Below are 57,671 nucleotides of genomic sequence, written 5' to 3' on the forward strand. Positions count from 1 at the left end.
AACGTTGAAAAGTTACCGGATGAGTTGTGTTTAGGGGTGAAAGGCCAATCAAGCCGGGAAATAGCTGGTTCTCCGCGAAAACTATTGAGGTAGTGCCTCGGATGGACACCCTAGGGGGTAGAGCACTGGATGGTTGCGGGGGTCGCGAGATCTACCAACACTAACCAAACTCCGAATACCTAGGAGTGATATCCGGGAGACAGACGGCGGGTGCTAAGGTCCGTCGTCAAAAGGGAAACAGCCCTGACCTACAGCTAAGGTCCCCAAGTCATCACTAAGTGGGAAAGCATGTGGAAATCCCAAAACAACCAGGAGGTTGGCTTAGAAGCAGCCATCCTTTAAAGAAAGCGTAACAGCTCACTGGTCTAAACAAGGGTTTCTGCGGCGAAGATGTAACGGGGCTAAAGTGATGCACCGAAGCTTAGGGTGTGCCCTTTTAAGGGTACGCGGTAGCGGAGCGTTCCGTAAGCCTGTGAAGCGATCTGGTAATGGGTCGTGGAGGTATCGGAAGTGCGAATGCAGACATGAGTAGCGATAAAGAGGGTGAGATGCCCTCTCGCCGAAAGACCAAGGGTTCCTGCGCAAGGCTAATCCGCGCAGGGTGAGCCGGCCCCTAAGACGAGCCCGAAGGGGGTAGTCGATGGGAACCACGTTAATATTCGTGGGCCTGGTGGTGTGTGACGGATGGTGTGTGTTGTACGGCCTTATCGGATTGGCCGTGCTTCGAAACTGTTCCAGGAAATAGCCCCACCGTATAGACCGTACCCGAAACCGACACAGGTGGTCAGGTAGAGTATACCAAGGCGCTTGAGAGAAGTGTCCTGAAGGAACTCGGCAAATTGCCTCCGTACCTTCGGAAGAAGGAGGCCCTCACAGCGCGCAAGCGTTATGAGGGGGCACAGGCCAGGGGGTAGCGACTGTTTAGCAAAAACACAGGGCTCTGCTAAGTCGGCTTCAAGACGACGTATAGGGCCTGACGCCTGCCCGGTGCCTGAAGGTTAAGTGGAGGGGTGCAAGCTCTGAAATGAAGCCCAGGTAAACGGCGGCCGTAACTATAACGGTCCTAAGGTAGCGAAATTCCTTGTCGGGTAAGTTCCGACCTGCACGAATGGCGTAACGACTTCCCCACTGTCTCCAGGACATGCTCAGCGAAATTGAATTCTCCGTGAAGATGCGGAGTACCCGCGGTTAGACGGAAAGACCCCGTGCACCTTTACTGCAGCTTCAGAGTGGCATTAGGAAAGAACTGTGTAGCATAGGTGGGAGGCTTTGAAGCGACGGCGCCAGCTGTCGTGGAGCCATAGGTGAAATACCACCCTGTTGTTTTCTGATGTCTAACCTCGTTCCGTAAGCCGGAACAGGGACCCTCTGTGGCGGGTAGTTTGACTGGGGCGGTCGCCTCCTAAAGAGTAACGGAGGCGCGCGATGGTGGGCTCAGGCCGGTTGGAAACCGGCTGTTAGAGTGCAATGGCATAAGCCCGCCTGACTGCGAGACTGACAAGTCGAGCAGAGACGAAAGTCGGTCATAGTGATCCGGTGGTCCCTCGTGGAAGGGCCATCGCTCAACGGATAAAAGGTACGCCGGGGATAACAGGCTGATAACCCCCAAGAGCTCATATCGACGGGGTTGTTTGGCACCTCGATGTCGGCTCATCACATCCTGGGGCTGGAGCAGGTCCCAAGGGTTTGGCTGTTCGCCAATTAAAGTGGTACGTGAGCTGGGTTCAGAACGTCGCGAGACAGTTTGGTCCCTATCTGCCGTGGGCGTCGAAATTTGAGAGGAGTTGACCCTAGTACGAGAGGACCGGGTTGAACGTACCTCTGGTGTACCTGTCGTCGTGCCAACGGCGCAGCAGGGTAGCTATGTACGGACGGGATAACCGCTGAAAGCATCTAAGCGGGAAGCCTCCCTCGAGATAAGATTTCATAGGACGGTCGGAGACCACGACCTTGATAGATCGGATGTGGAAGTGCGGTAACGCATGGAGCTAACCGATACTAATTGTCCTATTCGCGCTTGAGAGTCTCACACCATCAATGACAACACTGGGTCCAACCCAGCGTCAGCGACGGCGTGGATGAACATGCTCGACGCCAGAATATAAAACCTCGTGATTTTCACACAAAGGTGCATCGATTTTAGAACCCATCACAGTGCAAGCTGTGATGGATAAAGCCCAAACCACATCAAAATATCACTTTGATGTGCATGTCGTATCCGCCCGCTCCATTGCCTGGTGGCTATAGCGTCGGTGTCCCACCCGATCCCATCCCGAACTCGGCCGTGAAACCCGACTGCGCCAATGGTACTATCGCTCAAGCGATGGAAGAGTAGGTCGTCGCCAGGCATTGAAGCCGGCGGATACAAACATACAAAGCTTGGAACCCATCCACATGTCATCTGGTCCAACCAGACACCAACACCCCCGCATACACGCGGGGGCGTTGCCGTCTAAAACGACCGTTACCCGCATCGAAGTACCACTTCGATGCACCACGTCGCGGGGTGGAGCAGCCCGGTAGCTCGTCAGGCTCATAACCTGAAGGTCACAGGTTCAAATCCTGTCCCCGCAACCAACACACAAACAACCACACCGCCTCAGGATCCCCCGAGGCGGTTTTTTTGTGCCTTGACGCCGGTTCAGGGCGCCTCCCGTCGTCCCATCCAAATCCCCGGAAGACCAAAAACGTCGGTTTGCTCTCGGGAGTACCTTCTAGAAGGACCGCCCGGCACCACTGCCGGACTACCCCATGGCCCTGCCGTCATTCTTGCCGTCGCGCGACAGGGCAAAGGTGGCGCAATCGGGCAGGGCAGGGACCGGTGCTCGACACGCGTGTGCCGTCGTCACCACCCTCGAGCACGCGCCGCGTGCCTGGCATGGCCGCGACCGGAGCATCCTCGACAAGACGGTCGGTGATCGTCGAGCGACCGATCCCGACGATGCAGTTCGACGCGGAGGGCCGCACAGGCCGCGATCTTAAAAGAAACGGCCTCAAGCCGGCCGCCTGGCAGCATCAGAGGGGAAGTGAAGCGGCACGGAAACCATCATGCGCCAAGAAGCGCCCTACGCAGGTGATCGGTGCTCGCAGCCGCCGCAGGACGGATGGCGGCGAAGACGCCTGCCGCAAGATCGAACGGTCCGCGTGCGCCGGCTACGGATCCGATGCTGGCCTCACGCGCCGATGGGCTGCAACAGCAGGAACAGGTTCGCCACGACCGGCGGTCGGACCGGCGTACAGCGCCGCGCAACGGACAGTCGGTGCCACAAGCAAGGCGGTGAATGCGCATTACCGCCTCTTTCGAGTCAGTCGCGCGACGGGGCGGCGTCACGTGCGGCATCCCGCCCGCCGGTGTCGGCGCGCCTTGTTCGCGCGCCTTATCGTTCCTTTGCGCCGCATTTTCGCCGACGACGATTATCGTGATCAGGATGACGATGACCAGCACTAGCACGATTGCGGCGCACTCAGCCGACGTTTCGACGATCTCCGATTGTCGCTCATTCGCAACGTCATGATATTGTTGCGCTTTCATGTTTCCGCTCGGCGACTTTGGCGTTGAGGGGGGCATGTTTAGCGCGCTTTCGCACGTAATGGAGATCATACGGTGACGATCGGTTCCTCCGACCGACATGGCTCGAACGCGTGGCGATGCTGACGCTGACGCCACAGCCGATCGTGGATGCCGCGGACCGCGAGCGCGGTCTGAAACTGCTGGTGCGCGACGCGGTCTTCTCCGGGGGTGCAGGCGCGCTGACGTCCGGCGTCATCCTGACCGCGTTCGCCTTGCATCTCGGCGCGTCCAGTCTGATGATCGGGCTTCTCGCCAGCGCACCGTTCCTGACGCAGGTCCTGCAATTGCCCGCCATGGTGCTGGTCGAGCGCTGGCGGACCCGCAAGCGGATCGCGGTGCTGACCAGCCTGATCGGGCGGACGATGCTGGCGGTCATGGCCGGCGTCGCGTTCTTCGCTGGCAGCGGCGCGCTGCAGGTGTTTCTGGCCGCCCAGATCGTGTTGTGCGGCATGAGTGCGGTCGGCGCCTGCGCCTGGAATGCGTGGATGCGCGATCTGGCGCCGGAGGAGCGACTGGGTCAGGTGTTCGCCCGACGATCGCTGTGGCTGACCGCCATCGGTCTGGTGCTGGGTCTCGCCGCGGCACTGGCGCTGGAGGCGACGCCGCCTGCGTCCCCGGCGCGCAATTACGTGTTCGCGGGCATGTTCGCCGCGGGCTGTATCACCGGCCTGATCAGCGCTGCGGTGGTTGCGGCCATGCCCGAACCGCAGATGCCGCCCGCCGCCGGCCCGGCGTCGCTCCGCGACCTGCTTCGCTCGCCCTTCGCCGACGCCAACTTCAGACGGTTGCTGATGTTCGTGGCGAGCTCGCAATTCGCGATCAACTTCGCGACCCCCTTCTTCACGGTCTTCATCGTCCGCCAACTGCACTTCGACGTGAGCTTCGTCATGGTGCTCAACGCGGTCAGCCAGATCGCCAACATCGCCGCGGTCCGGCTGTGGGGCCGGTTGAGCGACCGATACGCCAACAAATCCGTCCTGGCGGTGTGCACCCCCGTCTACATCCTCGCCATCGTGGCGATGACGGGGGCATCGCAGTTCGGCCCGCGCGAGGTCGTGCAACTCTGGCTGGTGTTGCTGCATGTCGTCATGGGGGCGTCGATCGCCGGACTGACGCTGGCCAGCACCAACATTGCGCTGAAGCTGTCGCCGAAGGGATCGGCCACCGCCTATGTCGCGGTCAGCGCGATGACGACCGCGGTCGCGGCGGGATCGCACCGATCGTCGGCGGGCTGCTTGCCGAATTTTTCGGACGCCGCCAGTTCGAGCTCGTGGCGCGGTGGACCAGCCCCAACGGCATCGTCCGACTGCCGATCCTGCTTTCGCAATGGGATTTCTATTTCCTGATCGCCGGCGTCATCGGGTTGTACGCGATCCATCGGCTGTCGCTGGTCGCGGAGCACGGCGCGGTCGAACGGCGGGAGATGGTCGGCCGGGTGATCGAGGAGACCCGCCGCTCGATCCGCAATGTCTCCAGCGTGGCGGGGCTGCGGGCAGCGACCGACCTGCCGGGTACTCTGCTGCGCGATGCCCGCCTGCGCGTCCGCCTGCGCCGTGCACAGGCCGCGACACACCAGCACAGGCGTTCGTAACGCAGTTTATTTCGCATGTCGTACAACAACTTAACATCGTCGGGCACGGAGGCTACGACTGATGGCGACAACAATCCGGAACGATACAAAAACCGAGACGCGCCAGTCGGATGCGTCCGCCGTCGGCGCAAGCCTTCATGTCCTGTCGTTGCGCACCGATCTGGCTGACGGGCTGAAACGGCTCGGCACGTTCACGACCGGCGAATTCGATGTCGAGGTGGGCGAAGGCAGCGATTCGATCTGGGCGGTGATTCGCCGCACGGGACGCGGCGGGCTGGCGATACGGGCGGCCTATGCCCCGGGCGGCTTCACCCGGGTGACACGGCGCAAGGTTCGGCACGGACAGGCGCTGCACCTGGAGGCGATCAGCGCGATCGGGCGCCACCGCATCGTGCTGGAGGGCAGCGGTGTCGATCTGCACCGGTTTCGCGTGCGGGTGTGGCTGACGCCGGACCGGCCGCTGCTGATCCCGTTCCTGCCCCGCGACCTGTACCCCATCGATGCCAACGACGATCCGCTCGGTGCGCTGGGCCGGGTCGAGGCGGCGCAGCGCGGACCCAACACCGGGCTGATCTACCTGACGCTCGACCAGCCGGCGTTCGGGCATATCCTTTATGTGCAGGATCTGACCGCGCTGAACGGCTATTTCCACGCGACCGGCACCGCGCCGATGGGCATGGTCGGCGGCGAATGGCCGGAACTCGGCTATCTGCCGCCGACGCCGCCGCAGAGCGGGACGCCGCCGGTCGATCCGCTGCCCGCCGACAAGGAGACCGCGATCGGCGACGCCATACTGGTGCTGCGCGACATCGCCGGATCGTCCGAACAGGAAAAGGCGCGCCGGTTCGTGCAGATGCTGGGTGTCGCCTATACGGCGATGCAACTGCCCACCGTCGTCTACCGTGACTGGTTGGCGCGCGCGGAGCGGACGCTGAAGGACCTCGACGCCGCGCCCGAGGCGACGTGCGAGGCCTATGGCCATCGCTACATACGCCCGTACACCGCTGCGGAATATCCGGATTCGATGGTGCAGATGACGATCGTCGCGGCGCTGCACGATTATGCCCGCTGGACGGGCAAGCCGGTGCCGCTCGAAGCCGAACTGGCCAAGGGGATGGAGAAGTTCTTCGATGCCGACCTCGGCACGCTGCGTCGTTATCTGCCCAATGTCGGCGACGACAAGAATGCCGACGCGGTCGATGCCTGGTATCTCTACCATCCGCTCCGCAACCTCGCGCAACTCGCGCTCGATGGCGAGGACTGGGCGCGCGACCTGTTCCTGCGTTCGGTGGAATTCGGCATCCGGGCGGCGCATCACTTCGCCTACGACTTTCCGATCCAGTACGACGTCCGCGACTTTTCGGTCGTCACCGCAAAGCGCGGCGACCAGACGCACGGTCAGACCGATGTCGGCGGCTTCTATGCCTATGTGATGATCCTCGCCTTCGAACTGACGGGCGAGGCGCGCTATCTGGACGAGGGGCGCGCCGCCATCGACGCAGCGATGGGGATGCGGTTCGAGCTCGAATATCAAGCGAACCTGACCGCGTGGGGTGCCACCGCCTGCATGCGGCTGTGGCGGATCACCGGCCGCTCCGAATATCGCGAGCAGGCCTATGTCTATCTCGCCAGCTTCTTCCATAATTGCGAGATCTGGGAATCCCAGATCGCCGCTGCCAAGCATTACAGCAACTTCTTCGGTGCGACCGCTCTGCACGATGCCCCCTACATGGCGCTATACGAATGTTTCGACAGCTTCGCAGCATTCGAGCGCGTCCTGCATGACAGCGGGCCGGAACTGGACCCGGCAGCGCGGATGCTGATCACCGAATATTGCAAATTCGTCCTGCACCGGGCGTGGTTCTATTATCCCGACGCATTGCCAAAGGAGTGTCTCGCGACCGAATGGCGCAACGGTCACGTCGACCGCGCACTCTCGTTTCCGGTCGAGGATCTCTACGCCGACGGACAGCCGCCGGGGCAGGTCGGGCAGGAGGTCTACGGCGCCGGCGCGCCCTTCATCTTGGCATCGCGAGCCTTCCACGTGCTCGAAGGGGCCGCGTTCCAGATTTATTGCAACCATCTGATCGTGGCTGGCGAACGCACCGGCGAGCGCGCGCACAGCCTGACGCTGATCGGCGGCGATCAATGCACCGCGCTGCTCGCGGTGGTGAGGCGGGGGCGGCGCGCCCTGCCCGCGTGCAAGCTGATGCTGGCCGATGGGGACAGCGTGCGGCCGTCGCAGGTGACGGACGACCGTATCGAATGGCTGGTCCCCGCCAATGCGCGAGCGATCCTGAACTGGAGCGACGCATGACGATGACGGGCAAGCGTATCCTGCTGACCGGCGGAACGACGGGCATCGGGCGGGCGATGCTGATCGCCTTCGCCCGCGCCGGCGCGCGGGTCGTGACGCTGGGCCGGGAGGCCGCGGCGCTGGACGAGGCACTGGAGGTCGCACGCGCGTGCGGCGGCGAGTTGCATGGACTGACCGCGGATCTCGCCAGGCGGGAGGATATCGCACGCATCTTCGACGCGGTCGACGAACGACTGGGCGGGCTCGACATCCTCGTGTCGAACGCGGCGCTGGGCGCGGACCCGATCGACGCGATGGCGGACGAGGCGTGGCGCTACGTCATCGACGTGAACCTCGTCGGCGCGCTCGCCTGCACGCGCGGCGCGCTCGACCGGCTCGGCAAGGGCGGGCAGATCGTCATCATCGGCTCGATCAGCGCCGACATCCACGCGCCGGGCGAGAGCGTCTATTCCGCCACCAAGGCCGGGTTGCAGGCGTTCGCCGAGACGCTGCGCAAGGAAGTGGAGGACCGCGACATCCGCGTCAGCCTGGTCGAACCGGGTACCGCCGGATCGGACATGCAGCAGGCCGATGCCGACGAACAGCGCGACAGGATCGCGCGCGCCGAAATGCTGCGGGCGGAGGATATCGCCGAGGCGGTGTCGTTCATCCTGACGCGGCCGACGCGGGTCGACATCGTGTCGCTGCGTATCGAGCCGCGGGTGCAGGCGCTTTCGTGACCCGGCGAAACGCGGGCTGCACCCGCTCGATCGGACGCCGCCTTTCCGGAGTGATCGACGCATGAAAGCCGCATTGAAGACCGCCGACGGCCGTTTCACCATCGAAGAGGTCGAGGAGCCCGCGCTGCCCGCCGCCGACTGGGCCAAGGTCCGCATCCGCGTCGCGGGCATCTGCGGCACTGACCTGCGCCACTGGAAAAAGCCGGAAGAGCAGCTGCGTTGCTGTATCATGGGCCATGAGATGGCCGGCGAGGTGGTCGAGGTCGGCGCGGATGTGACCCGCGTCAAGCCGGGGGACCGGGTGCTGGTCGAATCGGTGCTCGGTTGCGGCCGTTGCGACTGGTGTCGCGCGCGCTAGTATAATCGCTGCCCCGACCTCTATCCGACCCGCCGGGCCAGCGTGTCGCGCGCCTATGCCGAATATGTCGCCGGCCCGCAGCACAAGCTCTACCGGTTGCCCGATCATGTCGGCTTCGACGACGCGGCGCTGCTCGACACCTATGCGGTTTGCCTTCACGCGCAGCATCTGTCCGGCCTGACGATCAACGCAAAGGTCGCGATCGTCGGCGCCGGGCCGATCGGACTCGGCCAGATGATGCTGGCGAAGGCGAGCGGCGCAGACGTGCTGATCGTCGACACGGTGGCGCATTCTCTGGACGTCGCCCGCGAACTCGGCGCCGACCGGACCGTCCTGTCGAGCGAGGTCGATCCCGTCGCTGCCGCCATGGACTTTTCGGGCGGCCGCGGCTGCGACGTGGTGTTCGAGTGCGCCGGCGGCACCGCGATGCCCGTCACCCTGCCGCTGGCGACGAAACTGGTGCGGCGCGGCGGCAAAGTCATATTGGTCGGCGGGTTCGACGAGGGAGAAACCAGCATCGCACTGGAATGGCAGCGCCTCCAGATGAGCGAGATCGCGCTGATCCCGAGCGCCAGCTTCGCCTTCCACGACCTCTATCCCGAGCAGGAAGAAGTGCTCGAACTCGTCGCCCGCGGCAAGCTCCGGACGCAAAAGCTCATCACGCATCGTTTTCCTCTGGATCGGATCAACGACGCGTTCGACATCGCGCAAGACAAGGATCGCACCGGCGCGATATTCGTCGCCTTGATGATCTAGAACCGATCGACATTCAGCGTTCGGCGGACGTTTCTCTTTATATCGTCGCCCCGGAACACGTCCGGGGTGACGATGTCTCTTGGGCAGCCTTATCCATTCAAGTCCGAATGTCGATCAGCCCTAGGTCGGACCGGACGGGTCACTGGCGCCGGCCTTCTTCGGGAACGCGAATCCAACCGTCCCGCTCCGACGAGCGAAGGGGATGTCTGCCGACGTACGGCGCTTCGAAGCGGCGGCGAAAGGGAGATACCGGCTGCCCCGCCCTGTATGATGTTGCAAACGCATCGCAATAGCCTAGTAGCGCTGACGTCAACCAGTTCGGCGGGTCCCACATTGAAGACGTTCTATCGATCGGCATCGTTGCTTGCGCTCATCGCAGGCCAGCCGGCCTTTGCACAAGCGCAGGATCGGCCGTCCGAGACCGATCCGGAGATCGTCGTCACCGCGCAGCAGCAGCGCGCGCAGGTCACGAGTGAAGGCTCGCTCGGAGCGTTGGGGGAGCGGGGAGCGCTGGAGAGCCCGTTCAATGTTCGCAACTATACCTCGCAGCTGATCCTGGACCAACAGGCCGAGACGCTTGGAGACGTTCTGGAGAACGATCCGTCGGTGCGGACGACACAGGGGTTCGGAAACCAGTCCGAACTGTTCGTCATTCGTGGTTTTCCGCTGGCGGGCGACGACGTCGCGCTGGACGGGCTGTACGGCATCACGCCGCGCCAGCTCGTCTCGCCCGAATTGTACGACCGCGTGCAGGTGCTGAACGGATCCAGCGCCTTCCTGTTCGGCGCAGCGCCCGGCGGCAGTGGTCTGGGCGGCGGGATCAACCTGATCCCGAAGCGCGCGGACATGACGCTGCTGCGGGCGACGGCAAGCTACGCCGGCGACAGCGTCTTTGGCGGCAATATCGATCTGGGTACGCGTTTCGGTGCCAATGATGCATTCGGTATCCGCGTCAACGGCGTCTATCGCGACGGAGACACCCCGATCGATGACGAGCGGCGCAGCGTGCGCGTCGCCGGAGCTGATTTCGACTTCCGTTCCGGACCTGGCCGCTTCTTCCTTGATGTCGGTTACGAAGACCAGCGCGTCTATCAACCGCGACCACAGGTGCGCCTAGCCAACACCACGCTCGCGATCCCGCGCGTGCCGGGGGCGTATGCGAATTACGCGCAGCCCTGGGCGTTCACCAGGCTGCGCGATGTCTATGCGCTCGCGCGGGCCGAGGTGGACGTGGCGCCGGACTGGACCGTCTATCTCGCCGCCGGCCTGCGCGACGGGCGCGAGGACGGTGGTTACGCGACGCCGACCGTCACCAATTCGGCAACGGGTGCAGCGACGCAGGCACGCCTGTTCGTCCCCCGCGAAGACAATAATGAAAGCGGCCAGATCGGCGTGCGTGGCAAGTTCACGGTTGCCGGTACCAGCCACGCGATCGGCGTTGGCGGGACGCTCAATCTCGCCGAGAACAGGAATGCCTTCGCGTCGGGTGGCTATCGTACCGCGACCGGCGGTACCAGCACGACCACGATCACCAACATCTACGCGCCTGTCGCCGTCGCGCGGCCGGTCGACCTGCCCGGCACCGGCGGCGATCTGGCCAACCCTCCGCGGGCGTCGCGAACGGAATTCGGCAGCCTGTTCGTATCCGACACGGTGGGGTTGTTCGACGACCGGGTGCTGGTGACGGGCGGCGTTCGCCAGCAGAACCTGACGGTGGAGGCGTTCAACCGCGTCACCTTCGGCCGGGCCAGCCGCTACGATCGATCGGCGACCACGCCGGTCGTCGGCATCGTCGTTCGTCCGACCGCGACCCTCTCGTTCTATGGCAACCGGATCGAGGGGCTGGTTCAGGGGCCGACAGCACCGGTCAACGGCACGATCACCAACCCCGGCGAGGTGTTCGAGCCCTATCGCACCACGCAATATGAGATCGGCGCCAAATGGCAGGTCCGCCGCCTGACCGCGACGCTGGCGCTATACCGGACGACGCAGCCCAACGGCTACAGCATCGCGACGCCGACGACGGCCAGTCCTGCCGCTACCACCTTCGTCGTCGACGGGCGGCAACGCAATCAGGGTATCGAACTGGGCTTCAATGGCGAGCCGGTCGACTGGCTGCGCGTCATCGGCGGGGGATCGATCAACGACGCCACGCTGCGACGCACCGCGGGCGGGCTGACCGATGGCAACGACGCGATCGGCGTGCCGGACTATCAGGTCAACCTGGGACTGGAGGTGATCCCGCCGTTCCTGCATGCCGCGACGGTGACCGGCCGCGTCGTCCACACCGGTCGCCAGTACCTCGACGTGACCAATCGCCAGCGGCTGGACGACTGGACCCGGTTCGACCTGGGGCTGCGCTATATCCTCGTCGCCGACGACCATCCGGTCACGTTGCGCGTCAGCGCCGAGAACGTCGCGAACCGGCGCTATTGGACCTCGGCGTTCGGCGGCTATCTGTTGCAGGGGCAACCGCGCACCGCCAAGGCCTCGATCACGGTCGAATATTGATGCGCACGCGGACCGTGCGGACGTGGTGCTGGGTCCATAAATGGACCAGCCTCGTCTGCACGCTGTTCCTGTTCATGCTGTGCCTGACCGGCCTGCCGTTGATCTTCCACGACGAGATCGATGCGGCGTTCGACGATCGACCTCCGCTCGCGGCCTTGCCTGCGGGCACGCCGCAATTGCCACTCGACGCATTCGTGCGCACGGCAATGCGGATGTACCCCGGCGAACGGCCGCTGTTCATGAGCTTCGACGACGATCGGCCGGTCGCCAACGTCACCACCGGAAAGGTGGCGCAGCCAGGCCGCGGGAACCTCCACATCACCGCGATCGACCGGCGCACGGCGCAGCCGGTCGGCGCGCTGGACGAGGAAGCCGGGATCATGGCGATCATCCTGCGGTTGCACGTCGACATGTTCGCCGGTCTGCCGGGCAAGCTGTTCCTCGGCTTCATGGGGTTCCTGTTCTGCGTGTCGATCGTGTCGGGGATCGTGGTCTACGCGCCGTTCATGCGCAAACTGGCGTTCGGCGAGGTCCGCACGACCCGCAGTCGCCGCACCCGCTGGCTCGATCTGCACAACCTTCTCGGCATCGCTACCGCGATGTGGCTGGGTGTCGTCGGGTTGACCGGCGTCATCAATACGCTGTCGGAGACGCTGGTGGCGGTATGGCGCAGCGATCAGTTGACCGCGCTGACCAGACCCTATGAGAGGCAGCCGCCGCTGCCTGTGGCCGCATTCGGCCCGCTCGACGCTGCGGTCCGCACCGCCCGTGCCGCGGCGCCCGGCACCGATCCGCAGTTCGTGGCATTCCCCGGCACCCGCTTCAGCAGCGAACACCATTACGCGGTATGGCTGAAGGGGGCGACGCCGGCGACGCGCCAGCTGCTGACCCCGGCGTTGATCGATGCGCGCACGGGGCGGCTGACGGCGATGCGGTCGATGCCGTGGTACATGCTGGCGCTGCGCCTGTCGCAGCCACTGCATTTCGGCGACTATGGTGCCCTGCCGCTCAAGATCATCTGGGCGCTGCTGGACGTGATCGCTATCGTCGTCCTCGGTAGCGGTATCTATCTGTGGCTGGGCCGCCGGCGAAAGGCAGCGACGGCATGACGCGCCGGGGCGGCACGTTCGGCATCCCCGTCGCCCTGGCAGCGATCAGCCTGATCGCGCTGATCGCCGGATTGCTGGGTGACGGGGCTGTCGACTGGATCGCCTGGGCCGGTCTGACCCTGCCGCTGGCGCTGATCGCCATCGCCGTCGGCCGGACCGTCCGTCACTGACCCCCGGCCGCTCGCTGTTGCGCGGCCCGTTCGGTCAGCGTCCTGAGCGTCTCGTCGAACCGGCCCTCCCGTTCGGCCTGGCGCAGGAACTGCACCTCGTCGACTAGGATTTCGCGTGGCGTCGGTGTCTGTGCGAACTGTGCGGCGACCGCGTCCGCGAATGCCTCGAGCGGCATATAGCCCGGCCGGTTCGCCTGCCCCGGCGTCAGATCGGTCTGCACGCCCGGCGGCGCCAGCTCGATCACCTCGACCTTGCCCTCCAGCTGGGTGCGGAGCGACACGGTATAGGAATGCATCGCCGCCTTGCTGGCCGAATAGGTCGGTGCGGCGACCAGCGGCACATAGGCGAGGCCGGAGGTCACCGTGACGATCGCGGCATCGGGCTGCCGCGTCAGGTGATCGACCAGCGCGTCCGTCAGCCGGATCGGCCCGAGGATGTTGATGGCGAGGGTCGCGGCGGCGTCGGCAAGATCGCGCGATGTCGTCAGATCCTCGAACGTCATGATGCCGGCATTGTTGAACAGGACGTTGAGCGACGGGAAGTCGGCAACGACCCGTTCCGCAAATGCTGCCACCGCGGCTTCGTCCTCGACGTCGAGAGTCATGGTGTGGATGCGCTCGCGCCCTGCGGCGGCGCGATCCAGCGCCTCCTGCCGGCGGCCGGCGATGATGACGGTGTCGCCGCGATCATGGAAGCGGTGCGCCAGCGCCTCGCCGATACCGCTGCCGCCGCCGGTCATCAGAATGGTATTGCCGCTGGTCTTCATCGCAGTCGCTCCGGGTCATGGTCGTGATCATGGCCCTCAATGATCGTCGACCGCGAACGTTCATCGCGGCGGACGACAGTTCGGCATAGGGTGGGGAACCGGATGGCGGCCACGCTCGCTTGCACCTCTCGGCGGTATAATCTTGTGTATTCGGTGACGTCAGCGAGTTGGCCTGTCTCCGCGATGCCTGCGACGGAGACGATCGGACCATGTTCATCCTGCTCGGTGCGGCCCTGGGGGCGGCGATGATACCCGGTCAAGCCACCCCGACGCGAAGGGAGATCACGCCAGGTACGATCGCGATCAGCACCGCCTCGACGCTGCCGGCGGAAACGAGCCGGGTGTTCGACGATGCGGTCCAGCAGGCGCTGTTGCGCCTGAGCTTCACGCCGCTGCCCGGACAGGGTCACGGACGCTATATCGCGCGGGTGGAGGTGACGCGTACGTCGCGTGGCGTCGTGGCCGCGGATATCCCGTCATCGTCCCCGCCGCTGGCGGCGCTGAACGGCAGCGTCAGCCTCGCGCTTCCGCCCGGCGGCGATCGGTTGAGCGATCTGGTGGTGACCGAGCTGACGGTCGTCATCTCGCGACGGACCGATGCGCAGATCGTCTGGTCGGGACGGGCCGTCACGGCTCGCGTCACCGGCACGCGTGCCGGTGCAATCGATCAGGTTGCCCGGACCTTGGCCGACGCCGTGCTGGCATCGTTCCCGCGTCAGGCCGGCAGCGCGATATCGGTGCCCTGAGCGGCATCAAGGATTGGCGTCAGCTCCAGTGGCGCACCGCACCGGTATCGACATGGACGAAGCCGTCGTGCGGATAATAGCCGACCCCGCCGCCGCGCAACGACAATGCGGCATCGCGCAGCCGGCCGAGCGGCACGCCGGGGATGGCGATGTCGGTGGCCTTGCCGAGCATATGCTGGCTTTTGCTGGCGACGCCGTGCGACCGGGCGTGCATCATCCCGTTGGTCTTCGGACTGCGATAGGCGGAGATCAGCTTCAGCGGCTTGTGTGGCGCCACATCGAGCCGGTCGCGGACGTGCACCAGCAGATCGAGCAACCGGGGGTCCATGACGCGCGTCGCACCCGTGCGCCAGTCACGCATCGCGTGGTTCAGCTCGGCCAGCCCATCGGCACGATAGCGGCCATCGGCGAAGAAGCAGGCGTCGTATCGTTCGCCGGTGTTCGGGTTGGTCAGCGCGAGGCGGCGTTCCGGCGTGCGGGCGGACACCCGTTCGGACAGGGCGGCCATCACCAGAGCAGCGGTCCCGCCACCAATCAGGTTACGACGGGATAACAGGGAATGGGGCAATGTTGGATTCCGGTGATGAGAGCTGCCGCGTTTACAACATGATGCGGTGAATCTTCCGTTTACCCGCGGGACGCCGGCGGGCATTCGTCGCGGCGTTTCCACCGTTCACCCGATCGTCATCCGCGATACGCCAGACGGGCGTCCGATATCGGGTGCTGTCCGGCGTTGCCGGAGCCGACCCGGTCGGTGGCGCGTTCAGCCAGAAATTTCGGGAGTGATGTGTGCGTTCAACATGGGGAAAGTCGCTGACGCTGGGGCTGCTGCTGTCGGCATGTAGCGTCGAGGTCGTGCCGGATCAGAACACGACGGCGGCCACGGCCGAACCGGGCGAGGCGGCGGCGCCCGCCCGGTGGAGCGACCGGACGAGCGGGCAGTTGCGCAAGGCGATCGAGGGGCGCGCGGCGCATGGCCTCGATCATGTCGCGTTCGCAGCGGCCGACGGCGGTGCCGACCAGACCGCTCAGGCATTGCGCTTCGCTACCGCGTTGAGCCGCGGCGCAACCGATCCGACGAAATTGTACGAGGTCTACACCGTGCCGCGGCCGGAGGGCGACCTCAAGGCCGGGTTGGCCGCTGCGTTGCGCGCCGGCGACCTGACCGCATGGCTCGACAGCCTCGCGCCGCAGGACGACAATTACCGACGGCTGTCGGCGGCGTATCTGAAGCTGCGACAGCAGCCCGCCGCGCCGGTCGCGGGGATCGCCGTCACCGGTAAGGCGATCGAGCCGGGCGCGGCCGATCCGCGGCTTGCCGCGATCGCGCGCGAACTGGTGGTGCTGGATTACCTCGCTGCGGATGCGGCGCAGGGTGACCGCTACAGCTCCGCGATGGTTGCCGCGGTGCGGCGGATGCAGGCGGATTACGCGATGAAGCCCGACGGCATCATCGGCAGCGAGGCGCTCGCCATCCTCAACATGTCGGATGCCGACCGCAGCCGCGCGATCGCCGTGGCGATGGAACGTCTGCGCTGGCTGCAGCGCGACCCGCCGGCGACGCGGATCGACGTCAACCTTGCGGCGGCACGGCTGACCTATTGGCGCGACGGCAAGATCGTCGACAGTCGCAAGGTGATCGTCGGCGAACCGGATACGGAAACACCGCAATTGGGCTCGCCGATCTTCCGGCTAGTGGCGAATCCGACGTGGACGGTGCCGCGCTCGATCCAGGAAAAGGAGATCGCGAAGAAGGGCGCCGGCTATCTGAAGGCCAACAACATGGTCTGGAAGGACGGCTGGATCGTGCAGCAGCCCGGCCCGAAGAATTCGCTGGGGCTGGTGAAGTTCGACATGCAGAACGAACATGCGATCTATCTGCACGACACGCCGGCCAAGCCACTGTTCGCGATGGTGCAGCGCCAGCGCAGCCATGGCTGCGTCCGGGTGGAGGATGCACTCGGCTTCGCCGAGATGCTGGCCAGGGATCAGGGTGTGGTCGACCAATGGCATCAGGCGCGCGAGACCGGCAAGGAGACCTTCGTCAAGCTGCCGCGGCAGATCCCGGTGCGCATGCTGTACCAGACGGTGCTGTTCGACGACGCCGGCGAACCGGTCGTGCGCAACGATCCCTATGGCTGGGACGACCGGGTCGGTGCGGCGCTGGGATTCAAGGCGGGCAAGGCGCTGCGCGTGCAGAGCGGTGCCGCGGATGTCGGGCCCTGATCCATGCCCCGTTGCCGGCGGCGCGGTGACGGTGCGGGGATAGCGGCGGAACGGGCGCGGGGTATCATCCGTATCCCTCACGACACTGAACGGACGGGATAGACACATGGCGCTCAGCTCGCGCCTTTCCGGGCGCGTTGCGGCGCGTGCGCATCATTCGCCGGCGGCGGCGTTCCTGCAGAAGATCGAGCCGTTCTTCGCGATCGGCCAGATTTCCGGCGGGCCGCTGCTGCTGGCGTCGATCGTGGCACTGGTCGTCGTCAATTCGCCGATCGGGGCAGATTACGTACGGCTGTGGGACCGGCCGGTGGAGATCCGCTATGGCGCGTGGTCGATCGCGCGGCCGGCGGCGGAATGGATCAACGATGCGCTGATGCCGCTGTTCTTCCTGATCATCGGCACGGAAGTGAAGCGTGAATTCGTCAAGGGATCGCTGTCGTCGCTCAGGACGGCGGCATTCCCCGTGGCCGGCGCGATCGGCGGGCTGATCGTACCGGTGGCGCTGTACCTCGCGTTCAACCATGGCACCGATACGCAGCACGGCTGGGGCGTCGTCGCGGCGATGGATACCGCATTCAGCCTTGCTATCGTCGCGATGTTCACCACCCGGCTGCCGCCCGCCGTACGGGCGGTGCTGCTGGCGTTCGCAGCGATCGACGACGTGTTCGGGCTGCTGGTGATCGCGATCGCCTATACGGCGACGATCCATCCCTGGTTCCTGGCGATCGCGGGTGTCGCCTATCTCGGCATCGTCGGCCTGCTGCGGCTGCGCTGGGTGGCGCCGATCCCCTATGTGCTGCTGGGCATCGTCGTGTGGATCGGCGTGTTCGGATCGGGTGTCCACGCGACCATCGCGGGCGTCGCCGTGGGCCTGTTGCTACCGACCAGTTCACGCCTGTCGGAGCGGCGTTTCGCCGAGCGGGTGCAGCATCCGGTCGACGCCTTCCAGCAGGCCCATCGCGCCGCCGAGCAGGCCGACGACGATGCGGAAGCGGAGGAACGGCGCGAGGAGGCGCAGCAGCGGCTGGGCTATATCCACGAAATGGCGGCGGCGACGGACGAGGCGGCGGAGCGACTGGTCCGCGTGCTGACGCCGTGGGTGTCGTACATCGTCCTGCCGCTGTTCGCGCTGTCCAACGTACGCATCCACTTTTCCCCCGCCCTGATCGCCGAGGCGCTGCATGCGCCGCTGAGCCTGGGCGTCGTCGCGGGGCTGGTGATCGGCAAGCCGCTCGGATTCCTCGGCGCGACGTGGCTCGCCACCAGATCGGGCCGTGCGGCGCTGCCCGAGGGCGTTACCTGGGGCATGGTGCTGGGTATCGGCGGAGTCGCGGGGATCGGCTTCACCATCTCGCTGTTCATCGCCGAGCTGGCGTTCGAGCGGCCGGAGCAGACCGAACAGGCTTCGCTCGCGATCCTCGCGGCATCACTGATATCCGGCCTGTTCGGCTATATCATGTTCTGGCGTGCCGCGGCCCGCGACGGCGACGCGCATTGATCGCTCAGCCCGCGCGGTTCGCCGCCACCAGTCCCGCCAGATAGGGGTGGGCGAGCACCCGGTCGGCGTTGCGCGACCCGGCGAGATGATCGTTGACCAGCCGATCCCCTGCCACCGTGCGATACAATGCGACACACGCATCGATCCGCCGGAAGTTCGCCCCCGCGGCAGCCGCACGGGTGTAGAAATCCCAGTCGTTGCAGTTGCGGAAGCTGGGATCGAAGCCGCCGACCGCGAACACCGTCTCGCGCCGGACGATCGACCAGGACGGGCCGACGACGCCGCCGGTGGCAAGCGCGGCGCGGATATCGCCGCCGTTCCAGCCGCATTCCGGCTCGCCCGGTGCGCTGCCATGCTCGACCCGCGCGAAATGGCCGACGACGATATCCGCCTTGCGCATCGCCCCCGCCCCGAGCAGCGCACCTGCCGCACCGGGCAGCCAGACGTCGTCGCTGTCGAGGAAGGCGATCCACGTCGAACGGCACAGCGCGGCGCCGACGTTGCGGGCGTTCGAGGCGCCGCCGTTGCGTGGCAGGATCGCCGCTTCGACCCGGCCGGGATGGGCGTCGGCAACCGCGCGGATCACGGTCGCGCTGTCGTCGTTCGATCCGTCGTCGACCACGATCACCCGGACGGGTGCATGATCCTGCGCCAGCACGCTGGCGACCGCATCGGCGACGACATGGGCGCGATCGTGACAGGGAATGACGACGTCATAGTCCGGCAGTGCGAGGTCGATCGGAAACATATCGGTAACAAGAGACATCGGTCGGCTATGCGGGTGCCGATGCCGCCGATCAAGGGCGGCATCGGTGGATCGGTCCCCGCTTGCGCCGGCCCTCAGCGACCGCCGAAATTCATCTTTGCCCCGGCATACAGGTAGCGGCCGAGTGGCGAGATCGGCACGTTCGTCTCGAATCCGATATCCGGCTTCTGATCGGCGAGGTTGTTGACCCCGCCATATAAACTGAAGCGTTCGCTAGCCGCGATCTCAACCTGCACGTCATGCTGCCACAGCGCCTTGTAGCGGAAGTAGCGGGGATCGACGAAGCTGGGATTGTCGTTCGTGTCGAACCGGCCGTAGCGCCGCACGCCGTTCTGCCAGCGCAGATTGTAGGATAGCGTCACCGCATCCATGCTCCACGTCGGCGAGAAGGCGGCGTTGAAGCGCGGACGGAACAGCGCGTCGACGTTGTTTTCCACGGCCGCACCGGGCGTGGCGACCTGTTCCAGCGTCGCGAGATAGCCGCCGACCAGCCGGAGATCGAACCGGCCGAACTGCGCGGTATCGATCCGCCATGCGGCGTTGACTTCCAGCCCGGAGGTGCGGAAGGCGGCGACGTTCTGCGGCTGGACGACGAAGCCGTTGATGAAGCCGGTGCCCTGCTGGCGGCTGATCGATCGGCAATAGGGATTGTCGAGGCTGGGCTGATCGACGCACAATTCGGCGATGATGTTGGCGTCGGGCTGGTTGATCGCATCGCGCAGGCGGATGTCGTACCAGTCGACCGCGATGCTGAGGTTGGGGACGAAGCGTGGCCGCAGCACCACGCCGGCTGTCCACGTCCTCGCGACCTCGGCCCGCAGGTCCGGATTGCCCTGCACCGTGCCGGGGATGAAGATCGTCGCGTTGGGATTGTTAGCCGCGGTGAAACCGGAGAGGTTGCCGCCGAGGCCGCCGATCAGCGTCTGGCAGTTCGCCGCGCGGAACGCCGTGCCGTTGCCGCGATTGCCGGCATAGCAGGGATCGGAGAAGAAGTTGCTGGTGCCGGTTTGCGGACGGAATATCTCGCCGATATTGGGCGCGCGCACCGACCGGCCGTACGATCCCCGGAAGCTGATGTCGCGCACCGGCGCCCAGACGCCGTTGAACTGATAGGCGCGGGTGCTGCCGACGGTCGAATAATCCGAATAGCGGCCCGCCGCGCCCACCGACAGGACATGTGCGAACGGCACGTCCTTCAACAGCGGCGCATTGACCTCGCCGAACGCCTCCCACACGTCGAACCTGCCGTCGGACGGGGTCGGGATGATATATTCGTCGAACTGGTAGAACAGGTTGTTCACCAGCGCGTCGGCCGGACGGAAGCGGCTGGTCTCACGGCGATACTCGCCTCCGGCAGCGAACTGGACCGGGCCACCGGGCAGACGGAAGATTTGACCGAAATCACCGGTCAGCGAAGCATTGACGACCTGCTGCGCGATCCGCGCGTTGCTGACCGGATCGCTGAGATAATAGGCCCAGGATGCGGGATCGACAGTGTCGCCGCCGAACAGGTTCACCGGCACGCAGCCGGCGGCGCGCGACCGGCAGACCGGCTGGCCGCTGACGGGATCGCGCACCACGTCGAGCGCGGCGAGGAAACGGTCGTTCAGCCGGTCGTTCAGCTTGGTCGCGCGAACGTCGGTGCGACCATAGGTGTACGAGACGTCGTAGCTCGCGTGATCGCTGATCCGCCCGGTCACGTCGATCACCCCGCGATAGGTCCGCCGGCGATCCTCCTCGCCCCGACGCGGAATGTCGAAATTGTTGCGGCTGACGTCGATCGCTGTCAGCCCCTCCTGCCGTGCGGCGGCGAGGATGGAGGCGGGAATGAACGGATTGTCGAGCGCGATCGTCGCTGGATAATTGCCGCCGAAGCCGCCGAAGCTGGTGACGGTATTCTGGACGAACTTGCCCTCGACGCTCACCTTGAACGCATCGGAGGCGTCGTACCGGCTCAGCACATTGACGGCGTGGCGGCGGGTGCGCGGGAAGATGTCGCCGATATAGCCCGCCACCGGCGTATCGTCGCCGCCGATCGAATAGCCGTCGTTGGCGAGCAATCGGCCCGGCGTATAGATGGCGCCGTCGCCGCGGAACGTGCGGTTGCCGATCGTGATATACCCCTGGTTCGAACCATAAGGGTAGCGCAGGTCACGCACCGGCACCTGCTGGTAACTGCCCGCCCGTGTCGGGTCGTAATCGTCGGCGTTGACGAAGAACTGCCGCTGACCGAGCGCCAGGTAATCGCGATCGTCATTCGCCAGCGGATCGTCGGCGTTGTATTCGTATGCGAGGGTCAGGTTGGCGCGGCCATCGGCGAAGTTGCGACCCGCGACGATCGATGCGAAGCGATTGCCCGCATCGCCCCGGTCGGAGACGCCGAACTGGCTGCGTGCCGCGATACCGTCGAAATCGCGTCTGGTGATGAAGTTGACGACGCCCGATACGCCATCCGCGCCATAGATCGCGGACGCGCTTCCGGTCAGTACGTCGACCCGCTCGATCAGATCGGTCGGGATCGTGTTGATATCGACCGCGGCGGAATCGGGCTGACCGGCGACGTGACGGCGGCCGTTGACCAGCACCAATGTGCGGTTCGGCCCCAGTCCGCGCAGGTCGAGCAGGTTGAGTCCGACCTGACCGACCGCGCCGTCCGCCTGCGATCGACCGGCGGTGCGCGTCGAATCGAGCGAGTTGGTGAGCGCGGGGACGCGCTGCAGGAAACTGGTGACGTTGGTCGTACCCGATTGCGCGAGCGCGGCGGCGTCGAGCGAGACGATCGGATTGGGCGATTCGTAATCCGGGCGGCGGATGCGCGTGCCAGTGACGACGATCTCCTCGCCCGCAGGATCGGTGGCGGCCGCGGCCGGATCGGGCGTCGCCGGCACCGGTGTTTGCTGCTGGGCCTGTGCGGGCAGGGCGAACAGCATTGCCGTGGTCGCAGCCAGCGCGACCCGTATCATCGACATCGTCATTTCCGGCAATCCCCTGTCGTCCCGCACCCTGTCGCGAGACACCCGTTCTCCGGGCTTCTGAGGACGAAAACGCCCTTCATCTAAATCGGTTGCGCTGGCGCTAACCTATATGACCTGCGAAGACGCTGTGATGGGGAGCGAAGCGCAGCGGATCGAGGAGCCAACGCGCAGGCGGGTGCTGGCGACCAGTGCCGCCGCCCTCGCGCTCGGCGTCGCGGGCTGTTCGCGCGGAAGCGATGCCGTGCCGCTGCGGTTCTGGGCGACGAGTTACGAGGGCGATTATTCGCCGCTGCTGATGCCGGACTTCACCCGCGCCACCGGCATCCCGGTCGATGTGCAGTCGGTACCGTCGACGGCGGCGCATGAGAAGCTGCTGACTGCGCAAGCGGGGGGCGGGCTGCCCGACGTACTGATGCTGCCGATGACGTGGATCGCCGAATTCGCGATGATTGGGGCGATCCGGCCGGTCCCGAACGATGCGCTGGTCGACGATGTCGTGCCGCAGGCGCTCGCGCAGACGAGGGCAAGCGGGCGACCGTGTGGCGTGCCATGGTCGGTGGCGCCGATGGTGCAATATTTCCGCCGCGACCTGTTGTCCGCCGCCGGCTACGCCGATCCGCCGATGGACTGGGCGGCGTGGCGCACACTGGCACGCGCGCTGAAGCGGCGGCGGCCCGACGATTTCGTTATCCTGACGCTGCTCAACTGGCCCGATACGCTGTTCACGATGCTGTTCCAGACGGGGGCGACGCTGCTGCGCGACCGGAACACGCGCGGCAATTTCCAGAGCCCGGAGGCGCAGGCCGCATTCGAATTCTACCTGTCGCTATTCACCGAGGGGCTGGCACCACGGGCGCTGTCGACCGAGGTGCAGGATGCCTTGGGGGCGTTCGCGCAGGGCCGCTTCGCGATCTGGCCGAGCTGGCCGACGACGCTGCTCGATCTCGACCGACGCCGTGCCGCGGTGCCGGCGGCGGCTTGGGGCGTGGCGCGCATGCCCGGTCCGCATGGTCCCGGACCGGGATCGCGGTTCGACGCCGCCCTGTGCGTATCGACCGGTACGCCGCGACCGGCGGCGGCATGGTCCTTGGTCCGGCACCTGACGTCCGCGGCGAACGAGCTGCGGTTCCAGCGGCTGATCGGCGTGCTGCCGGCCCGCGAGAGCGCCTGGGCGACGCCGCAGCTCAACACCCCTTTGCTCGCGCCATTCGCGGAACAGATACGCGAAGCCGTAACGGCCCCGCCGGTGATCGAATGGGAACGGATCAAGATCGAGGTGCAACTGGTCGCCGAGCGGATCGTCCGCGGCCTGTCGACGATCGATCAGGGGCTGGTCGCGATCGACGATCGGGTCGACCGCATCCTTGCCAAGCGGCGGGCGCTGGTCTCGGCGGGGCGGATCGTATGACGCGGCAACAGCGCACCGCCTGGTGGTTCGTCGCACCGGTGCTGGCGATCATCGCGCTCGTCTTCATCCTGCCGACGCTGCTGGCGCTGGCGCTGAGCGTGACAGACTATAGCATCTACGCGTTCGCCGACTGGTCGAACCTGCGCTTCGTCGGGTTCGACAATTTCACCGGGCTGCTCGCGACTCCGTTGTTCTGGCGGGCGCTGGGCAATACCGCGCTGTTCGCCGGGCTGGGCGTGCCGATGGCGATCGGCGCCTCGCTGGCGGCGGCGCTGTTGCTGCACGATGCGACGGTGCGGTGGAAGCCGTTGTGGCGCGTCGCGCTGTTCGCGCCGTACGTGACCAGCGTGGTGGCGACCGCGATCGTGTGGCGGTTCCTGCTCAACACCCGTTACGGCCTGATCAATCATGCGCTGGGGCTGGTCGGCATCGGCCCGGTAGACTGGCTGGGCGATCCGCATGCGTCGATCCCGGCGATCCTGTTGTTCGTCACGTGGAAGATCTTCGGCTACAACATGATCGTCTTCACCGCGGCGCTGTCGGTGGTGCCGCAGGATCTGATGGAGGCGGCGCGGCTGGATGGTGCGTCGCGCTGGGGCCGGTTCCGCCACGTCACGCTGCCGGCGATCGGGCCGACGCTGGTCCTCGCCGCGGTGATGAGCGTCGCAGGCTTCCTGCAATTGTTCGCCGAACCCTATGTGATGACGATGGGCGGACCGGCGCAGAGCACGGTGACGATCCTGTATTTCATGTTCGACGAAGGCTTCAAATGGTGGAACCTCGGCCAGTCGTCGGCGGTGGCGCTCATCCTGTTCCTGCTGATCCTCGCGGTGACGGCGGTGCAGACGCGGATCGGCCGGCGGTACGAATGGCTGTGACCGAGGCCCCGGAAAGACCGGCCAATCGGCGCAAGGCGGTGCGAACGCTCGTCGCCAACACCGCCGTCGCGCTGCTGACTGCGGTGACGCTGGTGCCGCTGATCTGGATGGTCACCGTGTCGTTCATGCCGCGCGGCGAGTCGAGCCGGTTCCCGCCGCCGTTCTGGCCGAGCCGCTGGTCGTGGGAGAATTATCACGAACTGCTGGTCCGCCGGCTGATCGACGGCGCATGGTTCGACTACCGGATCGTGCCCGCGCTGTGGAACAGCGTCGCGATCGCGGCGATCTCCACCGCGCTGGGGCTGCTGCTGACGGTGCCGGCGGGTTATGCGTTTGCCAAGCTGCGCTTCACCGGGCGCGAATGGCTGCTCAGGGTGCTGATCGCGGCGCTGGTGGTGCCGGGGCAGGTCGCGATGCTGCCGCTGTTCCTGATGTTCAGGGAACTGGGGCTGGTGAACAGCTATGCCGGCGTCATCCTGCCGAGTTTGGCCGGAATCTTCGCGATCCTGTTCGTGCGGCAGGCCTGCCTGCGCATCCCGGACGAGATGATCGATGCGGCGCGGATGGACGGGGCGAGCGAGGCGCGCATCTTCGTCTCGATCGTGCTGCCGCTGCTCGCGCCGATCACGGTGACGCTGGCGTTGTTTCTGTTCTTGGGCAGCTGGAACGACTTCCTGTGGCCGCTGATCGTCCTGTCGGACCAGCACCGCTACACCCTGCCGGTGGCGGTCGCCTCGATCGTGCGCGAACATGCCGCGGACGGCGAATTGATGATGGCTGCGGCGGTGGTCACGACACTGCCGGTGCTGGCGCTCTTCGTCGCGCTGCAACGCTATTACATGCGCGGCCTGCTCGGCGGCAGCGTGAAGGGTTAGGCGGGCAGGCGCGGCAGCGCACGTCCGTCGGGTCCGAACAGGTGGACGCAATCGGGTGCGATGCCGAAGGCCAGCGTCTCCCCCAGCGTCACCCGCCGGTCGCCGGGCAGTTGCGCGACCACCGTACCGATCGCCCCGCGCGCGCCGAGGTGCGCAAACGACAATGGCCCCAGCCGTTCGAACAGCTCCACCGGACCGGCGAATGGCCCTGCGGCATCGGGGACGAGATGCTCGGGGCGCACGCCCAGCGTCACGGTCGCGCCGGCCGCACCCGCCACCGAAGCGCGCACCGCATGGCCATCGGGCAACCGCACCGTCACGCCGTCCGCATCCGCCTCCTCGATCATTGCGGGCATCAGGTTCATGCCGGGCGATCCGATCGCCCGCGCGACGTGCAGCGTCGCCGGCGCCGCATAGAGGTCCAGCGGTGCGCCGACCTGTTCGATGCGACCTTCGCTCATCACCACGATCCGGTTGGCGAGCGTCATCGCTTCCAGCTGGTCGTGCGTCACATAGATCATCGTCGTCGCCAGCCGCGCATGAAGGCGGGCGAATTCGTGCCGCATCCGCACCCGCAGCTCGGCATCCAGATTGGACAGCGGCTCGTCGAGCAGCAGCACCTGCGGCTCGCGGACGATCGCGCGCGCGATCGAGACGCGCTGGCGCTGGCCGCCCGACAGCGCCCCCGGGCGTCGCGCCAGCAGCGCCGTCAGGTCGAGCGATTCCGCGACCGCGGCGACGCGCGCGGCGATGTCCGCCCCGGGCCGTTTCGCGACCTTGAGCGGAAAGGCGATGTTCTCGGCGACCGTCAGGTGCGGGTAGAGCGCATAGGACTGGAACACCATGGCGAGACCGCGATCCGCCGGCGCGGCGTGCGTGACGTCGCGGCCGCCGATCGCGATGCTGCCCGTGCTCGGCTCCTCCAGCCCTGCGATCAGCCGCAACAGCGTCGACTTGCCGCAGCCCGACGGCCCGACGATGACGACGAACTCGCCATCCTCGATCGACAGGTCGGTTGGGGCGAGAACCGTCGTGGCGCCGAAACGCTTGCTGAGTCCTGCGATCGCGACGCTGGCCAAGACCTTCTCCTTCACCCCCTCCTCCACGCAAGGATCGCCGAGCGCAAGCGGTGGGTGACACGACCGTTGTCGGCATCGCGACGGCGGCCTAGACCGGTCGGATGACATGCTTCCGCCTCGTGCTCCCCATCGTCCTCGCTCTGGCGCCTGCCATGGCGTTCGGCACCCCCGCGCTGGCGCAGGCGGCGAAGGATGCGACGGCGGGGCGCCTGACCGAGACGGTCCGCACGCTGGCGTCCGACGCGTTCGAGGGACGCGCGCCCGGAACGGTGGGAGAGGCGAAGACGATCGATTACCTGGTCGGCCGCTTCAAGGCGCTGGGGCTGGAGCCCGCGGGCGCGAAGGGCGGGTGGGTGCAACCCGTGCCGCTGCTCCACACCCGGCTGGGTGCGACGAAGCGGCTGTCGTTGAAGACGCCCGCCGGCACGACGCCGCTGGAGGCGGGCAAGGACCTGTACGTGTCCACGATCCGGCCCGACGACGTCGCCCGGATCGATGCGCCGCTGGTCTTCGTCGGTTACGGCGTGACGGCCGCCGAGCGGACATGGGACGACTTCAAGGGCGTCGACGTCCGCGGCAAGGTGATCGTGTTCCTGGTCAACGATCCCGATTTCCATGCACAGGCGGGCGAACCCGTGGCGGGCCGGTTCGGCGGGCGGACGATGACCTATTACGGCCGCTGGACCTACAAGTTCGAGGAGGCGGCACGACGCGGCGCGATCGGTGCGCTGATCGTCCACGACACGGCGGCGGCGGGCTATGGCTGGAACGTCGTCGTCAGCCCGGGGGGCGAGAATTACGACATCGTTCGCAAGCCCGCCGACGTGACCAGCGTCCGTCTGCAAGGCTGGATCGCGGAGGCAGCCGCCCGCCGGATGTTCGCATCCGCCGCGCTGGACCTCGACACCCTGAAAGCGGCGGCGCGGTCGCCCGACTTCCGGCCGGTCGAGCTGAACGGCGTGCGCCTCGATGCGGAACTGCCGGTCGCGCATGAGGTGGTGACGAGCCACAACGTCCTCGCGCGGATTCCCGGCACCACCCGGCCCGACGAGGTCGTGATGTTCGGCGCGCATTGGGACGCCTATGGCAAGGGCAAGCCCGATGCGGCGGGCCACGTCTATCGCGCCGGCGCCAACGACGATGCGCTGGGCGTCGCCGGGTTGCTGGAGATCGCGCGCGGCATGAAGACGGCGCCACCGCCGGCCCGCAGCGTGGTCTTCGCCGCCTGGACGGCCGAGGAGCGCGGGCTGCTGGGATCGGAATATTATGCCGCCAATCCGCTCTATCCGATCGACCGGACGGTCGCGAACCTGACGCTCGACATCCTGCAGACCGATGGTCTCGCGAACGACGTCATCCTCGTCGGCAAGGGGCAGAACACGCTGGAGGATGCGATGGCGCGGGTCGCCGCCACGCAGGGGCGGCGGGTAACGCCGGAGGGGCTGCCGGAGCGTGGGCTGTTCTATCGCGCCGATCATTTCTCGTTCGCCAAGCGCGGCGTACCGGTGATGCTGCTGATGGGCATCGCCGGGGCGTCGGACATGAAGCAGGGCGGCGTGGCGCGCGGGCAGGCGTGGATCGATGCCTATACCGGGACCTGCTATCATCAGGCATGCGACCGGTGGAGCGAAGACTGGAACCTCGCCGGTGCGATCCAGGATATCGCGCTGGTCGGCACCGTCGGCGGCGAGCTGGCGCGATCCGACGCGTGGCCGCAGTGGAAGGCGGGATCGGAATTCCGGCACCTGCGTCCGACGCCGGGTCGCTAGCGCCGCCGGCCGCTTTCGGGCGCGGGGCACGACATATGTGTATCCGTCGGGAGCGATCCAGCCAAGGCGTGCATCGATCCATCGCGGCTTTGGTTTGGACCCCGCCGCGTCGTCACCGTACCACGCTGTCCAAGACCCGCGATGCATGAATGACGCGGGGGCGACAGGAGAGTGCAGTGACCAGTTCGGCGACGACGATGAGCCCCACCGACATGGCGCGCCACCTGGGCGGCGGCCTGCTGTCCTTTCCGGTCACGCATTTCGACGAGGACGGCAATTTCCTCGAAGCGCCGTATCGCGAACATTGTGCGTGGATGCTCGGCCATGAGCTGACCGGCCTGTTCGCGGCGGGCGGCACCGGCGAATTCTTCTCGCTGACCCCGGCCGAGGTCGCAACGGTCGTCGCCGCCGCCGTCGCCGAAGCGGGCGGCAAGCTGCCCGTCATCTCCGGCTGCGGCTATGGCACCGCAATCGCCACCGGCATCGCGCGCGACGCCGAGCGGGCCGGCGCGGACGGCCTGCTGCTGCTGCCGCCCTATCTGGTTGGGGCGAAGCAGGAGGGGCTGGAACGGCATATCGAGGCGGTGTGCCGCGCCACCGGCCTCGGTGTCATCGTCTACAATCGCGACAATGCAGTGGTGGACGACGAGACGCTCGCCCGGCTGTGCGACCGCAACCCCAACCTCGTCGGCTTCAAGGACGGCGTCGGCGATATCGAGTTGATGACGCGCATCTACGCCCGGATGGGCGACCGGCTGACCTATATCGGCGGCCTGCCCACCGCGGAGACCTTCGCGACGCCGTACCTCACCATGGGCGTCACCACCTACTCCTCCGCCATCTTCAACTTCATGCCCGAATGGGCGCTCGCCTTCTACAAGGCGGTGCGCGCGGGCGATCATGCCGAGACGATGCAGCAATTGCGCGATTTCGTGCTGCCTTACATCACCCTGCGCAACCAGGGCCGCGGCTATGCGGTGTCGATCGTCAAGGCGGGCATGCGCATCGTCGGCCGCGATGCCGGCCCGGTGCGCTCGCCGCTCACCGATTTGTCCGATGCCGAGCATGACCAGCTGCGCGTGCTGATCGAGCGGGTGTCGCCCAAGGCCCTCGCTGCCGCCGCCTGACCGCGATAGGCTGGGCCATGTTCGAACTCAGCCAGCTCCGTTGCTTCGTCGCCGCCGCCGAGGAACTCCACTTCGGCCGCGCGGCGCAGCGGCTCAATATGACGCAATCGCCGCTCAGCCGGCAGATCCAGTTGCTCGAACGCATCCTCGACGTGACGCTGCTCGAACGCACCAGCCGCAACGTCGCGCTGACCCCGGCAGGCCGCGTGTTCCTGATCGAGGCGCGGCGGATCGTCCGGCTGGCGGAAAGCGCGCAGCTCTCCGCGCGGCGGGTGGCAAAGGGTGATGCGGGCAAGGTCGCGATCGGCTTCACCGCGGTGTCGGGCTACAATCTCGTGCCGCAGATCGTCGCACAGGCGCGGGCGGCGCTGCCCAACATCGATCTCGAACTGCGTGAGATGGTGACGACGGATCAGGTCGATGCGCTGCTTACCGGGCTGATCGACATCGGCTTCGTCCGCCCGCCGCTCGCCCGGCAGGAGTTCGACACCGCCCTGGTGCTGCACGAACCCTTGGTGGTGGCGCTGCCCGCCGGCGATCCGCGGCAGGCGAAGTCGGCACTGGAACCGGCGGACTTCGACGGCCAGCCGCTCATCATGTACGCGCGGCAGGGCGCGGGGTACTTCCACGACATGCTGATCCGCCTGTTCGACGAAGCGGGGGTCAGCCCGCAATACGTCCAGCACGTCACGCAGATCCATTCGATGCTCGGCCTCGTCCACGCCGGGCTGGCCGCGGCGATCGTGCCGGAATCGGCATCGGGGCTCCACCTGATGGACGTCCAGTACCGCCGCTTCGCCACCGATCCGGAGCGACCCGTCGAGCTGTTCATGGCGTGGCGGCGTGACAATCATAACCCGGCGCTCGCCCCGATGCGCCGGCTGTGCGAGGAAACCGCGGGATGATCGATCGGCGCGCGGTTCTGGCCGGCATGGCGGCGCTGCCCGCCACCACCGGCGCACGCGGGGCCGACCCGATTGCGACGACGACCTACGGCCGGGTACGGGGCCTGCGCGAGGACGGCGTGCTGGTGTTCCGCGGCATCCGCTACGGGGCCGACACCGCACCCCGCCGCTTCCGCCGCGCGCTGCCGCCGCAACCGTGGACCGGCGTCGCTGATGCGACCCGCTACGGCGCGGCCTCGCCGCAGACGAAGGCCGAAGAGCCGACGTCGGAGGACTGCCTGTTCCTCAACGTCTGGACGCCCGCGCTCGATGCCGGAAAGCGGCCGGTGATGGTCTATTTCCATGGCGGCGCGCACGCGCATGGCTCGGGATCCGACCCGCTGTACGACGGCAAGCGGCTGGTGCGGCGCGGCGACGTGGTGGTGGTGACGCTCAACCATCGGCTGGCGGGACTGGGCTACGCGTATCTCGCGCAGATTGGTGGCCCGGCGGAGAGCGGCAACGTCGGCAACCTCGACATCATCCTCGCGCTGCAATGGGTGCGCGACAACATCGCGCGCTTCGGCGGCGATCCGGGGCGGGTGATGATCTTCGGCCAGTCCGGCGGCGGCGCGAAGGTGGTGACGCTGATGGCGATGGCGGAAGCGCGCCCGCTGTTCCACGCCGCCGCGACGATGAGCGGCCAGCACGTCACCGCCGCCGGCCCCAACCACGCCACCGCGCGCGCGAAGGCGTGGATGGCGAAGGCCGGCGCGCGCGATGCGGCGGAGCTCGCGACTCTCTCGGTCGAGCGGCTGGTCGCGGCGATGGCGATGACCGATCCGCTGGAGAACAAGGGCGAGATCAGCTTCACCTCGACGCTCGATCACACCATTCTGCTGCGCCACCCCTTCTACCCCGACGCCCCGCGCGAGGCCGCGCATATCCCGCTGATCGTCGGCAACACGCACGACGAGACCGGCCTGTGGATCGAGGCGATGCTGAAGCGCGGCGACACGACCTGGGCGAACCTGCCCGAACGGCTGATGACGCAGATGACGCGCGATGTCGGCGTCGATCACGTCATCGCGAGCTATCGCGAATTCTACCCGCAACGCACGCCGGGGCAGATATTGCTCGCCGCCTCGACCGCCGGGCGATCATGGCCGGGCCATCTGATCCAGGCGGAGGAGCGCGCGAAGATTGGCGCGCCGACATGGATGTACCAGCTCGATTTCCCCGCGCCGGAAGCCGGCGGCGTGCTCGGCGCGTTCCACTCGCTCGACATCGGGCTGGTGTTCGACAACACCGCAGTGCCGAATGCGCGAACCGGCAACGGCGTCGAAGCACAACGGCTGGCGGGGCGGATGGCCGATGCCTTCATCCGACTGGCGCGAACCGGCGACCCGAACGGCACAGGCCTGCCCGCATGGCCGCATTATGATCTGGCGCGCCGGCCGACGATGATCTTCGACCACCAGATACGGGTGGAAAACGACCCCCGCCGCGACGAACGCCTCCTCTTCGCGGTCGCGCCATACATCAAACCCGGCGGCTAATTGCCAATCCCGACGTCCGCCAAACCCCCTCCGTCACCCCGGACTTGTTCCGGGGTCCACCGCGCGGCAACGGACTCCCTCGAGCCTCTGGCTTTACCCTCGCGGATACGTGGACCCCGGAACAAGTCCGGGGTGACGAGGCGCCGACCGTCCGCCGCAAACCCACCCGTGCTCCTGCCTACGCAGGAGCACGAAGCTATCGATCCCAGGGAAACGCCAGCATCGGCCGGTTGGCATAGCGCGTCATCGCCAGCGTCATCCGCGCCCCGCATCCCGGCTCCAGCCTCACGGTAAAGTCCCGCCCGCCAACATCCCGCGCAACGCCGTCCACCGTCACAGCATCGATCCGATGCTCGGCATAGCTCCCGCCCTGCACCACCACCGTCCGCGCGACCCGCCCGGTGTTGACCAACGTCACTTCGGTCGATCGATCCCCCAAGGCATGGACCAAAGCCGCGACGTCCTCCGGTACGCCAGCCCGCCGCCGGTCCGCATCGAAATAGCGCAACCGGCAGTGCAGCGGCACGCCCCCTTGAGGCGGCGACGTCGGAGACCAAGACGGCCGCGCGATGTGCATCCCGCCCGTCATCGTCTGGATCAGCGCCGTGGCGCTCGCCGGGTTGATATCGATCGTCCAGTCCGCCAGCCGCTCCATCCGCGTGGTGCGGTCCGCCTCCCGCTTCGCCACCCGCTCCGCCACCCGCGCGAGATCGGCAGCCAGCGCCTTTTCCGCATAGCCGGCGTTGCGCCCGTGCAGGAAGGCGACCCACGGGTTATCCCCCGCCGCCGCCAGATCGGCCGGGTCCTGCGTCGCATACCAGATCTCGAACCCGCTGCTGCGATACGGCCCCGGCTTCCACCCGTACCAGCCGTCCGCGCCATACATGCTGGGAGCGGACATCGCGCCGTCGACGCGCTTCGCCGCCGCATTGATCCGCGCCGATTGCCGCCGCCACAGATGGATATACTCACGGTCGCCGGTCAGCAGCAGCCCATTGTAGAAAGCGGTGATCGATCGCGGCACGCGGTTGCGATTCTCGCGCACCCCCGTCTGCGGCACCTTCGGCGAGAAGCCCCAGCCGTAGACGCCCTTCCACCATTCCTTGCCCACCTTGCCGTCGAGCCCGACCCAGCTCGGTACGATGTCGCCATTCGCCCGCGCCCGCTCCATCCATGCATCGAGATAGTCGAGCGCCCAGCCCCGAAACCGCTCGCCCGCGCCCAGCGCATAGGCGTTGAGACCCAGCGTCGTCGCTTGCAGATTCAGCGGATTGTCGCCGACCACGTCGCCATATTCGTCGTAATGGGCCAGCGTTTGCGCGTAATTCTGCTCGCCATGCTCCATGTGGAACGGCCGCGTGTCGAACGGATCGCCGGTCCAGTCGAGCGGCGTCGCCTGCCGCAGCATCGGTCCCTTGCTGCCGTTGAGCACGCTGCGGATCACCCGCGCTTTAGCGTCGTAATTGGCGACCGACCGGTCGCGCCCGGTGTAGAAATCGGCGAAGCGCCGCGTCCGCTCGATCAGCCTCGCATCGCGCGGCGCGCTCAGCCCCATGACGTTGAAGCTGGTGAGTCCCTCGCTGTTGTGCTGCCAGTCCATCTGCACCGGAAACTCGCGGTAGTACATGCCCTGCCGCGCGATCGGCACCTCGACCGTCTTCGCCGCGGTATATTGCCGGATGTGCCCCTCCCAGAACCGCTGCGCCAGCGTCAGCAGCCGGTCGGACGCGCCGAGCGCGTGCAGCGTCACCCAATCGTTGGTCGCCTCCGCCGCATCGTCCGGGCCGTCGTTAGCGCCCCAGCGCTCGAACACCTGCAAGGCGTCGCCCGGCCCGACGTACTTCGCGAAGAACGCCTCGCACGCCGCGGCATTGGCGGCGAGCAATTGCCGTTGCAGCACCGCCCAGCGCGGCGCGGCCATCGGCGTGTTCACCACCAGCGGCTGCGGCCTGCCCCGCGCCGCGGCGGGCAGCAGGGTCAGCGCCGCCCCGGCGGTCAGCAGCGAACGGCGATCGATGCTCATGCCGGCAGCTCCAGCCGCCGGATCGGCCCGACGATGACGAGAAAGGCGAAGATCGTCAGCAGGCAATGCGCGCCGACGAACACCAAAGCCCAGTCGAACGACCCGGTCGCGCCGACGATGAAGCCGACGACGATCGGCGTCACGATCCCGGCGATGTTACCGAACATGTTGAACACGCCCCCCGACAATCCGGCGAGCTGTTTCGGCGCGACGTCCGCCATCACCGCCCAGCCGAGCGACGCGACGCCCTTGCCGAAGAACGCCACCGCCATCAGCACGATGACCAGCCATTCCGCCTCCACCCAGACGCAGGCGATGATCGCCGTCGCCAGCAGCATCCCCGCGACCAGCGGCCCCTTGCGCGCGAGGTCGAGGTTGCCGGTCCGCTTCAGGATGGCATCGGACGCGAACCCGCCGACCAGCCCGCCGACGAAGCCGCACATCGCCGGCGCGGCGGCGGCGAACCCCGCCTCCATGATGTTGAGCCCGCGCTCCTTGACGAGGTAGATCGGGAACCACGTCACGAAGAAATAGGTCAGCACATTGATGCAATATTGGCCGAGATAGATGCCCAGCATCATCCGATTGGCCAGCAATCGCCGCACATTCGGCCAGGTAAAGGTGCGCGGACCGGCCACGGCCTCCTCCATACGGATCAGGCCACCGCCCGCCTCGATATGATCGAGTTCCGCCTGGTTGATCGCGGGATGCCGCACCGGCGAGTGGATGTACCGCAGGAACGCCAGCGCCGCGAGGATACCGAGCAGCCCCATCGCCCAGAACACCGATCGCCAGCCGAAGCTGTGCGCCAGCCATCCCATCAACGGCGCGAACGCGACCAGCGAGAAATATTGCGCGCTGTTGAAGATCGCCGACGCGGTGCCGCGCTCCGGCCCCGGAAACCACGCCGCGACCAGCCGCGCATTGCCGGGGAAGGACGGCGCCTCCGCCAGCCCGACGAGGAAGCGCAGCACGAACAGCGTCGCGACCGCGGAGATGATCGGGAACCAACCGACGAACCCCTGCATCGCGGTCATCACCGACCACAGCGCAATCGCGCCGGCATAGATGCGCTTGGTCCCGAACCGGTCGAGCAATGCGCCGCCCGGAATCTGCGCCAGCACGTATGCCCAGGCGAAGGCGGACAGGATGAAGCCGGTCTGCACCGGCGACAACCCCAGCTCGCCCGACGCCTGCGTTCCCGCGATCGAGAAGGTCGCACGATCGGCATAGTTGATCGAGGTGATGAGGAAGATGAGCGCGATGATCCGGTAGCGCACGCGCGTCGGCGGCTGCCCGGTGGCGGGGCTGGCGACGGCCTTGATGGCGGCGGCGGTCATCGATCGCTCTCCTGTGTGACGTAACGCCCGTCTGCGCGGGCTGATGGAGGACGCTAACGGAGGCGAGGGGTGGGGTCCAAGTCGAAAACCGGGATGATCGAGCCAGTTCGTGGCTGGATCGTTAGACTTCGGCCCCTATGCGCTCCCGCCTTCGCGCGGATACATTCGCTCCATAGCTTCCGCTCCACCCATGCACGACCCGCAACGATCCATGCCGTTTTCAGGTTGGCTTTGCCCATCCGCCCGGCGCTACCCCAGCATGACAGAACCGACCCCGGATACCGGAAGGTCGAGCAACATAGTGAGGGGATCGATGATGGGCATGTCCGGCATCCGTGGACTGAAGATCGCGCTGGGGCTGACCACGGCGGCGATCGGCCTCACCGCGGCACCAGCCTTCGCGCAGGCGGCGCCCGAAACCAACGTCGAGAAACAGAACCGCGCGCCGGGCAATCAGCAGGACACCGTCTCGCCGCCGGCCTCGCCGACCGTCGCACCGGAGCCGTCCGTCGCCGACGCGCCGCCCCTCGATAACGCGCAGGACATCGTCGTCACCGGCTTCCGCGAAAGCCTGAGCAGCGCGATCAACATCAAGCGCAACCAGACCGCGACGATCGACGTCATCAAGGCGGAGGACATCGCCGAATTCCCCGACCTCAACCTCGCCGAATCGCTCCAGCGTATTCCCGGCGTCGCGATCAGCCGGGTGAACGGCGAGGGCCGCAACATCTCGGTCCGCGGCCTCGGCCCGGAATACACCCGCGTCCGCATCAACGGCATGGAAGCGATCGGCACCACCGGCGGCACCGACAATTCCGGCGGCGTGAATCGTGGCCGCGGCTTCGATTTCAACATCTTCTCGTCCGACCTGTTCAACAGCCTCGCCGTCCGCAAGACCGCGACCGCGGATGTCGAGGAAGGCTCGCTGGGCGCGACCGTCGACCTCCAGACCTCGCGTCCGTTCGACTACAAGAAGCCGACCGCGGTGATCTCGGCGCAGGCGAGCTACAACGACCTGCGCCGCAAGGCGACGCCGCGCTTCTCCGGCCTCGTCACCACCTCGACCGAGGACGGCCGCTTCGGCGTGCTGCTGTCGGTGGCGTATGAGGAGCGCAAGCTGCGCGAAGAGGGCGCGAACATCACGCGCTGGACCTATGGCGGGTTCAACGGCGGCTTCAACGCGGCATCCACCCTGCCCGGCTATACGCTCGGGCAGATCAACTATGGATCGGTGGCCACCCAGACCGATTATGCCGGTCAGGGCCTGTTCCACCCGCGCATCCCCGGCCTCGTCACCTACGAGATCGACCAGAAGCGACTCGGTGCGGCGGGATCGGTGCAGTTCCAGCCGACCGACGCGACGCTGATCTCGCTCGACGGCCTCTATTCGCGCCTCGACGGCACCCGCGCGGAATCGCAGATCCAGGCGATCAGCTTCAGCCGGTCGGGCACCGGCAAGCCTCAGACGATCATCCGTTCGGGCGTGGTAGACGACAAGCGCAACATCATCAGCGGCACGTTCGACAACGTCGATGTCCGCTCGCAGAGCCGCTACGACATCCTGCGCACCGATTTCTATCAGGGCACCGCCAACCTCGAACAGAAGTTCGGCGATGCGGTGAAGTTCGTCGGCACCGTCGGCTACGCCAAGTCGGAATTCAGCAACCCGACGCAGACCACCGTCACGATCGACGCGGTCAATTCAAACAACTTCTACTACGACTTCTCGACCCGCTTCCCGACGATCCGCCCCGGCTTCGACGTCACCAATCCGGCCAGCTACACCTTCACCAACGGCAACAGCGAAGTGCGCGTCCGCCCGCAGACGGTCGACAACAGCTTCAAGACCGCCAAGGGCTATCTGGAATGGACCGCCAGCCCGATCGTCAAGCTGAAGGCCGGCGTCGACTGGCGCGAGTTCCAATATTCCTCGACCGAGGGCCGCCGCAACGCGGGCGAGACGGTGGTGCAGACGCTGACCCCGGCGCAGCTTGCCGCAGCGACCAAGCTCCACACCGACTTCGGGCGCGGCATCGACCTGCCCAACGGTACGCCGACGTCGTGGCTGGTGCCGGACATCGACAAGTTCGCCGCGCTCTACAACATCTACACCGATCCACTCTACGCCGTGGGCCGGCTGGACAATGCCACCGCGCGGGGATCGTACATCACGGTGCGCGAGCGCGACACCGGCGGCTGGGGGATGACCGAATTCAATCTGGCGGATGCCGGCGTTCCGCTGCGCGGCGATGCGGGCCTGCGCTATGTTCACACCAATCAGGTGTCGACCGGCTATACGGGCGTCGGCACGTCGGTAACACTGCTGACCGCAGAGCGCAGCTACAATCGCTGGTTGCCCTCGGCCAATCTGGTGTTCGACATCACCGATACGTTGCTGGTTCGTGCGGGTGCCGCCAAGACGCTGTCGCGTGCCGGCATCGCCGCGCTCACGCCGGGCGGCAACCTCAACATCTCGGGCGGCAACCGCGGCTTCAGCTCGGGCAATCCGGATCTCAAGCCGACCGAATCGACCAACATCGACGCCAGCCTCGAATGGTATCCGGCCAAGGGCGCGGTCTATGCGATCTCGGGCTTCCAGAAGGATATCGGCACTTTCGTCCAGACGCTGAGTGTCAACGTGCCGTTCGCCGATCTCGGACTGCCCGCCTCGCTGCTCGCCGGCAGTGCGGCTTCGGCGAACGACATCTTCACCGTCACCCAGCCGGTGAATTCGAGCGGCGGCAAGCTGCGCGGGTTCGAGGTGAACGTGCAGCAGCCCTTCACCTTCCTGCCGGGCTTCCTGCGCGATTTCGGCGTGCTGGCGAACTACACCTACGTGAAGTCGGACATCAAATACCTGCTCTCGGCGACCAGCAACGCCACGGTGACGCAGCCGCTGGTCGGCCTGTCGCGGCACGCCGCCAATGCGACGCTCTATTACGAGACCAAGCGGTTCTCGATCCGCGGCTCGATCGCCTATCGCGACAAGTATCTGACGGCGGTGCCGGGCACCGAGGGCAACAGCTACAACGGCACCAATTCGACCACCAACGTCGATGCGCAGATCAGCTACAACATCACCGATGCACTGAAATTCAGCCTCGAGATGATCAACCTGACCGATCAGTTCAACGACCAGTACGTCGATGCCAGCAATCGCCTCAACGTGCTGACCCACAGCGGCCGGCAGTTCATCTTCGGCGCCCGCTACGCGTTCTGACGGCGGCCGGCTTTCCTCCCGCCGTCCGGCCCGATACAGCCGGCGGCGATGGATACGATCAGCAGGCGCAACGTCATCGTCGGCGGCGGAGCCGGCATCGGGCTGATCGTCGCCTGGGCGCTGTGGCCGCGCAGCTATCGCCCGAACCTGTCCGCCGCGCCGGGTGAGGCGACGTTCGGTGCCTGGCTGAGAATCGGCGGCGACGGTCATGTCACCGTCGCGGTGCCGCAGCTCGAACACGGGCAGGGCGTCTATACGGCGCTGCCGCAGATCGTCGCCGACGAACTGGGTGCCGACTGGCGGACCGTCGGGGTGGAGGCGGCACCGGTGAACCCGCTCTACGCCAACCCGCTCAGCCTCGATTATCTGTTCGAGGGGACGTTCACCCGCCTGCCCGACGATCTGCGACAGGCGTTCGCAGAGCGGGCTGGCCTGATGATCACCGGCGGATCGACATCGGTCCGCATGTTCGAGGAGGGCTGCCGCACCGCCGGCGCTGCCGCCCGGGCCTTGCTGTGCAAGGCCGCCGCGCGCCGATGGAGCGTGGCGTGGACCGATTGCGGCGTCGAGGCCGGTTTCGTCGTGCATCGGGGAAAACGCCTGCGTTTCGCGGAGCTCGCCGCCGACGCTGCCGCAGAAGCGGTGCCCGACCCGTTGCCGATCGGCGTACAGGGCGCGGGCCAGCTGACCGGGCGATCGTTGCCGCGGATCGACGTCCCGGCCAAGGTCGATGGATCGGCGACGTTCGCGGGGGATATCCGCCTGCCGGACATGGTTCATGCGGCGATCCGGCAAGGGCCGATCGGCGATAGCCGGCTGGTGCGGACCGATCGCGCCGCCGCCGATCGCATCCGCGGCGTGCTGGCGGTGGTTGAAAATCCGGGCTGGGTCGCGGCGGTCGCGACCACCTGGTGGGCGGCGAACCGGGCCCTGGAGGCGATGGCGCCACGCTTTGCGACGCCGGGACCGCTGGTCGACACTGCGGCGATCGCCCGCAGCCTCGACACTGCTCTGGCCGGGGAGGGCAAGGCGATCGCGACGGTCGGCACCATCGGTGGCCTGCTCGACGGTGCCGGTGTGATCGCCGCCGATTACACGGCCGCCGCCGGCGTTCACGCAGCGATCGAGACGGTCGCGGCCGCTGCCGCCTATCGCGACGGCATATTGGAGATATGGCTGCCCACCGCCGCGCCAATGGCCGCCCGCGCCGCCGCCGCGCGGGCCGCGAACCTTGCCGAGGGGGCGGTGGTGATCCACCCGACGCTGGGCGGAGGCAGGTCCGGCGCCACGCTCGATCCACTGGTGGCGGAGCAGGCGGCCTTGCTGGCGATACGGCTGAAGCGTCCCGTCAGCCTCGTCTGGTCGCGCGGCGAGGATGTGCTCCACGATCGCTTCCGCCCGCCGGCGAAGGCGCGGATGCGCGCGCGGCTGTCGAGCAACGGCGCTATCGCGGCCTGGGACGCGAGCATCGCCGCGCCTGCCAGCGGCCACATATTGGCGCGCCGGTTGGTGCCTGCCGCCGCCGCGTTCGCGCTGGGCGGGACCGATCCGTATCCGGTCGCAGGCGCGCTGCCGCCCTATCGCATCCCGGCGCTGGCGATCCGCCATCACGTCGCCGATATCGCCGTGCCGACCGGCCACCTGCGCGGCGGCGCGCATGGCTATACCGCCTTCTTCACCGAATGTTTCATCGACGAGCTCGCCCGCGTCGCCGGGACCGAACCGCTGTCCTACCGTATCGGCATGCTCGGCGGCGATGCGCGGCTGGCGCGGTGCCTGACGACGGTCGCTGCGCTCGGCGGCTGGGGTGGCGGTGCGCCGGGGACGGGGCAGGGCATCGCCTGTCACAGCTTCCGTGGCAGTCATATCGCCGTGCTCGCCGAAGCCGAGATGGGGGAGGGCGGCCGCCCCCGCGTCGAACGGCTGGTCGCCGCGGTCGATTGTGGGCGGATGATCAACCCCGATATGGTGCTGCAACAGATCGAGGGCGGGCTGATCTTCGGCCTTGCCCAGGCGATCGGGGCGTCGACCGGATTCACGGCGGGTCGCACCGACGTGCGCGGGTTCGAAGGCCTTGCGCTGCCGCGGCTCGCCGACACCCCCGACATCATCGTCGAATTCGTCCGATCGGACGAAGCGCCGGGCGGTGTCAGCGAGTTGGGGGTGCCGGCGGTCGCGCCCGCCATCGCCAACGCGCTGCATGCCGCCACCGGTATCCGCGTGCGCAACCTGCCGCTAAGGTCGACGGCATGACGCTTCCCGCCGACCATCCCCCGATCCCGCCCCGCAAGATCGGCGTCCTGCTGACCAACCTCGGCACTCCCGACGCGCCCGATGCCAGATCGGTGAAGCGGTATCTGGGCGAATTTCTGTCCGACCGGCGCGTCGTCGAGATTCCCGCCATCGCATGGCAGCCGATCCTGCGTGGCATCATCCTCAACACCCGGCCGAAGAAGTCTGCCCACGCTTATGGTCTGGTGTGGAGCGACGAAGGGTCGCCCCTCGCCGCGATCACTCGCCGCCAGTCGCAGGCGCTGCAAGGCGCGTTCGGTGAGACGGTGCTGGTCGACTATGCGATGCGCTACGGCAATCCCGCGATCGCCGACCGCCTGATCGCGATGAAGGACGCCGGCTGCGAACGCATCCTGATCGCGCCGCTCTATCCGCAATATTGCGCCGCGACGACCGCGACCGCCAACGACAAGGCGTTCGCGGCGCTGGCGGGTCTGCGCTGGCAGCCCGCGATCCGGACGCTGCCGCCCTATCACGACGATCCCGCCTACATCGAGGCATTGAAGACGCAGCTCGAAACGCAGCTGGCTGCGCTCGACTTCGTGCCCGATGCGATTCTCGCCAGCTTTCACGGCATGCCCAAACGGACGCTGGAACTGGGCGATCCGTATCACTGCCACTGCCAGAAGACCGCGCGGCTGCTGTCGGAGGCGATGGGACGCGAACTGGTCGTCGCCTTCCAGTCGCGCTTCGGTCCGGCCAAATGGCTGGGTCCGGCGACGGATGACACGCTGGAGGCGCTGGCGGCCAGGGGGGTGCGCAAAATTGCGGTGATCGCACCCGGCTTTTCCGCCGACTGTCTGGAAACGCTGGAAGAACTGGCGATCCGTGGGCGTGAGAGCTTCATCGCGGCGGGGGGCACCGACTTCGCCTATCTGCCCTGTCTCAACGACAGCCAGCCGGGCGTGGCGATGCTGCGCGCACTGATCGGACGCGAGCTGCGCGGCTGGGTGGACTGAGGGACACGTAAAATTACCTTACGGCCATTGCCAGTCCATCTCCCCCTGCCCTAGCTTCCGCGCAACCAGAACGGGAGAGATACTGATGGCCAGAGTAGCGATCGTCACGGGCGGCACGCGTGGGATCGGCGAGGCGATCAGCCTTGCTCTCAAGGAAGCCGGAGTCACTGTGGCCGCCAATTATGCGGGTAACGATGAACGCGCGCGCGAATTCACCGAACGCACCGGCATCACCGCGTACAAATGGGACGTCGCGGATTTCGATGCATGCCAGGAAGGATGTGCGAAAGTCGCGGCCGAACTCGGCGACGTCGATATCGTCGTCAACAATGCCGGCATCACCCGCGACGGCACGATCCTGAAGCTGACCTATCAGCAGTGGAAAGAGGTGATCGACACCAATCTGGGCGGTTGCTTCAACATGGCCAAGGCGACGTTCCCCGGCATGCGAAACCGTAAATGGGGACGGATCGTCAACATCGGGTCGATCAACGGGCAGGCCGGCCAGTACGGACAGGTCAACTATGCCGCGGCGAAGTCGGGCATTCACGGCTTCACCAAGGCGCTGGCACAGGAAGGCGCGCGGGCCGGCGTCACCGTCAACGCGATCGCTCCGGGCTATATCGACACCGACATGGTCGCGGCGGTCCCGGCGGACGTGCTGGAGAAGATCGTCGCCAAAATCCCGGTCGGGCGCCTGGGCCAGGCGAGCGAGATCGCACGCGGCGTCGCCTTCCTGTGTTCGGAAGAGGGTGGTTTCGTTACCGGATCGACGCTCAGCATCAATGGCGGGCAGCATATGTACTGACGAGCGAAGCCGCGTCGGCCGGCACGGCCGGTGGGTCGGCCAAGGTCGAACCCATCCTAACGCGACTTTGTCGGCGTCCGCCTGAAGCACACCAACTACACAACAAAAGGGAGCCGGCTCTTCCGAGCCGTCTCCCTCCGCCCTCAAACGCTACGCGAGGGACAAGCACTGCCGCCTAGCGGCGGCAGTATCCGGGACGATCCGAACGATCGATAGCGCGGCCGGCAAGCGCACCGGCGCCGGCGCCGAGCACAGTGCCGAGCAGGCGATCGCCGCGGGTGTCGATCGTGCGGCCAAGCAGGCCGCCGGCGATCGCGCCGACGATGGTGCCGCCATCGCCATCGTTGCACTTCTGGCGGGCGCGGTAGTTGCGGTCGTTGTAATAGCCGCGGTCACCGCGATAGACGCGCTCGTTACGATAGCCGCGGTCGCTGCGGTAACCGCGGTCGTAGCCACGTTCGCTGTAATAGCGGCTCTGCGCCACAGCGGGGGTGATGGGGACCAAAGCGGTTGCGGTCATCGCAAAGGCAGCACCGGCAAGGCTCAGGGTCTTCAGCATGGGTGTTCTCCCGAAAAATCCGTCCAACTCGGCGGCGGCCCGGTGGAGGACCTTCCCGTCGTCGATGCACATCATTTGCCCGATTCGCGTTGAGCGAAGCCTGAATGCGCCCGTTATCCGCCGTTCAGGCTATCGCTGCCCCGCACGCCGCTTATGGAGGCGGCCATGCGCGTCCTGTTCGTCGTCCTTGCGGTATTGCTGCTCGTCCCCGGCTGGACGGGGGGTCAGCGGCTGGCCCTGCTGGGCGACAAGCCCCAGCTGATCGCGACGCGGGTGGCGATCGACCCGTCGAATCCGAACCGCACCCGCATCGGCGCGCTCACCTATCTGGGCGGCGTCGCGCTCCGCAGCATCGATCCGGCGTTCGGCGGCTATTCGGCGCTGACGGTGGTGCCGCAGGCGGACGGCGATCGAATCACCTTGCTCAGCGACGGCGGCAACGTCGTCGCGTTCACGATGGCAGCGGACTGGAAGCCGCGGCGGCTGCGCTTCCTCAACCTGCCTGCCGGTCCCGGCATCGGCTGGGAAAAGCGTGAACGTGATAGCGAATCGATGGCGATCGATCCGGCGACGAGCCGCATCTGGATCGGGTTCGAGCGTGCCAATGCAATCTGGCGCTACGCTCCCGGCCTTTCGAGGGCAGAGGCGCAGCGCGCACCCGGGCAGATGGACGCCTGGCCTGAAAACGGTGGTCCCGAATCGCTGGCTCGAATGCCGGATGGCCGTTTCGTGGTGATCGGCGAAGACCGCCACGTTCCCACCCGACGCTGGCGGGGCGCCGAGGCGGATCGTTTGCACAGTCGCGAAGCACTAATTTTTCCGGGCGATCCAATTGTCACCCGACCGGTGCCGTTCGCCTATATGCCCTATGGTCGATTCGACCCGGCGGATGCGACCGCGCTCCCCAATGGCGACCTGCTGATCCTCGATCGGGCATTCCGGTTGCCCTACCGGTTCAGCAATCGCCTGTCGTTGGTGCCGGCGGCGATGATTCGCGGCGGTGCGGTTGCGCGGGGCCGGTTGCTGGCGACGCTCGATTCGCCACTGATTCACGACAATTTCGAAGGCGTCGCGACGACGGTAGAAGACGGCGCGACGATCGTCTGGCTCGTTTCCGATGATAACCAGTCGGTTTTGCAGCGGACGCTATTGCTCAAGTTCCGGTTGGACTGAGCCCCTGCTCGATCCATCCGAATGTCATTGCCGGACGGCACGACAAAAGCCCGCAGCTCGTCGGAGCAGCGGGCCTTCGTACCTCGCGAACGGTGACGATCAAGCGAAGCGCATTGCGCCCCGCTCACCGCATCAGGCGGCTTCGGCGGTCGTGGTAGAACGCTTCTTCGCGATCTCGCGCTTCAGGCGGCGGCAACGCAGCGAGAGCTTGTCCTCACTCGTCTTCACCAGCCAATTGTCGAGCCCGCCGTTATGCTCGACCGAACGCAGGCCGTGCGTCGACACGCGCAGGCGCACGCTCTTCTCGAGCGAATCGGACATCAGCGTGACGTTCTGCAGGTTCGGCAGGAACGTGCGCTTGGTCTTATTGTTGGCGTGGGAAACGTTGTTTCCAACCTGCCGGCCCTTGCCGGTCAGCTCGCAGATGCGCGACATGGTTTTTGATCCTGAATTCGGTTGCCCGGAAAGTCGGCGCCACTAACCCTTCCCCGACTTTTCGTCAACCTTTGGCAGCGTGAAAGCCGCGAGGCCGGACGCCGATGCAACGGAGTCGGAGTGGCAGCGTTGTTACGGCATCGTAAAGGTAATCGAAAAGGGGATGCAAGGATGCGCACGTTGCTGGCATTGATCGGAGTGATCGCACTGGTCGCCGTGGCGCTGATGTACTTCGGCCTCATCAACATCGACCAAACCCGCCCGGCCATGGTGCAGGCCCCCCAGTTCAAGGCGGACGTCGCTCGCGTTAGCGTGGGAACGGAGGACAAGACCGTCTCGGTGCCGACGGTGAATGTCGAGAAGCCGGGTAACGCGCAATAGAGCGGGGCCGCTTTACCTGACGTCGCGAGTTGGGCAGGGCGGATGCGATGTTCCCTCTGCCGATCCCGATGCGCCGCGCGCTCGACGCCGCGGCGGCGGCGGCGCAGGCCGGCGAGGTGCCGGTCGGCGCCGCATTGGTCTGGCGCGGCGATGTAATCGCGGTCGCCGCGAACGCGCCCCGTGCGCTGTGCGACCCGACGGCTCACGCCGAAATGCGGGTGATTCGCGAGGCTGCGGCGGAACTTGGCCGTGACCGACTGGAAGACTGCGAATTGTGGGTGACGCTGGAACCCTGTGCGATGTGCGCCGGCGCCATCGTCCACGCCCGGATCGCGCGGCTATATTATGGCGCCAGCGACCCGAAGGGCGGCGCGATCGAACATGGCCCGCGATTGTTCGGGCAGCCGACCGTGCATCACCGGCCCGACGTATATAGCGGTATCGGCGAGGTCGAGGCAGCGGACCTGTTGCGAACGTTCTTCAGGGAACGGCGCACCGTATAGTTTTCCCTGTTGGACGGGGGGGTAAGCGCTCAGCTTCCCGTTAAGCACGACGCTTACCCCCCCCCTTCATCCACGGCTTCGCCGCGGCATCTTTCCCTTGTCGGGGAAGATCAGCGCAGGTCGCTTTGCGAGATCGGGACGATCTTTACTTCGACGCGGCGGTTTGCGGCGCGGCCCGCATCGGTATCGTTCGAGGCGATCGGCTGCGATTCGCCGAAGCCGCGGGTACCGATGCGCGCCGGCTGCACGCCGCGACCCGCCAGATAGTCCGCGACCGCCGTTGCGCGGCGTTCCGACAGCGTCTGGTTGTACGCATCCGAACCGGTCGAATCGGTATGGCCATACACGTCGATATAGGTCTGGTTGTACTGCGACAGCGTGTCGGCGACCTGATCGAGCGTGCGACGGAACTGCGGCTGCACGTCGGCACTGTCATAGGCGAAGGTGATGCCCGACGGGATGTTGAGTACCAGATTGTCGCCCTCGCGCGTCACCTGCACGTCCGTACCGGCGGTGCGGGCACGCAGGTCCCGCTCCTGCTTGTCCATATATGCGCCGATGCCCGCACCGGCGAGGCCACCGATCCCGGCACCCAGGATCTTCTCGGTCCGGTCACGCCGCCCGCCGACGAGGTCGCCGAGCAGATACCCGCCCAGTGCGCCGCCGATGCCGCCGATCGCGGTCTTCGAGATGCGGCGTTCGCCGGTTTCCGGATCGGTCGTGCAGGCGCTGGTGGTGACGAGTGCCGCGAGCGCGGTGACGGCGAGCAACTTGGACTTCATGACATCCCTTTCGTGGTCGATTGGTTGTTAAACTCAGGTCCGAAGCGGCTTGTTCCGCTTGCGATCTGAATGCGTGCTGACGGCTTATCGTCTTTCGGGCAACACAGGCTGTTGTCGTCGCGCCACTTGTGCGGCAAAGACGGCGTCGCCGATGGCACCGCTCCCGCCCTTCCCCTGGATTGATGTGTTCATCATCCTCGCTCTCGTCGCGCTCAATGGCGTGTTCGCGATGAGCGAGCTGGCGATCGTCTCGTCGCGAAAAGCGCGGCTGGAAGCGATGGCGCGATCGGGCAGGAAGGGACCTGCCGCTGCACTGAAGCTGGCGGCGGACCCCGGCAAGTTCCTGTCCTCGGTCCAGATCGGCATCACCCTGATCGGCATTCTGGCCGGCGCCTATTCGGGATCGAGCCTCGGCAGCCCGACCGCGGCACGCCTGCAAACGCTCGGATTGTCGCCGGAAACCGCCGAAACCGCCGGGTTTGCGCTGGTTATCGGCCTGACGACCTATGCGTCGCTGATCATCGGCGAGCTCGTCCCCAAGCAGTTCGCGTTGCGCAAGCCGGAAACGGTTGCCTCACTGGTGGCGCTTCCGATGCGCTACATCGCGGTGGTCTGCGCACCGCTCGTCTGGTTGCTCGACTCATCCAGTGCGCTCGTCTTCCGCGTCCTGGGCCTCAACCGCGAATCGGAAGATCAGGTCACCGCCGAGGAACTGCACCTGATCGTCGCCGAAGCCAGCAAGTCGGGCGTGATCGAGGAGCATGAGCGCACGATCATTTCCGGCGTCGTCCGCCTCGCCGACCGGCCGGTGCGCGAGGTCATGACCCCGCGGACCGAAGTCGACTGGCTCGACTGCAATCTGGGGCCGGAGGGGATTCGCGATACGTTGCTCGCCACGCCCCATACGCGGTTGCCGGTGGCGGAGGGATCGATCGACGCGGTGATCGGCGTCGTGCAGGCACGCGATATCGCAGCGGCGCTGTTCCGCGGGCAGGCACTCGATCTCAAGGTGCTGATGCGCAAGGCGCCCGTGGTGATCGACCGGATCGACGCGATGGATGCGCTGATCGCGTTGCGTCAGGCAGAGGTGCCGATGGCGCTCATTCATGACGAATACGGCCATTTCGAAGGGATCGTGACTCCGGCCGATCTGCTCGCCGCGATCGCTGGCGAGTTCGCGAGCGATACCGATCCCGACGACGCGCCCTCGGTGGTGGTGCGCGACGACGGATCGCTGCTGGTCGCGGGGACGATGGCGGCCGACGCACTCGCCGAGCGCCTCGGCATCGACCTGCCCGAGGATCGCGACTACGCCACGGTGGCGGGTCTGGCGCTCGCCGCATTCCGCCACCTGCCGGGCGAAGGTGAAAGCTTCGAGGAACAGGGCTGGCGATTCGAAGTCGTCGACCTCGATGGCCGCCGCATCGACAAGATGCTCGTCAGCGAGGTGTAAGCCGCTGACGCATGACGGGACGGACGAACCCCGTCAGACGGCGATACCGTTCAGTCCGCGTCAACCCCCATCCGGCAAGAAGCGGAAGTGTCGCAGGCAGGAGCATCGTACCCGTGAAGCCGCTTGCTCTCCTGACCGTCAGCCTGCTCTACTGGTTCCTCGTCGGTCGCATCGCGGGTGTGACCGAGCCTTGGGACGCCCCGGCCTATTGGCGCCTCTGGTATCCGGCGTCGTTCCTTTTCGCAGCGATTGGGGGTTACGTCTTCCGGCGGCGGCACTGGAGTGCAGGGGCGATCGTCACCTTTGCGCAACTCCCGGTGCTGTCGGCGAACACCGGCATGGGTATCTTTTCGCCGCTCGCGCTGGCGCTGCTGACGCTGCTGGCCGTTCCCTGTGTCGCTATGTCCGCATTCGCCGGCCGGGTCGCCATGTCGAGAGATCGTACGGCCTGACACAGGGGAACCTGCCCCCTCGAAGGCTGTCCGCGGGTCGCCGGTCTACAGCCGGCCGAACACCGATTCGAAACCTGCCTGATCGCCTGCCGCCAGGAAACGCGCCTGTTCGATCCAGCGGTCTCGCGCCAGCCGGCCGGTAAAGGGGCCGAGTTCCGCGTCGAGTCGCATGGCCTCGTCATCGGTCAGCGCCGCGATCTGTCCCACCGTGCTCACGCCCAATTCGCCCAGCCGCGAGGCCAGTTTGGGACCCAGGCCCTTCAGCGTCGTCACCGGTGCGTCGGCAGGATTGCCGCCGGTCGCGACAGGCGTCGAGGCAGCTTCCGTCGCCGGGCTGGCGTCGAGCGGTGCGCTGGCGGCGATCGGTTCGTCGGCCAATGGTACTGTCGGCGATGGCGGAACCGACGGTTCGAGCCTTACCGGTTCGGGCGCGGCGGGTAGGGCCTGTGGCACCATGACCGGTTCGGATGCGGGCGGGGTGGCTGGCGGCGGCGAAACGGGTCGCTCTACGACGGGCGGTGCAGGCGCCGCTTTCGTCGGTTCCGCCGCATGCTCCACCTCATCATTGCGTTCGGCGATATCGTGCTCGGCCGTCTTGCGCTGACTCTTGAGGCGCATGCCCCAGACGATCGCGACGATCACCACCACGGCGAAGATCGCAATGACGATGAGGTGCGCGTAGGTGAAGGCGTCGGTGGTGCTGGGGATCAGACTGGCGCCGGAGGCGCCGCCGGTGGTGGCGGTATCGTTCATGGGTGCGATCCTAGCGGTGACGCTACGGCGCGGCGAGGGGAAACATCGCCGTCGCCAATCAGCTGCCCGGATCGAACGACTGCAATGGCAGGATCATGCCCGCGACGACGAACACCGTCCGATCCACCCGCGCCGCCACCGCCTGATTCAGTCGCCCAGCCTCGTCGCGAAACGCCCGGCCAAGCGGGTGTTCGGGGACGATGCCCAGCCCCACTTCGTTGCTGACCAAGAACAAGGGCACTCGCGCGGCATCGATCGCGGCAAGCAGATCGGCGGATCGCGCCGCGACGTCGTGGTTGCCCAGCATCACGTTGGACAGCCACAGGGTCAGGCAATCCACCAGCATCGCACCCTGCCGTCTCGCGCCGATCGCTTCCGGCAGCGCGAGCGGGCATTCGATCGTGGTCCAGCGCGCATCCCGATCGGCCCGATGCCGCGCGATGCGATCGGTCATCTCGTCGTCGAAGGCCTCGGCCGTGGCGAGGTAGGCGAGCGGGCCTGCATATGCTTCCGCGGCCGCTTGCGCCAGCCGGCTCTTGCCCGATCGCGCGCCCCCCAGAAAGAATGTCGTCGCCACCATCGTCTTGCCTTCCACCCGGCTCGCCTCTAGGGGCGCGGTCGCGACAGGTTTCCAGAGATGGAATGAAAAGGGAACCCGGAAGCGAGCGATCCGCTCGTCATCCGGGGCTGTCCCCGCAACTGTGACCGGCGAGCCCTGCTCCTTCGTGTGCCACTGGATCATCCGATCCGGGAAGGCCGGGCAAGGCGACGACCCGGAAGCCAGGAGACCTGCCTGTCGCGGTTGTCCTTCGTGCGGACGGGGTGTTCCGGGCGATCGAGGGTTTCCTCGCGTGACGACGGTGTTGGGGTCGTGCGCGACGGATCATCGGTTCCGGCGAGCCGTGGCGCGTGTCCCCGTTGTTGAACGAAGGGGACTCACCGTGAAGAATTATGCCTGTCTGATCCTGTTGCCGTGCATCGCCGCCGCAACCCCGTCATTCGCCCAGACCATTCCGACCGCCAGGAGCGCCCAGTCCACGGGCGGGCTGGCGCAGGCCGCCGAGGCGGACGAGTCCATCGTCGTCACCGCCAATCGCGCGGCGCGGCCTGCTTCCACCGTCGGCCAGTCTGTTACCGTCTTGGACGAAGAGACGATCCGCACGCGTCAGGCGGTGGTTGTGTCCGACCTGCTGCGCCAGACGCCCGGCGTCACCGTGGTGCGCAACGGCGGCGCGGGCACCGCCACATCGGTCAACATCCGTGGCGCGGACAGCGACCAGACGGTCGCGCTGATCGACGGCATCAAGCTCAACGATCCGTCCTCGCCCGGTGGCGGCTTCAACTTCGGCAACCTGCTGGTCGGCAACATCAGCCGGATCGAGGTGCTGCGCGGCGCGCAATCGGTGCTGTGGGGCAGCCAGGCGATCGGGGGTGTCGTCAACCTGATCACCCGCCAGCCGACCGAGCAGATCAGCGTCAACGCCCATGCCGAGGGCGGCTGGCACGACACCGGTCAGGCGTTCGCCAACGTATCGGGCAAGGCGGGGCCGGTGTCCGCCAGCCTGGGCGGTGGCTATTTCACCAGCGACGGCGTCTCGACCTACGCCCTCGGCAAGGAGCGCGACGGGTTCCGCAACTATGCCGCCAACGGCAGCCTCGGCATCGACCTGATGCAGAATGTGTCGATCGACCTGCGTGGTTTCTACAGCAACGGGCGGACCGATATCGACGGCTTCCCCGCGCCGCGCTTCACGTTCGGCGACACGCGCGAATATGGCGATAACGAACAATGGGTCGGCTATGCCGGCCTGAACGCCGCGTTGTTCGACGGCCGTTTCCGCAATCGCTTCGGCTATGCGCACACCGACACCGATCGCCGCAACATCGATCCCGACGGCATTCCGACCGAGACGTTCCGCGGCATCGGTCGCAACGACCGGCTCGAATATCAGGGGACGGTAGACCTCGATTCGGCGGTGTTCGCGACCTTTGGTGCGGAGCGGGAGGTGTCGCGCTTCTCGACGTCGAGCTTCGGGGGGCCGGTGACCCGTGGTCGCGCGCGCATCTTCAGCGTCTATGGCCAATTGGCGGTGACGCCGATCGCCGGACTGACCGCGACCGGCGGCGTGCGCCACGATGACCACAATATCTTCGGCGGCGAGACGACCTTCTCGGGTAGCGGCGTCTATTCGCCCAACGGCGGCGCGACGGCATTCCGGGCCAGCTATTCGGAAGGGTTCAAGGCGCCGACGCTGTACCAGTTGCAAAGCGAATACGGCAATGCGCGGCTCGATCCCGAACGGTCGAAGGGCTGGGACGCGGGCGTAACGCAGCGGGCGCTGGATGGCGCGGTGGAAGTGGGCGCGACCTATTTTCGGCGGACATCGACCGACCTCATCACGTTCGTGTCGTGCACCGCGCCATTGACCGGCATCTGCGCGGGCAAGCCGAACGGCACCTACGACAATATCGCGCGCACGCGGGCGCAAGGGGTAGAGGCGACGCTGACGTTGCGCCCGGTCGAGGCGCTGACCTTCGCGGCGAGCTACACCTATCTCGATGCGAAGAACCGGTCGACCGGCACCGCGAACTTCGGCCGCGATCTGGCGCGGCGGCCAGACAGCAGCGTGACGGTGAACGCCGATTATCGCTGGCCGTTCGGGCTGACCACGGGGGCGACGATCACCGCGATCGGCGACAGTTTCGACAATGCGTCAAACGCGCGCCGGCTGGACGGCTATGTCGTCACCGACGTCCGCGCCGCATTCCCGGTCACCCGGAACATTGAGGTCTATGGCCGGATCGAGAACGCGTTCGATGCGCGTTACCAGACGATTTATCAATATGGTCAGCCCGGCCGCGGTGCGTTCGGCGGCGTGCGGCTGACCTATTGATGATCGACGCCAGCGCCCTTGCCACCTTCTGCGCGCATGGCGGGCGGGTGGCGGAGGCGCGCGTGCTGTTCGGCGGCGACGACTGGCTCGACTTGTCCACCGGCATCGCGCCCTGGGCGTGGCCGGTCGGGGACGTGCCGCTGCACTTCGATCGCCTGCCCGAACCGGGGGAGATCGCCGCACTGGAAGCGGCGGCGGCGCAGGCGTTCGGGGTCGCCGACCCGGCGCAGGTGGTCGCAGTGCCGGGAACGGACATGGCGATGCGGCTGCTTGCCCCGCTGCTGGCGGTGGAGCGGCCCGCGGTGGTGCAGCCGGGTTATGCGGGCCACCGTGCCACGTGGCCGGACGCCACCCCCGTCGTGACGCCGGACGCCGTGACGGATCACGATCTGCTGGTGCTGGCCAATCCCGCCAATCCGGATGGCCGGGTCGTCGGTCGCGACACCCTGTTGGCGCTCGCTGCGCGGCTGACGATCGTCGTGGACGAAGCCTATGCCGATCCCGCCGGTGGCCTCTGCGATCGGGCGAACGACCGGCTGATCGTGCTGCGATCGTTCGGCAAATTCTATGGCCTGCCCGGGGTGCGGCTGGGGTTCGTCGTCACCGGCGGGAACCTTGGCGGTCGATTGCGGGCGATGCTGGGCGACTGGCCCGTGTCGTCGGCGGCGGTCGCCATCGGCACCACGGCCTATCATGACGCGGCGTGGCGGCGGGCGCAGCAAGCACGCATCGACGAGACGGGTGCGTTGCTCGACCGCCTGCTCGATGGTGCCGGTCTGGGCATCGTCGGCAGCGCGCCGTTGTTCCGCCTGATCGCCTGCGAGCGCGCCATCGATCTGTTTGATCTGCTCGCGCGCCATGCCATCCTGACCCGGCCGTTTGCCGATCGCGACGACCGGTTGCGGATCGCTCTGCCGCGCGGTGCGGCGGGGCTGACCCGACTGGCCGCCGCCCTCGAGGAGTTTTGTCGATGACCGAAGATCATGCCCGTCACAACGCCCGCATGGCGCGCGTCGCCGCGGCGCGCGAGAAGATGCAAGCGCGCCGCACGTTGGAACGCGGGCTGCTGATCGTCCACACCGGCAACGGCAAGGGCAAGTCGTCGTCCGCGTTCGGCATGGCGATCCGCAGCATCGGCTGGGGGCTGAAGGTCGCGATCCTGCAATACGTCAAGGGCAAGTGGGAGACGGGCGAGCGCAACTTCTTCGACGCGTATCCCGATCTGGCGACGTTCGAGGTGATGGGCGAAGGCTTCACCTGGGACACGCAGGACCGCGCGCTCGACATCGCCGCGGCGCAGGCTGCGTGGGAGCGATCGAAGGCGATGATCCTCGATCCGGACGTGGATTTCGTCGTCCTCGACGAACTCAACATCGTGCTGCGCGACGATACGCTGCCGATCGCCGAGATCGTCGCGTTCCTGAATGAGCGGCCGCTGACCAAGCATATCTGCATCACCGGCCGCAACGCCAAGCCGGAATTGCTGGAGATCGCCGACCTGATCACCGACTTCACCGAGGTGAAGCATCCCTATAAGGCCGGGTTCAAGGCGCAGAAGGGGGTCGAATATTGATCCGACGACTTGCCTTGGCGATTGCGCTGTTGCCGCTGGTGTCGGCGGCACCGCTGCCGCGGGTGCCACGGATCGTGTCGATCAACCCGTGTATCGATGCGGTGCTGATGCAGGTCGCTGATCCTTCGCAGATCGCCGGGATCAGTCACTATTCGCAGGACCCACGCGCGACGTCGATATCGGTGGCGCTGGCGAAGCGGTTCCGCGCGACGTCCGGCACCGCGGAGGAGGTGGTGGCGCTCGCCCCCGACATGGTCATCACCGGGCCGCACGTCGAACCTGCGACCCTTGCCGCGCTCACCCGGATGAAGATCGCCATCGTGCAATATCCGGTGCCCGATTCGGTCGAGGAGAGCGAAGCACAGGTGCGCGACATCGCGCGGGTCGCCGGTCATTCGGCGCGGGGCGAGGCGCTCGCCCGGCGTATCGCGGTGGCGGCGCGGCCGGTGGCGGGTGCGACGGTGCCGGCGTTGATCTGGCAATCGGGCGGGCTGGTGCCGGGGGCGGGAACGCTGTCCGACGACCTGCTGCGCCGCGCCGGTTTCCGCAACATGAGCGCGGTCTATGGCCTGAAGAAATGGGATGTGCTGCCGTTGGAATATCTGATCGCCAGGCCGCCGCGCGTGCTGCTGTCGATGGGCGCGGCCGAGGTGGGGGAGGATCGCGTGACCGCGCATCCGGCGGTGAAGCGGCTGGGCCAGCGGATCGCGATCGCGCCCTATCCTACGCGGCTGATGAATTGCGGCGGGCCGACGATCATCGCGGCGATGACGCGGCTGCGTGCCATCCGCAAAGGCTATGGCGTATGAGCCGGCTCAACCTTCTACTGCTGGTCGGCGTGGTCATCGTCGCCGCGCTGTCGGTGGCGTCGGGCAAGGTGTGGGTGCCGCTGGATGCCTGGACGGCGGCCGATCCGCGATCGATCATCATGGTCGAACTGCGGCTGCCGCGGACGCTGCTGGCGTTGCTGGTGGGTGCGGCGCTGGGGCTGTCGGGAGCGGTGATGCAGGGGTATCTGCGCAACCCGCTCGCCGATCCCGGGTTGTTCGGGGTGTCGTCGGGGGCGGCGCTGGGCGCCGTGCTGGCGCTGTATTTCGGCTATGCCGCGCAGCTGTGGCTGCTGCCCGGTTTCGCGCTGCTCGGCGCGGCGGGGACGATGGCGTTGCTGGCGGTGATTGCCGGACGATCGGGCAGCCTGATCCTGTTCACGCTGGCTGGGATGATCCTGACGAGCATCACCGGATCGCTCACCAGCCTGGCGATTAGCCTTGCGCCGACGCCGTTCGTCTCGTCGCAGATCGTGACGTGGCTGCTCGGCGCGCTGACCGACCGTAGCTGGGACGACGTCAAGGTCGCGCTGCCGCTGATCGTGATCGGTGCGGCCCTGCTGGCGACGACGGCACGTGCGCTGGATGCGCTGACGCTGGGCGAACAGGCGGCGCGGTCGATGGGCGTCGATCCGGGGCGGCTGCAATATGTCGTCATCGTCGGCATCGCGCTGACCGTCGGCGCATCGGTGGCGTCGGCGGGGGTGATCGGCTTCGTCGGGCTGATGGTGCCGCACCTCGTCCGGCCGCTGGCGGGCAACCGGCCTTCCGCGATCCTGCTGCCCTCCGCACTCGGCGGCGCGCTGTTGCTGACGCTGGCGGATAGCCTCGTGCGGCTCGCGCCAACGGTCAGCGAATTGCGACTTGGAATAGCGATGTCGATGCTGGGCGGGCCGTTCTTCATGTATCTGTTGTTCCGCATGCGACGGAGGCTCGCATGAGCGTGCTCGCTGCCGAAGCGATCGGCCTGTCGCTGGGCGGCAATCGCATACTCGACGACGTCAGCTTCGCCTTCCGGCGCGGACGGGTGACGGCGCTGCTCGGTGCGAACGGTGCCGGCAAGAGCACGTTGCTCGCCTGTCTCGCGGCGTTGCGGCAGCCGGACAGCGGCCGTGCGACGCTGGACGGGCGCGACGTGCAGACGATCGACCGGCGCGAGCGGGCACGGGCGATCGGCCTGCTGCCGCAGGCGGCGGACGTGCATTGGGATGTCGATGTCGCGACGCTGGTCGGGCTCGGCCGGTTTCCGCATCGCGGGCGCTGGGGCGAGACGGATGCCGACCGCGCAGCGGTGGTGCGCGCGCTGGCAGCGACGGACATGACCGCACTGGCGGATCGCGGCGTGGAGCGATTGTCGGGCGGTGAGCGCGGCCGGGCGCTGCTGGCGCGGGTGCTGGCGGGGGAGCCGGACTGGCTGCTCGCCGACGAGCCGCTCGCCAGCCTCGATCCCGCGCACAAGCTCGATGTGCTCGCGCGGTTGCGCGGCGTGGCGGCGGCGGGCGGCGGCGTGGTGCTGGTGCTGCACGACCTGCATCTGGCGGCGCGGGTTGCGGACGATGCGGTGCTGCTGCGCCATGGTCGCGTCATCGCCGCCGGTCCCGCCGACGCGGTGCTGACCGCGCCGCTGATCGCCGAAGCCTATGGCGTCGAGGTCGAGATCGGCACCACCCCCGCCGGGCAGCGATTCATTCTGCCGATCGCACGGTGAACCATGCCGCGCTCCTGCTGCCCATGCTGATCGCGGAGGCGGCGCTGGGCTATCCGCGCCGCTGGCCGCATCCCGTGATGGCAGTGGGTGCGCTGATTGGCCGGGTGGAGCGGTCGTGGAACCGGGGGAGCAGGTCGCTACGTCGTGCGGGTGGGATCGGCCTGCTGGTGCTGCTGGTCGCGCTTTCGGTTCTGGCGGGTCGTAGTATCGAACGGCTTGCGGGATCGGGCTGGGGCCTGATCGCCGTCGTCGCGATCGGCACCACCGGCCTCGCACAGCGCAGCTTGTACGATCACGTTGCCGCCGTGCTCGGCCCGCTCGCGAACCGCGATCTGCCCGCCGCACGGCAGGCCGTGGCGATGATCGTCGGCCGCGACACCGCGACGCTGGATAAGGCGGGCATCGCCACGGCCGCGATCGAGAGCCTGGCCGAGAGCTTCTGCGACGGCGTTGTCGCGCCGGCCTTCTGGTTCGTCGTCGCCGGACTGCCTGGCCTGTTCGCAGCGAAGGCGATCAACACCGCAGATTCGATGGTCGGGCACCGCACGCCGGAGCTGCGCTGGTTCGGCTGGGCTTCGGCGCGAGCGGACGATGTCGTCAACTGGTTGCCCGCGCGCCTGTCCGGCATGCTGGTGTGCCTTGCGGGGGGTGGCGGGTGGCGGGTGATGTTGCGCGACGCGCGCCATCATGCCTCGCCTAATGGCGGCTGGCCCGAAGCGGCGATGGCGGGCGCGCTCGTCTGCCGGCTTGGCGGGCCGGTGCGCTATGACGGCGAACCGTCGCCGCGGGCATGGCTTGGCGAGGGGCGCGCACCCGATGCGGGTGACTTGGGCGAGGCGCTGCGTGTGTATCGTCGCGCGTGTCTGTTGCTCTGGCTGCTGGTCGGGGGCCTCGTATGCCTGCCGTGATGCTGCAGGGGACGGGATCGGACGTCGGCAAGTCCGTGCTGGTCGCGGGCCTGTGTCGCGCCTTTGCCAATCGCGGGCTGACCGTCCGGCCGTTCAAGCCGCAGAACATGTCGAACAACGCCGCGGTGACTGCCGATGGCGGCGAGATCGGACGGGCGCAGGCGTTGCAGGCGATCGCAGCGCGGGTCGATCCGACCGTCGACATGAACCCGGTGCTGCTGAAGCCGCAGAGCGACCGTACGTCCCAGCTGGTCGTCGCGGGTAAGGCGCGCGGTACGATGCGGGCGGGCGATTACTGGCGGCGCAAGCCCGCGCTGCTGGGCGAGGTGCTGGATGCCTATCATCGTTTGTCTGCGCAGGCCGATATCGTCGTGGTCGAGGGGGCGGGGTCGCCGGCGGAGATCAACCTGCGCGGTAACGACATCGCTAACATGGGCTTCGCGCGCGCAGCGAACGTACCGGTGGTGCTGGTCGGCGACATCGACCGCGGCGGCGTGATCGCGGCGCTGGTCGGCACGCAGGCGGTGATCGATCCGGCAGACGCGGCGATGATCCGCGGCTTCATCGTCAACAAGTTCCGTGGCGACCTGTCGCTGTTCGACGACGGCCTGTCTGCGATCGTCGCGCACACCGGCTGGCAGAACATCGGCGTGGTGCCCTGGCTCGCCGACGCAGCCCGCCTGCCGGCCGAGGATGCGGTGGCGCTCGGTCGCGATACCGGGGCGGGCGAGGGGCCGCTGATCGCAGTGCCGATGTTGTCGCGGATCGCGAATTTCGACGATTTCGACGCGCTGGCGCATGAACCCGCCGTACGGCTGGCGATGATCCCGCCGGGGCAGCCGTTACCCGGCGATGCGGCTCTGATCGTGCTGCCGGGCACCAAGGCGACGATTTCCGATCTGGCGTTCTTTCGGGCGCAGGGCTGGGACGTGGATCTCGCCGCGCATGTCCGGCGCGGTGGGCGCGTGC

At 66.9% G+C, this 57,671-nt stretch carries 49 protein-coding genes, 1 tRNA gene, 2 rRNA genes, 1 pseudogene and 1 riboswitch (2 of these 54 cut by a window edge); of the genes and pseudogenes, 39 read left to right on the forward strand and 14 right to left on the reverse strand.

The window, feature by feature from the left end; translation table 11 throughout:
- The 3 genes from NF699_13305 to NF699_13315 all read left to right on the forward strand — a co-directional run.
- Positions 1-2,022: ribosomal RNA gene (locus tag NF699_13305) — 23S ribosomal RNA — on the forward strand (it extends 777 nt beyond the left edge of the window).
- A gap of 211 nt (positions 2,023-2,233) precedes the next feature.
- Positions 2,234-2,348 (forward strand): 5S ribosomal RNA (gene rrf / locus NF699_13310).
- A gap of 152 nt (positions 2,349-2,500) precedes the next feature.
- Positions 2,501-2,577 (forward strand) — tRNA-Met (locus NF699_13315).
- Positions 2,578-3,046: 469 nt separating this feature from the next.
- Here NF699_13315 and NF699_13320 read toward each other — a convergent pair.
- Positions 3,047-3,601 (reverse strand): hypothetical protein, encoded by a 555-nt coding sequence (locus NF699_13320; protein ID USU04031.1) that lies wholly within the window; start codon positions 3,599-3,601, stop codon positions 3,047-3,049.
- Positions 3,602-3,648: 47 nt separating this feature from the next.
- Here NF699_13320 and NF699_13325 point away from each other — a divergent pair, with 47 nt between their 5' ends.
- From NF699_13325 to NF699_13365, 9 genes are all read left to right on the forward strand, one after another.
- A complete protein-coding gene (locus tag NF699_13325) occupies positions 3,649-4,917 on the forward strand; it encodes an MFS transporter (GenBank protein ID USU04032.1) in 1,269 nt (422 codons plus the stop codon).
- Positions 4,842-5,162: a hypothetical protein gene (locus NF699_13330; protein ID USU04033.1), complete on the forward strand. Its 321-nt coding sequence runs from the start codon at positions 4,842-4,844 to the stop codon at positions 5,160-5,162. The genes NF699_13325 and NF699_13330 overlap by 76 nt, the downstream gene beginning before the upstream one ends.
- Positions 5,163-5,223: 61 nt before the next feature.
- Positions 5,224-7,479, forward strand: coding sequence for a hypothetical protein (locus NF699_13335; GenBank protein USU04034.1), 2,256 nt, complete (start codon positions 5,224-5,226; stop codon positions 7,477-7,479).
- The gene (locus NF699_13340) at positions 7,476-8,198 is read left to right on the forward strand and encodes an SDR family oxidoreductase (protein ID USU04035.1); all 723 of its coding nucleotides are present in this window, start codon (positions 7,476-7,478) and stop codon (positions 8,196-8,198) included. Before NF699_13335 ends, NF699_13340 begins: the two co-directional genes overlap by 4 nt.
- A gap of 61 nt (positions 8,199-8,259) precedes the next feature.
- Complete coding sequence (locus NF699_13345) at positions 8,260-8,556, forward strand: alcohol dehydrogenase catalytic domain-containing protein (GenBank protein USU04036.1); 297 nt, start codon at positions 8,260-8,262, stop codon at positions 8,554-8,556.
- Between the two features lie 42 nt (positions 8,557-8,598).
- On the forward strand, positions 8,599-9,312 hold the full coding sequence (locus NF699_13350) for a zinc-binding dehydrogenase (GenBank protein USU04037.1): 714 nt from the start codon (positions 8,599-8,601) through the stop codon (positions 9,310-9,312).
- A 360-nt stretch (positions 9,313-9,672) separates the two neighbouring features.
- Positions 9,673-11,823, forward strand: coding sequence for a TonB-dependent receptor (locus NF699_13355; GenBank protein ID USU04038.1), 2,151 nt, complete (start codon positions 9,673-9,675; stop codon positions 11,821-11,823).
- Positions 11,823-12,932 (forward strand): PepSY domain-containing protein, encoded by a 1,110-nt coding sequence (locus NF699_13360; protein ID USU04039.1) that lies wholly within the window; start codon positions 11,823-11,825, stop codon positions 12,930-12,932. Before NF699_13355 ends, NF699_13360 begins: the two co-directional genes overlap by 1 nt.
- Complete coding sequence (locus NF699_13365; protein ID USU04040.1) at positions 12,929-13,102, forward strand: hypothetical protein; 174 nt, start codon at positions 12,929-12,931, stop codon at positions 13,100-13,102. Before NF699_13360 ends, NF699_13365 begins: the two co-directional genes overlap by 4 nt.
- Here the strand turns inward: NF699_13365 and NF699_13370 are convergent.
- Positions 13,096-13,869 carry an SDR family oxidoreductase gene (locus tag NF699_13370; GenBank protein USU04041.1) on the reverse strand — a complete coding sequence of 258 codons (774 nt, stop codon included), beginning with the start codon at positions 13,867-13,869 and terminating at the stop codon, positions 13,096-13,098. The two genes, NF699_13365 and NF699_13370, sit on opposite strands and share 7 nt — an antisense overlap.
- A 209-nt stretch (positions 13,870-14,078) precedes the next feature.
- Here NF699_13370 and NF699_13375 point away from each other — a divergent pair, with 209 nt between their 5' ends.
- Positions 14,079-14,615, forward strand: coding sequence for a hypothetical protein (locus tag NF699_13375; protein ID USU04042.1), 537 nt, complete (start codon positions 14,079-14,081; stop codon positions 14,613-14,615).
- Positions 14,616-14,634: 19 nt separating this feature from the next.
- Here the strand turns inward: NF699_13375 and NF699_13380 are convergent, their stop codons facing one another.
- The gene (locus NF699_13380; GenBank protein ID USU04043.1) at positions 14,635-15,123 is read right to left on the reverse strand and encodes a DUF882 domain-containing protein; all 489 of its coding nucleotides are present in this window, start codon (positions 15,121-15,123) and stop codon (positions 14,635-14,637) included.
- Between the two features lie 281 nt (positions 15,124-15,404).
- Between NF699_13380 and NF699_13385 the strand changes: the two genes are divergently transcribed.
- On the forward strand, positions 15,405-16,841 hold the full coding sequence (locus tag NF699_13385) for a L,D-transpeptidase family protein (GenBank protein USU04044.1): 1,437 nt from the start codon (positions 15,405-15,407) through the stop codon (positions 16,839-16,841).
- A 106-nt stretch (positions 16,842-16,947) separates the two neighbouring features.
- On the forward strand, positions 16,948-18,339 hold the full coding sequence (gene nhaA / locus NF699_13390; protein USU04045.1) for a Na+/H+ antiporter NhaA: 1,392 nt from the start codon (positions 16,948-16,950) through the stop codon (positions 18,337-18,339).
- A 4-nt stretch (positions 18,340-18,343) separates the two neighbouring features.
- Here the strand turns inward: nhaA and NF699_13395 are convergent, their stop codons facing one another.
- Entirely contained in the window at positions 18,344-19,105 is a 762-nt protein-coding gene (locus tag NF699_13395) for a glycosyltransferase family 2 protein (GenBank protein USU04046.1), read from the reverse strand.
- A 74-nt stretch (positions 19,106-19,179) separates the two neighbouring features.
- The gene (locus NF699_13400; GenBank protein USU04047.1) at positions 19,180-22,080 is read right to left on the reverse strand and encodes a TonB-dependent receptor; all 2,901 of its coding nucleotides are present in this window, start codon (positions 22,078-22,080) and stop codon (positions 19,180-19,182) included.
- A 109-nt stretch (positions 22,081-22,189) separates the two neighbouring features.
- Between NF699_13400 and NF699_13405 the strand changes: the two genes are divergently transcribed.
- The 3 genes from NF699_13405 to NF699_13415 are packed head-to-tail and all read left to right on the forward strand — an operon-like array spanning position 22,190 to position 25,241.
- Positions 22,190-23,488: an extracellular solute-binding protein gene (locus tag NF699_13405; protein ID USU04048.1), complete on the forward strand. Its 1,299-nt coding sequence runs from the start codon at positions 22,190-22,192 to the stop codon at positions 23,486-23,488.
- On the forward strand, positions 23,485-24,366 hold the full coding sequence (locus NF699_13410) for a sugar ABC transporter permease (GenBank protein ID USU04049.1): 882 nt from the start codon (positions 23,485-23,487) through the stop codon (positions 24,364-24,366). Before NF699_13405 ends, NF699_13410 begins: the two co-directional genes overlap by 4 nt.
- Entirely contained in the window at positions 24,357-25,241 is an 885-nt protein-coding gene (locus NF699_13415) for a carbohydrate ABC transporter permease (GenBank protein ID USU04050.1), read from the forward strand. Before NF699_13410 ends, NF699_13415 begins: the two co-directional genes overlap by 10 nt.
- Here NF699_13415 and NF699_13420 read toward each other — a convergent pair.
- On the reverse strand, positions 25,238-25,588 hold the full coding sequence (locus tag NF699_13420; GenBank protein ID USU07091.1) for a TOBE domain-containing protein: 351 nt from the start codon (positions 25,586-25,588) through the stop codon (positions 25,238-25,240). The two genes, NF699_13415 and NF699_13420, sit on opposite strands and share 4 nt — an antisense overlap.
- Positions 25,589-25,600: 12 nt before the next feature.
- A pseudogene (locus tag NF699_13425) lies at positions 25,601-26,254 on the reverse strand (ABC transporter ATP-binding protein).
- 218 nt (positions 26,255-26,472) lie between these two features.
- On the opposite strand from NF699_13425, the gene NF699_13430 reads away from it, so the two are divergent.
- The 4 genes from NF699_13430 to NF699_13445 all read left to right on the forward strand — a co-directional run bounded on the left by NF699_13430 (position 26,473) and on the right by NF699_13445 (position 31,659).
- Positions 26,473-28,089 (forward strand): M20/M25/M40 family metallo-hydrolase, encoded by a 1,617-nt coding sequence (locus NF699_13430; protein USU07092.1) that lies wholly within the window; start codon positions 26,473-26,475, stop codon positions 28,087-28,089.
- Positions 28,090-28,286: 197 nt separating this feature from the next.
- Positions 28,287-29,216, forward strand: a complete 930-nt coding sequence (kdgD, locus tag NF699_13435) for a 5-dehydro-4-deoxyglucarate dehydratase (protein ID USU07093.1) — start codon at positions 28,287-28,289, stop codon at positions 29,214-29,216.
- 17 nt (positions 29,217-29,233) lie between these two features.
- Positions 29,234-30,121: a LysR substrate-binding domain-containing protein gene (locus NF699_13440; protein USU04051.1), complete on the forward strand. Its 888-nt coding sequence runs from the start codon at positions 29,234-29,236 to the stop codon at positions 30,119-30,121.
- Positions 30,118-31,659 carry a carboxylesterase/lipase family protein gene (locus tag NF699_13445; GenBank protein USU04052.1) on the forward strand — a complete coding sequence of 514 codons (1,542 nt, stop codon included), beginning with the start codon at positions 30,118-30,120 and terminating at the stop codon, positions 31,657-31,659. Before NF699_13440 ends, NF699_13445 begins: the two co-directional genes overlap by 4 nt.
- A gap of 196 nt (positions 31,660-31,855) precedes the next feature.
- Here the strand turns inward: NF699_13445 and NF699_13450 are convergent, their stop codons facing one another.
- Entirely contained in the window at positions 31,856-33,682 is a 1,827-nt protein-coding gene (locus tag NF699_13450; GenBank protein USU04053.1) for a hypothetical protein, read from the reverse strand.
- Complete coding sequence (locus tag NF699_13455) at positions 33,679-35,022, reverse strand: MFS transporter (protein USU04054.1); 1,344 nt, start codon at positions 35,020-35,022, stop codon at positions 33,679-33,681. Before NF699_13455 ends, NF699_13450 begins: the two co-directional genes overlap by 4 nt.
- 322 nt (positions 35,023-35,344) lie before the next feature.
- Here NF699_13455 and NF699_13460 point away from each other — a divergent pair, with 322 nt between their 5' ends.
- The 4 genes from NF699_13460 (at position 35,345) to phbB (ending at position 42,301) form a co-directional block, all read left to right on the forward strand.
- On the forward strand, positions 35,345-38,242 hold the full coding sequence (locus tag NF699_13460; protein ID USU04055.1) for a TonB-dependent receptor: 2,898 nt from the start codon (positions 35,345-35,347) through the stop codon (positions 38,240-38,242).
- Between the two features lie 48 nt (positions 38,243-38,290).
- Positions 38,291-40,495, forward strand: coding sequence for a molybdopterin-dependent oxidoreductase (locus tag NF699_13465; protein ID USU04056.1), 2,205 nt, complete (start codon positions 38,291-38,293; stop codon positions 40,493-40,495).
- The gene (gene hemH, locus NF699_13470; GenBank protein USU04057.1) at positions 40,492-41,493 is read left to right on the forward strand and encodes a ferrochelatase; all 1,002 of its coding nucleotides are present in this window, start codon (positions 40,492-40,494) and stop codon (positions 41,491-41,493) included. Before NF699_13465 ends, hemH begins: the two co-directional genes overlap by 4 nt.
- Before the next feature lie 85 nt (positions 41,494-41,578).
- On the forward strand, positions 41,579-42,301 hold the full coding sequence (phbB, locus tag NF699_13475) for an acetoacetyl-CoA reductase (GenBank protein ID USU04058.1): 723 nt from the start codon (positions 41,579-41,581) through the stop codon (positions 42,299-42,301).
- A gap of 175 nt (positions 42,302-42,476) precedes the next feature.
- Here phbB and NF699_13480 read toward each other — a convergent pair whose 3' ends face one another.
- Positions 42,477-42,860: a glycine zipper 2TM domain-containing protein gene (locus NF699_13480; GenBank protein ID USU04059.1), complete on the reverse strand. Its 384-nt coding sequence runs from the start codon at positions 42,858-42,860 to the stop codon at positions 42,477-42,479.
- Positions 42,861-43,025: 165 nt separating this feature from the next.
- Between NF699_13480 and NF699_13485 the strand changes: the two genes are divergently transcribed.
- Complete coding sequence (locus NF699_13485; protein ID USU04060.1) at positions 43,026-44,033, forward strand: esterase-like activity of phytase family protein; 1,008 nt, start codon at positions 43,026-43,028, stop codon at positions 44,031-44,033.
- A 132-nt stretch (positions 44,034-44,165) separates the two neighbouring features.
- Here the strand turns inward: NF699_13485 and rpmB are convergent, their stop codons facing one another.
- Complete coding sequence (rpmB, locus tag NF699_13490; GenBank protein ID USU04061.1) at positions 44,166-44,468, reverse strand: 50S ribosomal protein L28; 303 nt, start codon at positions 44,466-44,468, stop codon at positions 44,166-44,168.
- A gap of 171 nt (positions 44,469-44,639) precedes the next feature.
- Here rpmB and NF699_13495 point away from each other — a divergent pair, with 171 nt between their 5' ends.
- Together NF699_13495 and NF699_13500 are read left to right on the forward strand one after the other, a co-directional pair.
- Positions 44,640-44,849 carry a hypothetical protein gene (locus NF699_13495; protein USU04062.1) on the forward strand — a complete coding sequence of 70 codons (210 nt, stop codon included), beginning with the start codon at positions 44,640-44,642 and terminating at the stop codon, positions 44,847-44,849.
- Positions 44,850-44,917: 68 nt separating this feature from the next.
- Positions 44,918-45,352, forward strand: coding sequence for a nucleoside deaminase (locus NF699_13500; GenBank protein USU07094.1), 435 nt, complete (start codon positions 44,918-44,920; stop codon positions 45,350-45,352).
- Positions 45,353-45,462: 110 nt separating this feature from the next.
- On the opposite strand, the gene NF699_13505 is transcribed toward NF699_13500, so the two are convergent.
- Positions 45,463-46,134: an OmpA family protein gene (locus NF699_13505; protein USU04063.1), complete on the reverse strand. Its 672-nt coding sequence runs from the start codon at positions 46,132-46,134 to the stop codon at positions 45,463-45,465.
- A 151-nt stretch (positions 46,135-46,285) separates the two neighbouring features.
- On the opposite strand from NF699_13505, the gene NF699_13510 reads away from it, so the two are divergent.
- Together NF699_13510 and NF699_13515 are read left to right on the forward strand one after the other, a co-directional pair.
- Positions 46,286-47,587 carry a hemolysin family protein gene (locus NF699_13510; GenBank protein ID USU04064.1) on the forward strand — a complete coding sequence of 434 codons (1,302 nt, stop codon included), beginning with the start codon at positions 46,286-46,288 and terminating at the stop codon, positions 47,585-47,587.
- A 113-nt stretch (positions 47,588-47,700) separates the two neighbouring features.
- The gene (locus tag NF699_13515; protein USU04065.1) at positions 47,701-48,039 is read left to right on the forward strand and encodes a hypothetical protein; all 339 of its coding nucleotides are present in this window, start codon (positions 47,701-47,703) and stop codon (positions 48,037-48,039) included.
- A gap of 45 nt (positions 48,040-48,084) precedes the next feature.
- Here NF699_13515 and NF699_13520 read toward each other — a convergent pair whose 3' ends face one another.
- Together NF699_13520 and cobU are read right to left on the reverse strand one after the other, a co-directional pair.
- Positions 48,085-48,792 (reverse strand): hypothetical protein, encoded by a 708-nt coding sequence (locus NF699_13520; protein USU04066.1) that lies wholly within the window; start codon positions 48,790-48,792, stop codon positions 48,085-48,087.
- 58 nt (positions 48,793-48,850) lie between these two features.
- Positions 48,851-49,372: a bifunctional adenosylcobinamide kinase/adenosylcobinamide-phosphate guanylyltransferase gene (cobU, locus tag NF699_13525; protein ID USU07095.1), complete on the reverse strand. Its 522-nt coding sequence runs from the start codon at positions 49,370-49,372 to the stop codon at positions 48,851-48,853.
- Positions 49,373-49,400: 28 nt separating this feature from the next.
- Positions 49,401-49,604, forward strand: a riboswitch (cobalamin riboswitch).
- 129 nt (positions 49,605-49,733) lie between these two features.
- On the opposite strand from cobU, the gene NF699_13530 reads away from it, so the two are divergent.
- The 8 genes in view from NF699_13530 to NF699_13565 are tightly spaced (each overlapping or abutting the next) and all read left to right on the forward strand, a layout consistent with a single transcriptional unit that may run on beyond the window.
- On the forward strand, positions 49,734-51,686 hold the full coding sequence (locus NF699_13530; GenBank protein USU04067.1) for a TonB-dependent receptor: 1,953 nt from the start codon (positions 49,734-49,736) through the stop codon (positions 51,684-51,686).
- A complete protein-coding gene (locus tag NF699_13535; protein USU04068.1) occupies positions 51,686-52,660 on the forward strand; it encodes an aminotransferase class I/II-fold pyridoxal phosphate-dependent enzyme in 975 nt (324 codons plus the stop codon). The genes NF699_13530 and NF699_13535 overlap by 1 nt, the downstream gene beginning before the upstream one ends.
- Positions 52,657-53,259 carry a cob(I)yrinic acid a,c-diamide adenosyltransferase gene (cobO, locus tag NF699_13540; GenBank protein ID USU04069.1) on the forward strand — a complete coding sequence of 201 codons (603 nt, stop codon included), beginning with the start codon at positions 52,657-52,659 and terminating at the stop codon, positions 53,257-53,259. The genes NF699_13535 and cobO overlap by 4 nt, the downstream gene beginning before the upstream one ends.
- A complete protein-coding gene (locus tag NF699_13545) occupies positions 53,256-54,068 on the forward strand; it encodes an ABC transporter substrate-binding protein (GenBank protein ID USU04070.1) in 813 nt (270 codons plus the stop codon). The genes cobO and NF699_13545 overlap by 4 nt, the downstream gene beginning before the upstream one ends.
- A complete protein-coding gene (locus tag NF699_13550; protein ID USU04071.1) occupies positions 54,065-55,027 on the forward strand; it encodes an iron ABC transporter permease in 963 nt (320 codons plus the stop codon). Before NF699_13545 ends, NF699_13550 begins: the two co-directional genes overlap by 4 nt.
- Complete coding sequence (locus tag NF699_13555) at positions 55,024-55,794, forward strand: ABC transporter ATP-binding protein (protein ID USU04072.1); 771 nt, start codon at positions 55,024-55,026, stop codon at positions 55,792-55,794. The genes NF699_13550 and NF699_13555 overlap by 4 nt, the downstream gene beginning before the upstream one ends.
- Positions 55,791-56,702, forward strand: coding sequence for an adenosylcobinamide-phosphate synthase CbiB (cbiB, locus tag NF699_13560; protein ID USU04073.1), 912 nt, complete (start codon positions 55,791-55,793; stop codon positions 56,700-56,702). Before NF699_13555 ends, cbiB begins: the two co-directional genes overlap by 4 nt.
- Positions 56,690-57,671: the 5' portion of a cobyric acid synthase gene (locus tag NF699_13565; GenBank protein USU04074.1), read on the forward strand. Its footprint extends 479 nt past the window's final position; 982 of the gene's 1,461 nt are visible here — the first part of the coding sequence; it begins with the start codon at positions 56,690-56,692; the stop codon falls past the right edge of the window. The genes cbiB and NF699_13565 overlap by 13 nt, the downstream gene beginning before the upstream one ends.

This window comes from Sphingomonadaceae bacterium OTU29LAMAA1 (genome assembly GCA_024072375.1).
In the GTDB taxonomy this organism is placed as follows: domain Bacteria; phylum Pseudomonadota; class Alphaproteobacteria; order Sphingomonadales; family Sphingomonadaceae; genus Sphingomonas.

Bases quoted from the DNA above. Each gene is read 5' to 3' on its own strand.
- NF699_13320 (USU04031.1), bottom strand. From the start codon at position 3,601: ATGATCTCCATTACGTGCGAAAGCGCGCTAAACATGCCCCCCTCAACG.
- NF699_13325 (USU04032.1), top strand. From the start codon at position 3,649: ATGCTGACGCTGACGCCACAGCCGATCGTGGATGCCGCGGACCGCGAG.
- NF699_13335 (USU04034.1), top strand. From the start codon at position 5,224: ATGGCGACAACAATCCGGAACGATACAAAAACCGAGACGCGCCAGTCG.
- NF699_13340 (USU04035.1), top strand. From the start codon at position 7,476: ATGACGATGACGGGCAAGCGTATCCTGCTGACCGGCGGAACGACGGGC.
- NF699_13345 (USU04036.1), top strand. From the start codon at position 8,260: ATGAAAGCCGCATTGAAGACCGCCGACGGCCGTTTCACCATCGAAGAG.
- NF699_13360 (USU04039.1), top strand. From the start codon at position 11,823: ATGCGCACGCGGACCGTGCGGACGTGGTGCTGGGTCCATAAATGGACC.
- NF699_13365 (USU04040.1), top strand. From the start codon at position 12,929: ATGACGCGCCGGGGCGGCACGTTCGGCATCCCCGTCGCCCTGGCAGCG.
- NF699_13370 (USU04041.1), bottom strand. From the start codon at position 13,869: ATGAAGACCAGCGGCAATACCATTCTGATGACCGGCGGCGGCAGCGGT.
- NF699_13375 (USU04042.1), top strand. From the start codon at position 14,079: ATGTTCATCCTGCTCGGTGCGGCCCTGGGGGCGGCGATGATACCCGGT.
- NF699_13380 (USU04043.1), bottom strand. From the start codon at position 15,123: ATGGCCGCCCTGTCCGAACGGGTGTCCGCCCGCACGCCGGAACGCCGC.
- nhaA (USU04045.1), top strand. From the start codon at position 16,948: ATGGCGCTCAGCTCGCGCCTTTCCGGGCGCGTTGCGGCGCGTGCGCAT.
- NF699_13395 (USU04046.1), bottom strand. From the start codon at position 19,105: ATGTCTCTTGTTACCGATATGTTTCCGATCGACCTCGCACTGCCGGAC.
- NF699_13400 (USU04047.1), bottom strand. From the start codon at position 22,080: ATGACGATGTCGATGATACGGGTCGCGCTGGCTGCGACCACGGCAATG.
- NF699_13405 (USU04048.1), top strand. From the start codon at position 22,190: ATGACCTGCGAAGACGCTGTGATGGGGAGCGAAGCGCAGCGGATCGAG.
- NF699_13410 (USU04049.1), top strand. From the start codon at position 23,485: ATGACGCGGCAACAGCGCACCGCCTGGTGGTTCGTCGCACCGGTGCTG.
- NF699_13415 (USU04050.1), top strand. From the start codon at position 24,357: ATGGCTGTGACCGAGGCCCCGGAAAGACCGGCCAATCGGCGCAAGGCG.
- NF699_13420 (USU07091.1), bottom strand. From the start codon at position 25,588: ATGATCGAGGAGGCGGATGCGGACGGCGTGACGGTGCGGTTGCCCGAT.
- NF699_13430 (USU07092.1), top strand. From the start codon at position 26,473: ATGGCGTTCGGCACCCCCGCGCTGGCGCAGGCGGCGAAGGATGCGACG.
- kdgD (USU07093.1), top strand. From the start codon at position 28,287: ATGAGCCCCACCGACATGGCGCGCCACCTGGGCGGCGGCCTGCTGTCC.
- NF699_13440 (USU04051.1), top strand. From the start codon at position 29,234: ATGTTCGAACTCAGCCAGCTCCGTTGCTTCGTCGCCGCCGCCGAGGAA.
- NF699_13445 (USU04052.1), top strand. From the start codon at position 30,118: ATGATCGATCGGCGCGCGGTTCTGGCCGGCATGGCGGCGCTGCCCGCC.
- NF699_13450 (USU04053.1), bottom strand. From the start codon at position 33,682: ATGAGCATCGATCGCCGTTCGCTGCTGACCGCCGGGGCGGCGCTGACC.
- NF699_13455 (USU04054.1), bottom strand. From the start codon at position 35,022: ATGACCGCCGCCGCCATCAAGGCCGTCGCCAGCCCCGCCACCGGGCAG.
- NF699_13460 (USU04055.1), top strand. From the start codon at position 35,345: ATGTCCGGCATCCGTGGACTGAAGATCGCGCTGGGGCTGACCACGGCG.
- NF699_13465 (USU04056.1), top strand. From the start codon at position 38,291: ATGGATACGATCAGCAGGCGCAACGTCATCGTCGGCGGCGGAGCCGGC.
- hemH (USU04057.1), top strand. From the start codon at position 40,492: ATGACGCTTCCCGCCGACCATCCCCCGATCCCGCCCCGCAAGATCGGC.
- phbB (USU04058.1), top strand. From the start codon at position 41,579: ATGGCCAGAGTAGCGATCGTCACGGGCGGCACGCGTGGGATCGGCGAG.
- NF699_13480 (USU04059.1), bottom strand. From the start codon at position 42,860: ATGCTGAAGACCCTGAGCCTTGCCGGTGCTGCCTTTGCGATGACCGCA.
- NF699_13485 (USU04060.1), top strand. From the start codon at position 43,026: ATGCGCGTCCTGTTCGTCGTCCTTGCGGTATTGCTGCTCGTCCCCGGC.
- rpmB (USU04061.1), bottom strand. From the start codon at position 44,468: ATGTCGCGCATCTGCGAGCTGACCGGCAAGGGCCGGCAGGTTGGAAAC.
- NF699_13495 (USU04062.1), top strand. From the start codon at position 44,640: ATGCGCACGTTGCTGGCATTGATCGGAGTGATCGCACTGGTCGCCGTG.
- NF699_13500 (USU07094.1), top strand. From the start codon at position 44,918: ATGCGCCGCGCGCTCGACGCCGCGGCGGCGGCGGCGCAGGCCGGCGAG.
- NF699_13505 (USU04063.1), bottom strand. From the start codon at position 46,134: ATGAAGTCCAAGTTGCTCGCCGTCACCGCGCTCGCGGCACTCGTCACC.
- NF699_13510 (USU04064.1), top strand. From the start codon at position 46,286: ATGGCACCGCTCCCGCCCTTCCCCTGGATTGATGTGTTCATCATCCTC.
- NF699_13520 (USU04066.1), bottom strand. From the start codon at position 48,792: ATGAACGATACCGCCACCACCGGCGGCGCCTCCGGCGCCAGTCTGATC.
- cobU (USU07095.1), bottom strand. From the start codon at position 49,372: ATGGTGGCGACGACATTCTTTCTGGGGGGCGCGCGATCGGGCAAGAGC.
- NF699_13535 (USU04068.1), top strand. From the start codon at position 51,686: ATGATCGACGCCAGCGCCCTTGCCACCTTCTGCGCGCATGGCGGGCGG.
- cobO (USU04069.1), top strand. From the start codon at position 52,657: ATGACCGAAGATCATGCCCGTCACAACGCCCGCATGGCGCGCGTCGCC.
- NF699_13550 (USU04071.1), top strand. From the start codon at position 54,065: ATGAGCCGGCTCAACCTTCTACTGCTGGTCGGCGTGGTCATCGTCGCC.
- NF699_13555 (USU04072.1), top strand. From the start codon at position 55,024: ATGAGCGTGCTCGCTGCCGAAGCGATCGGCCTGTCGCTGGGCGGCAAT.